This is a genomic window from Desulfovibrio litoralis DSM 11393, assembly GCF_900143255.1.
Taxonomy (GTDB): domain Bacteria; phylum Desulfobacterota; class Desulfovibrionia; order Desulfovibrionales; family Desulfovibrionaceae; genus Frigididesulfovibrio_A; species Frigididesulfovibrio_A litoralis.
The window spans coordinates 1-57,671 of record NZ_FRDI01000014.1; the positions used below are offsets into that span (position 1 = coordinate 1).

At 36.9% G+C, this 57,671-nt stretch carries 48 protein-coding genes, 2 tRNA genes and 1 pseudogene (1 of these 51 running past the window's edge); 17 read left to right on the forward strand and 34 right to left on the reverse strand.

The features are described from left to right. From BT999_RS10700 to kdsB, 5 genes and pseudogenes are all read right to left on the reverse strand, one after another. Positions 1–77 (reverse strand) — tRNA-Glu (locus BT999_RS10700). A gap of 85 nt (positions 78–162) precedes the next feature. Further along, positions 163–239 (reverse strand) — tRNA-Glu (locus BT999_RS10705). Between the two features lie 271 nt (positions 240–510). Further along, positions 511–1,581 (reverse strand): hypothetical protein, encoded by a 1,071-nt coding sequence (locus BT999_RS10710; RefSeq protein ID WP_072697789.1) that lies wholly within the window; start codon positions 1,579–1,581, stop codon positions 511–513. A gap of 23 nt (positions 1,582–1,604) precedes the next feature. Next, a pseudogene (locus BT999_RS10715) lies at positions 1,605–1,886 on the reverse strand (cytidylyltransferase domain-containing protein); the annotation flags it as partial. A 7-nt stretch (positions 1,887–1,893) separates the two neighbouring features. Further along, the gene (gene kdsB / locus BT999_RS10720; RefSeq protein ID WP_072697791.1) at positions 1,894–2,628 is read right to left on the reverse strand and encodes a 3-deoxy-manno-octulosonate cytidylyltransferase; all 735 of its coding nucleotides are present in this window, start codon (positions 2,626–2,628) and stop codon (positions 1,894–1,896) included. 367 nt (positions 2,629–2,995) lie between these two features. On the opposite strand from kdsB, the gene BT999_RS10725 reads away from it, so the two are divergent. Together BT999_RS10725 and BT999_RS10730 are read left to right on the forward strand one after the other, a co-directional pair. Next, the gene (locus BT999_RS10725; protein WP_072697792.1) at positions 2,996–3,739 is read left to right on the forward strand and encodes a hypothetical protein; all 744 of its coding nucleotides are present in this window, start codon (positions 2,996–2,998) and stop codon (positions 3,737–3,739) included. A 188-nt stretch (positions 3,740–3,927) separates the two neighbouring features. Further along, positions 3,928–4,401, forward strand: a complete 474-nt coding sequence (locus BT999_RS10730) for a chemotaxis protein CheW (protein WP_072697793.1) — start codon at positions 3,928–3,930, stop codon at positions 4,399–4,401. A 185-nt stretch (positions 4,402–4,586) separates the two neighbouring features. Here the strand turns inward: BT999_RS10730 and BT999_RS10735 are convergent, their stop codons facing one another. After that, positions 4,587–5,834, reverse strand: a complete 1,248-nt coding sequence (locus tag BT999_RS10735) for a methyl-accepting chemotaxis protein (protein WP_072697794.1) — start codon at positions 5,832–5,834, stop codon at positions 4,587–4,589. Positions 5,835–6,140: 306 nt separating this feature from the next. On the opposite strand from BT999_RS10735, the gene BT999_RS10740 reads away from it, so the two are divergent. Continuing rightward, positions 6,141–7,625, forward strand: coding sequence for a glycosyltransferase family 9 protein (locus BT999_RS10740; protein WP_072697795.1), 1,485 nt, complete (start codon positions 6,141–6,143; stop codon positions 7,623–7,625). A gap of 115 nt (positions 7,626–7,740) precedes the next feature. On the opposite strand, the gene BT999_RS10745 is transcribed toward BT999_RS10740, so the two are convergent. The 3 genes from BT999_RS10745 to dsrA form a co-directional block, all read right to left on the reverse strand. After that, positions 7,741–7,977: a dissimilatory sulfite reductase D family protein gene (locus BT999_RS10745; RefSeq protein WP_072697796.1), complete on the reverse strand. Its 237-nt coding sequence runs from the start codon at positions 7,975–7,977 to the stop codon at positions 7,741–7,743. Between the two features lie 97 nt (positions 7,978–8,074). Further along, positions 8,075–9,223, reverse strand: a complete 1,149-nt coding sequence (dsrB, locus tag BT999_RS10750; RefSeq protein WP_072697797.1) for a dissimilatory-type sulfite reductase subunit beta — start codon at positions 9,221–9,223, stop codon at positions 8,075–8,077. A gap of 16 nt (positions 9,224–9,239) precedes the next feature. Beyond that, positions 9,240–10,553 carry a dissimilatory-type sulfite reductase subunit alpha gene (gene dsrA, locus BT999_RS10755; protein ID WP_072697798.1) on the reverse strand — a complete coding sequence of 438 codons (1,314 nt, stop codon included), beginning with the start codon at positions 10,551–10,553 and terminating at the stop codon, positions 9,240–9,242. A gap of 408 nt (positions 10,554–10,961) precedes the next feature. Here dsrA and BT999_RS10760 point away from each other — a divergent pair, with 408 nt between their 5' ends. Continuing rightward, entirely contained in the window at positions 10,962–11,213 is a 252-nt protein-coding gene (locus BT999_RS10760) for a hypothetical protein (RefSeq protein ID WP_072697799.1), read from the forward strand. A gap of 12 nt (positions 11,214–11,225) precedes the next feature. Here BT999_RS10760 and purU read toward each other — a convergent pair whose 3' ends face one another. The 10 genes from purU to BT999_RS10815 form a co-directional block, all read right to left on the reverse strand. Continuing rightward, positions 11,226–12,086: a formyltetrahydrofolate deformylase gene (gene purU, locus BT999_RS10765; protein ID WP_072697800.1), complete on the reverse strand. Its 861-nt coding sequence runs from the start codon at positions 12,084–12,086 to the stop codon at positions 11,226–11,228. A gap of 378 nt (positions 12,087–12,464) precedes the next feature. Beyond that, positions 12,465–12,653, reverse strand: a complete 189-nt coding sequence (locus BT999_RS10775; RefSeq protein WP_072697802.1) for a ferredoxin — start codon at positions 12,651–12,653, stop codon at positions 12,465–12,467. Between the two features lie 209 nt (positions 12,654–12,862). Further along, positions 12,863–14,602: a glycosyltransferase family protein gene (locus BT999_RS10780; RefSeq protein WP_072697803.1), complete on the reverse strand. Its 1,740-nt coding sequence runs from the start codon at positions 14,600–14,602 to the stop codon at positions 12,863–12,865. A gap of 105 nt (positions 14,603–14,707) precedes the next feature. Next, positions 14,708–15,529, reverse strand: a complete 822-nt coding sequence (locus tag BT999_RS10785; RefSeq protein ID WP_084650690.1) for a nitroreductase family protein — start codon at positions 15,527–15,529, stop codon at positions 14,708–14,710. 60 nt (positions 15,530–15,589) lie between these two features. Further along, a complete protein-coding gene (locus tag BT999_RS10790) occupies positions 15,590–16,081 on the reverse strand; it encodes a YchJ family protein (RefSeq protein WP_072697804.1) in 492 nt (163 codons plus the stop codon). Positions 16,082–16,299: 218 nt separating this feature from the next. Beyond that, positions 16,300–18,540, reverse strand: a complete 2,241-nt coding sequence (gene pnp / locus BT999_RS10795; RefSeq protein ID WP_072697805.1) for a polyribonucleotide nucleotidyltransferase — start codon at positions 18,538–18,540, stop codon at positions 16,300–16,302. A gap of 329 nt (positions 18,541–18,869) precedes the next feature. After that, positions 18,870–19,133, reverse strand: coding sequence for a 30S ribosomal protein S15 (gene rpsO / locus BT999_RS10800; RefSeq protein ID WP_178139349.1), 264 nt, complete (start codon positions 19,131–19,133; stop codon positions 18,870–18,872). A 62-nt stretch (positions 19,134–19,195) separates the two neighbouring features. Continuing rightward, the gene (truB, locus tag BT999_RS10805) at positions 19,196–20,188 is read right to left on the reverse strand and encodes a tRNA pseudouridine(55) synthase TruB (protein WP_072697807.1); all 993 of its coding nucleotides are present in this window, start codon (positions 20,186–20,188) and stop codon (positions 19,196–19,198) included. Between the two features lie 185 nt (positions 20,189–20,373). Next, the gene (locus BT999_RS10810; RefSeq protein ID WP_072697808.1) at positions 20,374–21,480 is read right to left on the reverse strand and encodes a branched-chain amino acid aminotransferase; all 1,107 of its coding nucleotides are present in this window, start codon (positions 21,478–21,480) and stop codon (positions 20,374–20,376) included. 58 nt (positions 21,481–21,538) lie between these two features. Continuing rightward, the gene (locus BT999_RS10815) at positions 21,539–22,690 is read right to left on the reverse strand and encodes a hypothetical protein (protein ID WP_072697809.1); all 1,152 of its coding nucleotides are present in this window, start codon (positions 22,688–22,690) and stop codon (positions 21,539–21,541) included. A gap of 220 nt (positions 22,691–22,910) precedes the next feature. Here BT999_RS10815 and BT999_RS10820 point away from each other — a divergent pair, with 220 nt between their 5' ends. Beyond that, entirely contained in the window at positions 22,911–23,756 is an 846-nt protein-coding gene (locus tag BT999_RS10820) for a M48 family metallopeptidase (RefSeq protein WP_072697810.1), read from the forward strand. A gap of 256 nt (positions 23,757–24,012) precedes the next feature. Here the strand turns inward: BT999_RS10820 and BT999_RS10825 are convergent, their stop codons facing one another. Beyond that, positions 24,013–24,657 (reverse strand): FxsA family protein, encoded by a 645-nt coding sequence (locus BT999_RS10825; RefSeq protein WP_072697811.1) that lies wholly within the window; start codon positions 24,655–24,657, stop codon positions 24,013–24,015. 239 nt (positions 24,658–24,896) lie between these two features. Here BT999_RS10825 and BT999_RS10830 point away from each other — a divergent pair, with 239 nt between their 5' ends. The 3 genes from BT999_RS10830 to BT999_RS10840 all read left to right on the forward strand — a co-directional run bounded on the left by BT999_RS10830 (position 24,897) and on the right by BT999_RS10840 (position 29,603). Further along, on the forward strand, positions 24,897–25,856 hold the full coding sequence (locus BT999_RS10830; RefSeq protein ID WP_342741890.1) for an aminotransferase class IV: 960 nt from the start codon (positions 24,897–24,899) through the stop codon (positions 25,854–25,856). 297 nt (positions 25,857–26,153) lie between these two features. After that, the gene (locus tag BT999_RS10835; RefSeq protein WP_072697812.1) at positions 26,154–26,513 is read left to right on the forward strand and encodes a hypothetical protein; all 360 of its coding nucleotides are present in this window, start codon (positions 26,154–26,156) and stop codon (positions 26,511–26,513) included. Between the two features lie 372 nt (positions 26,514–26,885). Continuing rightward, a complete protein-coding gene (locus BT999_RS10840; protein WP_072697813.1) occupies positions 26,886–29,603 on the forward strand; it encodes a TIGR03960 family B12-binding radical SAM protein in 2,718 nt (905 codons plus the stop codon). 131 nt (positions 29,604–29,734) lie between these two features. Here BT999_RS10840 and BT999_RS10845 read toward each other — a convergent pair whose 3' ends face one another. Both BT999_RS10845 and BT999_RS10850 read right to left on the reverse strand, forming a co-directional pair. Next, positions 29,735–30,574, reverse strand: a complete 840-nt coding sequence (locus BT999_RS10845; protein ID WP_072697814.1) for a toxin-antitoxin system YwqK family antitoxin — start codon at positions 30,572–30,574, stop codon at positions 29,735–29,737. 17 nt (positions 30,575–30,591) lie between these two features. Then, positions 30,592–31,956: a toxin-antitoxin system YwqK family antitoxin gene (locus tag BT999_RS10850; RefSeq protein ID WP_072697815.1), complete on the reverse strand. Its 1,365-nt coding sequence runs from the start codon at positions 31,954–31,956 to the stop codon at positions 30,592–30,594. A 225-nt stretch (positions 31,957–32,181) separates the two neighbouring features. On the opposite strand from BT999_RS10850, the gene BT999_RS10855 reads away from it, so the two are divergent. After that, positions 32,182–33,153: an XAC2610-related protein gene (locus tag BT999_RS10855; RefSeq protein ID WP_072697816.1), complete on the forward strand. Its 972-nt coding sequence runs from the start codon at positions 32,182–32,184 to the stop codon at positions 33,151–33,153. A 124-nt stretch (positions 33,154–33,277) separates the two neighbouring features. On the opposite strand, the gene BT999_RS10860 is transcribed toward BT999_RS10855, so the two are convergent. Together BT999_RS10860 and BT999_RS10865 are read right to left on the reverse strand one after the other, a co-directional pair. Next, positions 33,278–35,548 (reverse strand): acetyl-CoA carboxylase carboxyl transferase subunit alpha/beta, encoded by a 2,271-nt coding sequence (locus tag BT999_RS10860; protein ID WP_072697817.1) that lies wholly within the window; start codon positions 35,546–35,548, stop codon positions 33,278–33,280. A 112-nt stretch (positions 35,549–35,660) separates the two neighbouring features. After that, positions 35,661–37,094: an ATP-binding protein gene (locus tag BT999_RS10865; protein WP_072697818.1), complete on the reverse strand. Its 1,434-nt coding sequence runs from the start codon at positions 37,092–37,094 to the stop codon at positions 35,661–35,663. Between the two features lie 446 nt (positions 37,095–37,540). On the opposite strand from BT999_RS10865, the gene BT999_RS10870 reads away from it, so the two are divergent. The 6 genes from BT999_RS10870 (at position 37,541) to BT999_RS10895 (ending at position 44,410) form a co-directional block, all read left to right on the forward strand. Then, positions 37,541–38,368 (forward strand): purine-nucleoside phosphorylase, encoded by an 828-nt coding sequence (locus BT999_RS10870; protein WP_072697819.1) that lies wholly within the window; start codon positions 37,541–37,543, stop codon positions 38,366–38,368. Positions 38,369–38,437: 69 nt separating this feature from the next. Then, the gene (gene gcvH / locus BT999_RS10875; RefSeq protein WP_072697820.1) at positions 38,438–38,812 is read left to right on the forward strand and encodes a glycine cleavage system protein GcvH; all 375 of its coding nucleotides are present in this window, start codon (positions 38,438–38,440) and stop codon (positions 38,810–38,812) included. A 64-nt stretch (positions 38,813–38,876) separates the two neighbouring features. Further along, complete coding sequence (gene gcvPA, locus BT999_RS10880) at positions 38,877–40,211, forward strand: aminomethyl-transferring glycine dehydrogenase subunit GcvPA (RefSeq protein WP_072697821.1); 1,335 nt, start codon at positions 38,877–38,879, stop codon at positions 40,209–40,211. Between the two features lie 126 nt (positions 40,212–40,337). Next, complete coding sequence (gene gcvPB / locus BT999_RS10885) at positions 40,338–41,777, forward strand: aminomethyl-transferring glycine dehydrogenase subunit GcvPB (RefSeq protein WP_072697822.1); 1,440 nt, start codon at positions 40,338–40,340, stop codon at positions 41,775–41,777. Beyond that, positions 41,767–43,128: a dihydrolipoyl dehydrogenase family protein gene (locus BT999_RS10890; RefSeq protein WP_072697823.1), complete on the forward strand. Its 1,362-nt coding sequence runs from the start codon at positions 41,767–41,769 to the stop codon at positions 43,126–43,128. The genes gcvPB and BT999_RS10890 overlap by 11 nt, the downstream gene beginning before the upstream one ends. Positions 43,129–43,405: 277 nt before the next feature. Next, positions 43,406–44,410 carry an OmpA family protein gene (locus BT999_RS10895; protein WP_072697824.1) on the forward strand — a complete coding sequence of 335 codons (1,005 nt, stop codon included), beginning with the start codon at positions 43,406–43,408 and terminating at the stop codon, positions 44,408–44,410. A gap of 347 nt (positions 44,411–44,757) precedes the next feature. Here BT999_RS10895 and BT999_RS10900 read toward each other — a convergent pair whose 3' ends face one another. From BT999_RS10900 to BT999_RS10940, 9 genes are all read right to left on the reverse strand, one after another. Next, positions 44,758–45,441 carry a helix-turn-helix domain-containing protein gene (locus BT999_RS10900; protein ID WP_072697825.1) on the reverse strand — a complete coding sequence of 228 codons (684 nt, stop codon included), beginning with the start codon at positions 45,439–45,441 and terminating at the stop codon, positions 44,758–44,760. 162 nt (positions 45,442–45,603) lie between these two features. Then, complete coding sequence (locus BT999_RS10905) at positions 45,604–46,491, reverse strand: SPFH domain-containing protein (protein WP_072697826.1); 888 nt, start codon at positions 46,489–46,491, stop codon at positions 45,604–45,606. 1 nt (position 46,492) lies between these two features. After that, positions 46,493–47,584, reverse strand: a complete 1,092-nt coding sequence (locus BT999_RS10910) for an SPFH domain-containing protein (protein WP_072697827.1) — start codon at positions 47,582–47,584, stop codon at positions 46,493–46,495. 113 nt (positions 47,585–47,697) lie between these two features. Next, entirely contained in the window at positions 47,698–48,819 is a 1,122-nt protein-coding gene (locus BT999_RS10915; protein WP_072697828.1) for an aminotransferase class I/II-fold pyridoxal phosphate-dependent enzyme, read from the reverse strand. A gap of 172 nt (positions 48,820–48,991) precedes the next feature. Then, complete coding sequence (locus tag BT999_RS10920; RefSeq protein ID WP_072697829.1) at positions 48,992–49,384, reverse strand: hypothetical protein; 393 nt, start codon at positions 49,382–49,384, stop codon at positions 48,992–48,994. A gap of 148 nt (positions 49,385–49,532) precedes the next feature. Further along, on the reverse strand, positions 49,533–50,288 hold the full coding sequence (locus tag BT999_RS10925; protein ID WP_178139348.1) for an amino acid ABC transporter permease: 756 nt from the start codon (positions 50,286–50,288) through the stop codon (positions 49,533–49,535). Positions 50,289–50,421: 133 nt separating this feature from the next. Then, on the reverse strand, positions 50,422–51,252 hold the full coding sequence (locus BT999_RS10930; RefSeq protein WP_072697831.1) for a transporter substrate-binding domain-containing protein: 831 nt from the start codon (positions 51,250–51,252) through the stop codon (positions 50,422–50,424). Positions 51,253–51,388: 136 nt separating this feature from the next. After that, complete coding sequence (locus tag BT999_RS10935) at positions 51,389–52,519, reverse strand: hypothetical protein (RefSeq protein ID WP_072697832.1); 1,131 nt, start codon at positions 52,517–52,519, stop codon at positions 51,389–51,391. Between the two features lie 108 nt (positions 52,520–52,627). Next, on the reverse strand, positions 52,628–53,911 hold the full coding sequence (locus BT999_RS10940; RefSeq protein ID WP_072697833.1) for an adenylosuccinate synthase: 1,284 nt from the start codon (positions 53,909–53,911) through the stop codon (positions 52,628–52,630). 478 nt (positions 53,912–54,389) lie between these two features. On the opposite strand from BT999_RS10940, the gene BT999_RS10945 reads away from it, so the two are divergent. Next, entirely contained in the window at positions 54,390–55,859 is a 1,470-nt protein-coding gene (locus tag BT999_RS10945) for an MltF family protein (protein ID WP_072697834.1), read from the forward strand. On the opposite strand, the gene BT999_RS10950 is transcribed toward BT999_RS10945, so the two are convergent. Next, positions 55,818–56,171 (reverse strand): hypothetical protein, encoded by a 354-nt coding sequence (locus BT999_RS10950; RefSeq protein WP_072697835.1) that lies wholly within the window; start codon positions 56,169–56,171, stop codon positions 55,818–55,820. The genes BT999_RS10945 and BT999_RS10950 overlap by 42 nt on opposite strands. A gap of 400 nt (positions 56,172–56,571) precedes the next feature. On the opposite strand from BT999_RS10950, the gene BT999_RS10955 reads away from it, so the two are divergent. Then, positions 56,572–57,671: the 5' portion of an IMP cyclohydrolase gene (locus BT999_RS10955; RefSeq protein ID WP_072697836.1), read on the forward strand. 202 nt of this gene lie beyond the right edge of the window; 1,100 of the gene's 1,302 nt are visible here — the first part of the coding sequence; it begins with the start codon at positions 56,572–56,574; its stop codon lies beyond the right edge, outside the window.

The following is a 57,671-nucleotide window of genomic DNA, read 5'->3' on the forward strand; positions in this document are numbered from 1 at the left end:
TGGCGTCCCCAAGGGGATTTGAACCCCTGTCGACGCCGTGAAAGGGCGTTGTCCTGGGCCAGCTAGACGATGGGGACGCTTGGTCTTTAAGCAAAAAGCCTAAAGATAAATTTAATAAAACCAAAAAAGGTTACATCATTCAGATACAACCTAAGAAATTTGTGGCGTCCCCAAGGGGATTTGAACCCCTGTCGACGCCGTGAAAGGGCGTTGTCCTGGGCCAGCTAGACGATGGGGACGCTTGATCTTTAAGCAAAAAGCCTAAAGGATAAACAACAAACATATAAAAATCTTGTTGCGAAGTGAATATTTATGCAAGTTCCGAGAAATTGTCAACTATTTTTTTATAAAAAGCAAATATTTTTTGAAAAAATAACAAATTAATTAAGAACTTAAAATTTATTAAATTATTTAAAGATATTATATCTGCAACCCCTGAAATGTTATTCTTTCAACAACATTATGCCACTATTAGGTATACACAATAGCATCAAACTATTCCCACGTGAATCAACACGCAGCCACCCAAAAATCGGCATCACGGAGAAATTCAAGGAAGCTTGCGGGTTTTTTACGTGAAAGCCATTTTTTTGTAATGCGAAAACGCCCTGCAACCGAATCCCATTCCATTGTACAAGTATCCCAAACAAGGTTTTGCTCTACCTGATATACCATATAAAAAAAACGAAAACGTTCACTCATATGTTCCAATGTTATGGGGGGATAAGAACTAGCGTATGCACCAAGTTTTTCCAAAATATGCCTATCCTTTTCGCCTATTGCTGAAAGATTCCCGGAAAGTAGCATGTCTTGCAATTCTTTTTTAGGTAATTCAGTAGGATACGCTTCGTCATTAAACTGTTCCGGATCAAAGAATATTAAGGCTGATTCATGAATATTATGATAGGTTTTGTAAAAGCTTCCATTTTCAAGGCTTAACTGTGGGTCGTTTATCTGTTCTACTTCCTTGGCCTTATCAGCCAACGCTAAAGGAGCATCATCAATAAGCAATGTTGTGGAAGGTACATATAACCCAAAAGGGATTTGTTTTAGTTGTAAAGTGGTTGTGGTACCTTGCCTTGGAATTTCTGCGGTAAGAAAAAAAGCCGCCTCATCATTTTTTGGCAAAGAAAAATGTTCCGGTAAAAACATTTGAAGACCAAAACCAACGGGCATATAGCTTGTGATTGGTTCGCTAGCGACTATGCCATTTACATGCCTATAAATACATGTTGTTTCTTTATTTCTAAGAAATAGATAACCTCCATTGCGTTTGGCATACGCGGCCGCCGTAATTTTACCAGGACAATCACATGGGGAAGCATCTAGATGAAGCTCCATATAGCCATTTTTTTTATCGTATAATAAAGTATCATACTCTTCAAACACCCCTTGAATTTCTTCACCCGCTAAAAACTCTGCCTTGTGTGAGCGTATATCCCCTGTGTCCAAAAGTTCATTATATGATATACCAAACATAAATTGAGATAACCCATCATCTCTACTCTGGGTAGCACCGACAATATTCGGCATAAGTAAAAAAACAAAAATCATACAATACAAAAAACATATTCTTTTCATGTATTCCTCCAATAAAAATTGTCTTAGATATTTTGCATAATCTTTATAACTTTTTCCAAATCTTCGGGGCTGTCGACTCCAAAGCTCTGGCAGTTTACTTTTTTCACTCTAATTGGAATGTTATTTTCTAAAAAACGCAGTTGTTCTAATTTTTCCAGATTTTCTAAACGCCCCGGAGCTAGTTGAGTAAACTGTTTTAAAGTTTTTAAGCGAAAGGCATAAAAGCCCAGGTGCATTAAAAAAATATTTTCGACGTTATCACATTCATCTCTTAAATAAGGAATTAACGAACGAGAAAAGTATAAGGTTGTCTTAGATATTTTGCATAATCTTTATAACTTTTTCCAAATCTTCGGGGCTGTCGACTCCAAAGCTCTGGCAGTTTACTTTTTTCACTCTAATTGGAATGTTATTTTCTAAAAAACGCAGTTGTTCTAATTTTTCCAGATTTTCTAAACGCCCCGGAGCTAGTTGAGTAAACTGTTTTAAAGTTTTTAAGCGAAAGGCATAAAAGCCCAGGTGCATTAAAAAAATATTTTCGACGTTATCACATTCATCTCTTAAATAAGGAATTAACGAACGAGAAAAGTATAAGGCATCACCATTATTGGCTAAAACGACTTTTACTCTATCCGGACTTGTCGATTCTTCTTTTGTTAAGGGGCGTGCTAACGTACTAACCTGAACAGCTTGGTCGTTAAAGGCTTCTACTAAAGCGTCTAACAGGCTTGGGTTAAGAGCCGGCTCATCGCCTTGAATATTTACGACAACCGCATTTTCAGGCAGTTTCAAGTTTACAGCCGCCTCATAAACACGGTCGGTTCCGCTCTGATGCCAATCTCCCGTTAAAACAACAGGCACATCAAGTTTAACAGCCGCATCAAAAATACGCTGGTCATCAGTCGCCAAACTAACGCTTATCAGAGATGAACATTGTTTAGCTCTTTGATAAACATGCCAAAACATGGGCTTTCCGCATATTTCTACTAAAGGCTTACCGGGAAAACGTGTTGAGCCGAAGCGTGCCGGAATAATTCCATAACACATAGGTATAATTGAATTTTGCAAAATAACCCCACCTAATTATATTAATAAAAAAGAATTTTATAAACTGTTAATTTAATCAAATCATCATAAATAAAGACCATTGCAAAACTCAGTTTTTCGTTCTTTTGCCATCGTTTTATGCTCTCTAGACACACAACATAAAACATCTTAAGTCATAAAAAGCTACGACTTTATTATATAATAAGCGACTAAATAAAAAAAGTAGTTTTTTATTCATTCAAAATAAAGAGTTACTGTAATTAGTCTTCGTTTTTAATCTCTAAACTTTTACTCCAAACTGTCGATAAGTTATGACAGCAAACGTGCCAAATTAAATAAAATATAAGCACCTGATGTGGAGTTTAATATGAATATCAACAGTATAGAATTAAGTTTTGACTCTCTTTTTTCAAACTTTTCTTCCGCACAACAAAGTCAATCCGCAGGTTTTTCAAAACAGCGTCGTTTTAGCAAGATTAATGATATTTCTACTACTGCCGCTGATTATTTATCAAATAAATCTATCGAATCAAAATATAATGTTAAGCTTAACGAGCTTTCTGCGGAAGACCTTGAGGCATACAAAAAACAAAGTGCCGAACTCAAAGACGCCCTAGCCAAGACAATTAACTTTGTCGGAAAAAACTTTGGTGAAGAAGTCGCCACTGTTGTTACGGCTATGCTTTATAAAAATACAAGCGAAAGTTTAAACGAAGAAAACCTTGGTCAGGGTTTGCTAGAAGCCACAACTTTTATTGATAAAAATTTAGGAACAGATTCCGGAGATAAATTTTTGGCATATCTAAATCAAAATATCAATAATGCCATGAATAATTTTTTTGAAAACGGTAAAAATGAAGTTTTTATTGCTATAAATACAAGCTCTAACAACTATACCGTTCCGGGTTTATCAAAGGTTGGAGAAGAAGCAAACAAAACAACTATCAGCAACTTTGACGCTCTTATTCAAAGTGTTAAACTAAGCGTTGATAATCTGCGTGCCAATAAGTTTAACAGCGAACAACTGCATTTAATAAAAAAATATGACAATACGGGAACAGCAAGTTTAATTACGCCGGAGTCTGGTTTTTTATTGGAAACAGCAGTTTAAATTAAAATCTTTAAAATTCTTCAGAATCATTTTGTATAGCTCTTTACTAAAAATTATAAAAAGTATATAAGAAATAAATAATAGAACTATACAACTTCATCTATAGTATAAATTTAATTTTTTATTTTAATACAAAGTATACTCTATACTAAGATATTAAGCGACTGGAAAAACAAAGGGAGAATAGAATGGATCATTCCCAAAAAAAAGACGACGAACTTTTACAACTTGTTACCTTTAGCATAGGGGAAGAAGAGTTTGGCGTTGATATTCTTAAAGTTCAAGAAATTATTCGCACTATGGAAATTACAAAAGTTCCAAGAGCGCAAGAATTTGTTGAGGGCGTTATAAATCTAAGAGGAAAGGTTATTCCGATTATCGATTTAAGAAGACGCTTTGGTCTCCACTCTAAAGAACACGATAAACACACTCGCATTATTGTTATTGAAATAAATAACATGATTGTAGGCTTTGTGGTTGACTCGGTTTCTGAAGTCTTGCGAATTCCCGCAAGCACGGTAGAACCACCACCACCTGTCGTAGCCGGCTTAGAATCAGAATATATTAACGGAGTCGGAAAGTTACATGACCGCTTATTAATATTGCTTGATCTTGATAAATTATTATCCAGTGCTGATCTTGAAGCTTTAGCACAAGTATAAGAATTGAAATATCTTAAACAAAAAAAGACTTTAGAATAACACTCTAAAGTCTTTTTTATTGGTTTTAAGATTAGCAAGCTACCTATATCAATTGCATGGTATCAATTACTTGGTATCAAGTACCTGGTATCAATTGTTTTGTATCAATTACTTGGTATCAAGTACCTGGTATCAATTGTTTTGTATCAATTATTTGGCAATTTTAAACTTTTAGCCAATGAATAAAGCTCATTAATTTGAATAAACAATTCTTTAACCGCCAACTCGGAATTCTGCATGGCGTCTGCGTTATTTTGGTCTAATAATTTAATTTCATTTAAAACGGCAGTAACTTTATGGCTTGTTTCCGATTGTTCACCTGTTGCAACAACCACAAGCTGTAGTTGATCGTTTACCTTACTCGAACCCGCAACTATTTCATTAAGAGCCATACTTGATTGGTTAATAAAATCAGTTGCATAATTTAGATCAGAGGCAACTCTTTCCGTTGTGCTTATGCTGGTGTGCGTATTATTTTGTACAGTTAAGATAACGCTTTCTACTTCTTTGGTTGCAAACATGGTTTTTTCAGCCAGTTTTCTAACCGCTCCGGCAACAACCGAGAAACCTTTTCCCGCTTCCCCTGCTCTAGCGGCTTCAATAGCGGCATTTAAAGCTAAAAGGTTAGTTTGATCGGCAACTTCGTCAATTAAGGTAATTACTTTACCTATTTTTTGAACTTGCTCCCCTAATCCCTCGATATGTTCTTTTAATTGAGTGATTGTGCTTTGCACGGTGCCAATTGCGGCTACGCTTTGATTAACGATCGCATTGCCGTGTTCTGCTTTATTTTTTGAATTATCAGCAGCATCAGAAACCAAACTGGTATTTTGATTGATTCCAACAACATTAGCGTTCATTTCGTCCATAGCACTCACGCAGGCAGCAATTTTTTTATGTTGCACCTCTGAACTCTCTAAAATTGTTTCCATCTGAGTATCAAGCTGTTTACCCGCATTAATCAAACGCTCTACGACTTGTTCAACTCTTGAGGCGGTTTGAGATATGATTTTATAACCTTCTTCTGCATTAGTTTTGGCAACATTAGCCTCTTGCATGGCTTTTTCGGCGAGTTCTTTGTTTTTAACCGCCTCACGCCTTTCTTCTTCTTCTATAACAATTTGCTTTTCAAGAGTTACAATCATATCTTGAAGTTGGTCATTAAATAAGTCGGCTTTTGCTTTAAATATGCCCATAATATGAGCGGCACCACCTAAAAAAATAGGTGCCGAAGTAATCATAAAAAGTAAAGGAACTCGGCTATAAATGCCTAACATATTCCCAATAGACACGGTTAAGTCATTATACCAAAACTCAAAAATTAACGCAAAAATAGGAAACATAAACCCAAAAGCGATACCAAAGACAGTATATTGGAAAACAGTTTTATTCATTAGTTGACTCTAAAGATATTGTTAGCTGGAATAACAGAGTAATATAAAATAAACGAGTAATAATTTTTGATAAAAGTATATTATAAAAAAGAAATGATATATCCTTTATCGGCATAAATTACTTTATTCATAATATTTTTATAAAAATTATACAAATAATAAAAAACAAGGTATTTCTAAAATTTGATATAACCCTTATATATAAAAAAACATATCTTTACAATCATTTTAAAATTGTTGTATAAACAAGCTGTTGGGCATATAATATATTACAAATATTTACTTCATTTTAAAAACAAAAAAAACATGTCAACAAACCCTATTCTTATTATCCAAATGCAACGCATGGGAGACCTTATTTTAAGCTTTCCATTGGTGAGTTTTTTGGAAAAAAACTTTCAGACCAACCCCATCTGGATAGTCGCAGAAGAGAATTATTTTTCCGAGCTATTACCGATTTCACCAAACGTTACTTATTTTCCTTACTCCGCCGCCCACCGATTAATAACCAGACCTTATCACGGCATTATTAATTTAAGCCACCGAACCGAATCTGCCGAACTAGTGAAACAGCTCAAGCATGATTGGTTTTATGGCTATTACCTTGATGAAGATAACAATTTGAGAATAAAAGGAAATTGGCAAATCTATCGTGCCAGTCTCACACACAATAATCGCCATAACCACTATCATTGGTCTGACTTAAACATTTTAGATATAGCTCAACATATTAAAATCAATAGCAATAATGATTATGCCGAATCATCTCATAAAGTAGCTCTTCCACATTTTAATTGGGCAAAACCTGAAGTAACAAAGAAAAAAAACGCTCGCATTGGTATCTTTGTCGGAGCAAGTCAAGCTGAAAAACACCCGAATGCTAATTTTTTTGCCGAACTTGTCCTTGCATTGTTTAAACTTGGACACAAACCCGTTTTACTCGGTGGAAAAACAGAAGAGAAAATGGGAGCAGAAATATGCGATCAATTACAAGGATTGCACGGCATAAATCTCTGCGGACACTTTTCCATTGCAGAACTTGTGGAAATGTTAAAAAAAATAGATTTATTTATCTGCCCCGACACCGGACCTTTACACCTAGCAAGCTTATTGGGCGTTAAAACAATAAATCTTTCACTCGGTAATGTTAGTGCTTTTGAAACAGGACCAAACAGCCCGGGACACTTGATTGTATCGGCAAATTTAAGCTGTGTAGGTTGTTGGAAATGTGAACGCAATTTAAAATGTCATAATTTTTTTAAACCGCTAAAAATAGCACAAATCGCCAACGAACTTATTTTAGGACGAGAACAAAACCTCAAACGCCTCAACTTAAAGGGCTTAAATTTATATATAAGCGATAGAAACTATTTAGGGGAATTATCAGGATTATATAAACTCAAGCCGATATTAGGAAAAGACGCAAGACAAAATTTCAATATAAAAACAGCATTTAGTGTTTTTTGGCAAAGTTTTTTTTATGAGCATCTTTCAAAAAATTTTGCACCTAATCAAGAAAATTCAACGTTTAAACTAAAACTAAAAAAAGAATTAGAAACCATTAATCCAAAGTTATTATTGAAATATAACCAAGCTTTAATCAAGCTGTGTCGCTATTTTGCAGGCAAGCTGAATATAAACAAAAAAAATACCTTTGATAATTTCTGGATAAATTATCCGCCCTGTATCCGCCCTTTAACTAGCTTTTGCCAACTTTGGCTTGATAATAACGATTATTCAAAAGCGGCGTATATTCAGGTTTTACAACTAACCGAATCAGCCCGCCTCTAAGCATTTGCTAGGTAACACCATTGAAAAACTGCGTTTTACTTTCTTTTGTTGTCGTTTGATGCTGTAATATGGAACAAAAAAAAGGGAGTTTTTATACTCCCTTAAATTTTAAGACTTAGTCTTCGCCTTCAGCGTGGCTTTGTTTGCCGGCACCTTTTAAGCCGTACATAGTAGTACTGCCTGAAGACCAAAATTCCAACACTTCTGTGTTAATTAAAGCAGTAAGATATTTTTTTACTTGACGTGGGCTTTCGCCTGGAAACACTTCAAGAAAATCATTAAAATAAAATTTACTTTTAGCAGCAGATTTACCTTTAAGGTAATCTACGATTTTTTGTTGATTCTCATCCATAATCAGACCCCTTTTCAACCTATTTATTTTAGACCGGCTATTTATTTTAGACCGGGTAAGCTCGAAAACTTACCCGGTTTATCAATCATAATTCAGCTTAGAATTTAAACTGAGTGCTTTGACGCCATGTATAGTAAGCAGGGTCACGGAAGTCATCAATAAGGTGGTGGGTAAACTTTAAGCCTGTTAAGCTAAAGAAGCGTTCCCAACCTATACGTTCAGCCCATTCACCTAAACGCTCATATTTATTAGCGTTAGCAGCATAAACTTCAACGATTTTCTTAATGACTTTAGTCATAGAAGGCCAGCGAGGTGGCTCGTTAGGAATATAAGCTACTACAACTTTTGAGAATTTAGGCATAGAGATACGGTTAGAAACCTTACCACCAACCATTATAGCCATACCGTCGCCTTCTTTATCAGAGATAGGAAGAGCAGGACACATGGTGTAACAGTTACCGCAATACATACAACGTTCGTTTTTAATCGCAATAGAGTTCATTTTTGTGCCGTCTGCTCTGTCGATCTTAGTAGGACGAACAGCAGCAGTAGGACAAGAAGCAACAGCTAAAGGAATTTCACAAAGTTGGTCAACCCAGTCTGTATCGATCATAGGAGGTTTTCTGTGAATACCAACTATACCAATATCAGAACAGTGTACGGCACCACACATGTTAATACAACATGCAAGTGAAATACGCAAAGGAGCAGGAAGACGCATTTGTTGGAAGTCTGCGAAAACTTCGTCCATAACCGCCTTAACAGGTCCGGAAGCATCAGTAGCAGGAGTATGGCAGTGTACCCAACCTTGAGTGTGAATGATGTTGGTAATACCAGCACCGGTTCCACCAATAGGGAATTTATAAGAACCACCGGCAAACTTACGAGCTGCTAAATCACTTTTCAGTGCTTTTAGCTTGTCTTCGCTGTCAACCATAAACTCAACGTTACTACGAGTAGTAAAACGCAAGTATCCGCTACAGTGTTTATCAGCTATATCACACATTTCACGAATTAAAGTAATAGACATCAAACGTGCGGTACCGCAACGAACTGTGTATACTTTATCTCCGCTTTCACCAACGTGTACTAATACACCTGGTTCAAGAATTTCGTGATATGCCCACTTACCTTTATTTTTAGCAATAAAGGGAGGATAAAACTCACTATATTTACGAGGGCCAATATCTGTAATACGATTTTTCATTGGGCTACTAGGATCGTAGCCAGAAGAAATAAATGCCATTTTTTATACCCCCATATTACCTTAAGTGTCTCTTGCGATATGCAGCAATGTCACGATTCCAACCACCCGGTACTTCTTCTTCTTTAAAGAACATGTATGGGTTATGGCGTGGCTCACAAACGTGTTGTGGCATAGCCTCAATTCCTGTTACTTCAAGCAATTTTTGGAAAGAGAGACGCTTCATGGTTTCACCGATACGCTCACGGTTTTTACCTTCTTCCATCCACCAGTCCCAAATTTTTCCGATAAGATCTTTGATTTCATCGTAAGGTTCTGAAACTTCGATAAATGGAACAAGCAATGAACCCATTTGTGCACCATCAAGAACAGGAGCTTTAGCACCAAGCAAGATAGAAGCACCGCGTTCGTTACCTATGCGACAAGCACGAGGCATAGTGTTGATACAGTGCATACAACGAGTACATTCTTTGTTGTTGATGCGAAGTTCTGAGCCTGTCCAAGTCATACACTTAGTAGGACAACGCTTAACAACTTCTTCAACTATGTCAAATTTGCCCCAATCACGACCAGCATGAGCACCGGCGTTAGGCTTAAATTCGCCACCAACATAAGCTTTAACAGCAGCTTGGTCGATACGAATATCGTCTTTCCAAGTACCGATAACAGCAAAGTCAGAACGAGCTATAGCAGCAACGCAACCGTTAGGACAAGCATCAAATTTAAATTTAAATTTATAAGGGAATGCCGGACGGTGTAATTCGTCTTGGAATTCCATTGTAAGATTATAACATAAATCTTGAGCATCATAACAAGCATATTCACAACGAGAAGAACCAAGACAGCTTTCAGGGGTACGAAGGTTAGAACCTGATCCGCCCAAGTCTGTGTTCATTTTATGAGTAATCTCATGAAAAATTTCTTCCAATTGTGCGGTTTGTGTACCTAAAAGAACGATGTCTCCGGTAGAACCGTGCATGTTGGTAAGACCGGAACCGCGTAAGTCCCACATATCACAAATCTGACGCAAAAAGTCTGTAGAATAGTATTTTGCAGCAGGTTGGTTGATACGAACAGTATGGAAATGTGCTACGCCCGGGAACATCTCGGGTTGGTCGCAATAACGACCGATAACACCACCACCGTAACCAAAAACACCAACGATTCCGCCGTGTTTCCAGTGGGTTTCACCGTCTGTGTAAGACAATTCTAAAACACCAAGAAGGTCACTTGGACAGTCTACTGGTATTTGATAATCAAGTCCCTTAGGGTTCTTGGTTCTACTCTCGGCTTCTTGCTTTATGTCAGACACAAAGCTTGGCCAAGGACCAGACTCAAGTTGATCCAGCTTGGGGGTTGCATGTTTTGCCATTGCTTTCCTCCGCTTAGTTATTTATGTTTTAACTATACAATATAGGGCGTTATGCCCTATACTTACAGTCAGCATGTTTATAAAAAGTTAAACAAAAGTTAACTTTCACACAACTGACACACTTCAGTTCTTAAAAATAAATCAAACCACGTTTAAATACTTGTTGTTTTTTTAACAAGATTACACTCTTTTTTTATTAGTATTCTGCACAGCTGTCAAGCCAATTAATTTTTATTTTATAAAGAACAAAAGCAATAAAAAGACTATAACTTGACGACCTAAGCGAATATGTATACTATAAAAAATATATTATACTAAATAAAAATATTCTGCAAGCTCTTAAATTATTATAAAAAATGAACTAATATCCATAGTTAAAATTATTGCAAAATCAATTAGGATAACAACATGAAAGATATAAATGGGTTTTACTATTACCCAAACCCCAATGATCACAAAGCCAAAGTATATGTTCGCAACGGAGCAAACGGGATTGAGTTTCGTTTATGGCATAACGAAAAACCGGAAATTTGGGAAAAACACGAATGGCTTAATATCGATATAATTAATGCCGCTGCCGCAATGTATAAAGAAAGAGGGCAAGGCTCAGACCCAACCCTTCTTTATGATATAAGAGTCGCCGAAGCCTTGCTTAAATAACTTTTATTGTAATTATTTTAAAACAACAGTCTTATTACCGTTTATCAAAACACGCTGTTCAAGGTGATAAGTCAAGGCTCTTGCCAAAACCACACACTCCATATCTTTCCCCAAAGCTTCAAGAGCCTGAGGGGCGTAAGAGTGGTCTACTCTTTCTACGCCCTGTTCAATAATAGGACCTTCGTCCAAATTGGAAGTTACATAGTGTGCGGTAGCTCCAATTAACTTTACACCACGTTCATAAGCCTGTTTATAGGGTGAGGCCCCTTTAAAGCTTGGTAAAAAGGAATGGTGAATATTAATACAACGTCCTTTAAGCTTTTCGCAAAGATCTTCTGAAAGAATTTGCATATACCTTGCTAAAACAACAACATCAATTTCTTGTTCCGCTATAAGGCTTAAGAGTCTTGCTTCTTGTTCATCTTTATTATTTTTATCAACGGGCAGATAAAAAAACGGAATATTATGCCATTCGACCAAAGATTTAAAATCTTGATGGTTAGAGACAACGGCAACGAGTTCACCGTTTAAAACACCGGCTCGAAAACGGTATAAAAGGTCATTTAAACAATGTCCGAAACGAGAAACCATCACAAGCACGCGCTTTTTCTTTCCCACACAACAAATATCCCAATTCATCGTAAAACGTTGAGCCAAAGTTAAAAAATCTGTCTGCAAATTTTTTATATCACAAACATCAGGGTTAAGTTCAAAATGAACTCGCATAAAAAAAAGACCCGTGCTTCTATCTCCAAACTGAGAACTATCAACAATATTCGCACCATGATCAACTAAAAATGTCGCAACAGAAGCAACAATACCAATAACATCAGGGCAAGAAATAGTTAAAACATGATGAGTATTTTTTAACATATTAATCCTTATAATTCTTTCTAAATTTCAACTCAAGACCATTGCAAAACTCTGTTTTGCGTACTTTTATTATCGTTTGATACTCTGCATGCACATAGCATAAAACATTTTAAGACACAAAAACCACTCATTTTACAGGAAAATTAAATTTTCCCTTTGTTTCTGGGGATACCCCCGAAGCCCCCAAAGAGACTTTATTCGTGATTTTTGGAGTGTCTTTACGGAGTATCTTTGGAGTGTCTGGCCGGAGTATTTTGCCGGCGAAAGCCACTTTAAAACTATTCTGCAATAGTCTCAACTCTGAATTTAAACAAAATAAATGCCAGATGTACAAAAGTACAACCGGCATTTATTGTTTCACTTTAATTAAATTAAAGTCTAGTTTTCAGTAATAGTAATCGCACCGGCTTCGCAAACCTCTACGCAAGATTCGCAACCAAGGCACTCTTCTGCATTAACAGCATGTGCTTTACCATTTTGAATTTCATAAACTTCAACAGGGCAAACATCTACGCATTCTGCGTCGCCTGTACATTTATCCAAATCAACAGTTACATCCCAACCCATGGTGGTATCCTCCATTTTTTTTTACTATTTATTCTAATTCATTCTGCCTAAACTTTTTTCATAAAAAAAGCAAGCTCTCTCTTGCTGATAGCCTTGCAACAGATTGCTGTCAAGTCTTGAGTTATTTTTTTTATAATGTTTTAGATATTTCTTTGAAGTAACACGTAAAAAACACCAGTATAAACAATATTAAATCAAAGAGTTACCTATTAAGTTGTATAAAATTTCATACAGTTTAAAATATTTTCTTTTCTTTCTTGTGAAGTTAAACGAGATAAAAGTTCGTGAAAATTTGCTTGAATATTTTTTTCTGTTGCCAACTGAAAAGCTGTTTTAATATCGCTTAGCCCTTCGCCAAACTGACACTGTTCAAGCTTTTTAACGCCTAATTCCGTCAAAAAACGCCATTGTAAAGAGCTATTTGCCGATTTTACAATAAAATCTGACAATTCATCTTGATAAATAGAAGATAGCCCATTTGTTTTTTCTACTAAAGCTTCTAAATATTTTTTTAAGTTTTGATCTTGCTTATAAGTTTTTGCGGTTAATAACCATGATAACGAGCATTGTGGCATATATGCCCTATATTCAAAATTGTTTTTTTCTTCTGAATTTTTTCTATAAGGGTAAAACTTAAAACCGATCCATGATAATATTTCTTTATTCTCAAACAAACGAGCCCAACTTAAACAGAGTTCAAACTCTGAAATTGGCTGACAATTTACTTGATTAAATAAGATTAACGCCTGAGCTTCGTTGCTTTTAACAAGCTCATTGTAATACATTAACAAAAAATATTTAGCTAAGTTAAAATCATCTTGAAACATCGCACTGGCAGAACAGGAACTTAGCAACAATAAATAGTCTGAACTGAAAACATTAACACACAATTCTTTGTTAGTTGAAAAAGAGTGTATTAAACGACGAGCATCGTCATATTGTTGATTTTCTGTCAATAATATAATTTTAAAGGCAACCATCAGGCAATCATCAGCAAGTCCATCAGCGGCCCCAAGCAAGTCCAAATAAGAAAAATCTAACATGTTATTGCGTACAAGTTGAACTAAACTCAACCACAAATTTTTTCTGTCTTCAACTTTGTTTCGAGTGTTCTGTGTAATATTTTTCATAAAATACAACAGAGTATTGAGACGCTGTTCTATGAGATGTTCTTTTTGTACCCTCGCATACCCCGCTTCTGAGATTTTTTTGGCAAGCGACTCATTTTTTAAATAATACTTAGTTAAATCAAAAAGTTCAATAATATCATGCCAAATTACACACTCTTTTTGAGGTTCAAAGACTGCATCTTGATCTTCGCCTATATTTTGAGCCAAGACAACGGCTCCTGCTCCGGCTGATTCAAAAATACGCAAATTTAGTTCATATCCCAAACTTTCATTGGGTACGAGCTTAGTATTAGAATACAATTTAAGCATATCACGATAACTTATCTCTTCAATAAAGTTCTGATATCCTAATAAGGCATAAGCATCTTTCAATCTTTGACGCAAAGGGCGAAATTTTGTAAAACGACCAACAAAACTAAGCTCTTCCGTTCTATTTTCATATGCTTTATATGATAAAAAAGGAGCAGGCAAAGGTAGGCGAAAAAAAAGAGGCAAATTTATTTTTTCAAGCTTTTTAAGCCATGAATAATGTGGCGTTAAAACAGCATCAAAAAGCTTGAAATAATATATTTGCCAGTGCAAATTAATATGAGTATCAATAGACCAAAATAATTTTAGACAATCAACTTCTTCCAATCCTGAAAGGATAAGACGAATCTTAATATTTTCTTGCTGAATTATAAGGTCGGGAAAAAAGTTTTTACTTTTCAAAAAATGAGGTAGCGACAATATTCCGTGTACGTTATTAAGCTCTAAGACTTCGTGCCCACGCTGTTTTAAAAGCTTTGCAAACAAACAATCGACACAAAGTATTTTCATTCGTCTATCCTTTGGTTTTCAAACTAAGCTATAGTTAATAAAACTAAGCTGATAGATTTTTAAACCCTAAAGCCTCATATATACAACAAAGCTTAACACTCAATATTACACATAATTAATTTTTATAGGTTTACGCTGAACAGCTCTCGGATACTTAACAGTAGGATAACCAAAAGCCATAGCATAACCAAGTACATGATCGTTTGGTATACCCAAATATTCCTTAGCATGAGGCACAAAATACTGCATTGTCAAATATACAATACCGTCCCAAACTGTTCCTAATCCGGCACTTTGAGACAATAGCTCAAAGTAACTTAAAGCTAAAACACCGTCTTCTCTCGCACAAGGGGCAGTTGGAGGAGCGGACGTAATCATAACATGCGGAGCAGATCTAAACAAAATATCTTCTTTATTGTTACGCCAAGAGTCAACAACAGCGTGCATAAACCTCGCTCCCGGAAGTTTTTGATATTCAGGCAACTGATAAACCTTTGCCAACTCAGCAATCAGCCACTCTCTAAAATCCGCCAATTTTTCTTTTTCTTTAATGACGGTAAAAAGCACCTGCTGTGCGTTACAACCGGTTGGAGCATAAACAACAGTATTAATCAAATCATAAATCAAACTTGGTTCAACATTACGCCCTTCATAGTGTCTATATGAACGACGCCCCTGAACCAAAGCAGTCATGGACTTAAGGTCAGGTAAGCTTCCGATAAGTTCGGTACTATTTTTAGGATCAAGACCAAAAATAGAAATCGCCCCCACCGGACAAATAGCCAAACAATGTTGACAGGCAATACAGGCTTGAGGTTGTGCCAAAACAGGAATTTTTTTCATCTCAATACAGTTCTGAGGACAATCTTCAACGCACAAACCACAAGAGATACAAGTTTCTTGATCAACCTTAAAATTAATCATCATAGTTTCACCTATTTCTTAGCTATGTAAAAAAACATTGTTATTAAAAATACTCAACAAAAACTATTTTGTGGCACAACATTTTTTATATTTTTTACCACTACCACAAGAACAAGGGTCGTTACGCCCTATCTTTTCGCCTTCTCTTTTATAAGGAACGTGCCCATGCACTTTCCCGCTGTAATAATACCACTTTCCGTCGCTATCACGTTTAAATTCGGCTTCTTCTTTAATTTCTTGATCAAAATCTTTAATTTTATAGCGAGCGACAAAAGATACTTCGCCTGTTGTATCGTCTTTTCCGCCGTCTTTAACTGAAACAATTTCAAGACCAACCCAGTTAATATGATCGGCATATTGATCAACTTCGGCGGCACTTTCTCCATCTCTACTATCCGGGTGAACAGAATTATCAAGATAAGCATATTTTTTTAACACATGAGCGGTATAACGAGAACGCATCAAGGCTTCGGCGGTTTCTGCGTTAATTGTACCTTCAATAATAGGTCCGCAACATTGTTCCAATTCTTTTTCACTACCACAAGGACATAACATATAACAACCTCATTTAATTTATTTTTTATTTAAAATATTCCTAATTACGCTTTTAGAAGTTTATTTAACAAACTAAGAGCATTACAAAACGACATTTTACGTTATTTTTTTAGGATTTTATTTAATATTAATATGCCAAACTAAATTTTTCTTCAACATAAAATTATCGCACAACAGCCTTTTGACCATTGTGCGATAAAATTATTATTCTTTAACTTCTAACGTTTTTGATAACCGCCACGAGAATCACCACGACCACCGCCGTCTCTACGTCCTCGGTCTCCACCATCACGATAGCCACCGCTACGTTCTCTTTGTGGGCGAGCGGTATCTTCTGGCTTCCAAACTTGACCTTCGGCTTCGAGTAAAACAGCCTTACGAGAAGCACGCACTCGATCGCCTGAGATTTCAACAACTTTAACAGTCATTTCATCGCCGACTTTGGCAAAATCAGCTACGTTTTCAACTCTGGAGGTATCAAGTTGTGATACATGCACCAAAGCTTCAAGGTTAGGCATAAGTTCAACAACAACGCCTATTTCTAAAACTTTTTTAACTTTCGCACCATAATCTTTTCCGAGTTCTGCTTTTTGGTCAAAGGCTAAAACCATAGCTTTGGCAATGTTCAAAGCGTCTTGTGTCGGAGCAAAAATCGCAACCTTTCCGCTATCGTCAATATCAACGGAAGCACCGGTTTTAGCGGTAATTTCTTTAATATTTTTTCCGCCCGGCCCGATAATTAAACGAATAACATCAGGGCTAACGGAAACTTCGCAATGTTGCGGAGCATATTGAGACAATTCGCCTCTTGAAGCAGGTAAAGCTTTAAGCATTTCGCCTAAAATATGAAGACGTGCGTCTTTAGCTTGGTTAAGGGCTTTACCCATAACTTCAGTAGGAATACCGCTTATTTTAATATCCATTTGAACAGCGGTGATACCGTCTCTTGTTCCGGCTATTTTAAAATCCATATCGCCAAGGGCATCTTCATCACCCAAAATATCAGTTAAAATAATGTATTCCGAACCTTCTTTGATTAAACCCATGGCAATACCAGCCACAGGTGCGGAAATAGGAACGCCTGCGTCCATTAAAGACAAGGTTCCGCCACAAACGGCCGCCATACTGGAAGAACCGTTTGATTCCAAAGTTTCTGAAACAATACGCAAGGTAAAAGGAAAACTTTCTTCAGACGGAAGAATCTGGCGTAACGCTTTTTCTGCCAAGGCTCCGTGTCCGATTTCACGGCGAGAAACACGCACAGGTTTAACTTCGCCAACGCTGAATGGAGGGAAGTTATAGTGGAGCATAAAACGCTTAACATAATCACCGTTTAAAGAATCCATTCTTTGTTCATCAGTAGCACTACCTAATGTTGTTACTACCAAAGATTTAGTTTCACCACGAGAGAAAATAACAGAACCATGAGCCCTTGGCAAAGCCGAAGGTTCAATTAAAATAGGACGCACGGTTTTAGTATCACGCCCATCAATACGTTTACCTTCTTTTAAAATACGCTCACGCACTATTTTCTTTTCAAGGTTACCGAGTTCTTCCAAGGCTTCTGCCATTAATTCAGGCTTATCCAAAATTTCAGGGTCTTCGTTTAAAGCGGCAACCAATTTTTCTTTAACCGCTTTGCGGACTTCTTTACGTTCAAGCTTAGCAGGAACTTGTAAAGCGGCACTTAAATCAGTTTTAATAATATTAGAAACTTTTTCTGCCAACGCAACATTTTCTATTATTTCAGGAGTAGCGGCTTTAACCTTTCCGGCTTTTGCTACTAATTCTTCTTGAGCAAGTAAAAGAGGTTGTATTTCTTTATGACCCCAATTTAAAGCCTCTAAGAAAGTATCTTCGCTAATAAATTTTGCTTCGCCTTCGACCATAACAACAGCATCTTTTGAAGCGGCAAAAACAATATTCATATCGCTTTTTTCAAGCTCTTGAACGGTAGGGTTTAAAACATAAGTCCCGTTAACACGCCCTATTCTGGCACCAGCCACAGGTCCTGCAAACGGAATCGAAGAAAGACCAAGAGCCACCGAAGCTCCGGCGATAGATAAAACATCGCTTTCGTTTTCTTGGTCGGCTGAGATAACCGTTGCCAATACTTGAACTTCTTGCTTTAAGCCTTTAGGAAATAAAGGGCGTATCGGGCGGTCAATCAAACGAGAAACCAAAGTTTCTCTTTCTGAAGGGCGACCGATTTCACGACGGAAAAAAGAACCGGGAATACGCCCGGCAGCATACATTCTTTCAGCATATTCAACAGTCAGCGGGAAAAAACCCATATCACGTTCCATAGCTTGGCTACAAGCAGTAACCATAACAACCGTTCCACCACACTGAATCCAGATAGACCCGTTTGCCTGGTTGGCGATACGTCCTGTTTCCAAAATAATTTCTTTTCCGCCAACCATCACGTTGACTCTTTGACAATCAAATACATTCGACATAGATAAAATCCTTTTTAAACATAAACGCTGAGCTTAAAGCTGAAAGCTGATAAGGGGACGCCGAGCAAAGCACCGAATTCAAAACAAAGTATCCAAATTTTTCACGGCAAGTAAAGCCTGTCTAAAATACTTTTTTCTTCGATATTTCGCTCGGTCCCCCCTTTTCTACTTACTTCTACTGCTTAGTTATCAACTTAGTTGTGTTTATGTTGTTAGTTGTTAAAATTAAGACCATTACACAAACGTTATGATTAATATTCATGTAATGGTCTTAAAAAATTAATTCACATAAAACGCCAAACCTAAACGAGTTAAGCGTTCTTTAAAAACTACTTACGCAAGCCAAGTTTTTCAACAATGTTGCGGTAGCGTTGAACTTCTGTTTTCTTCAGATAATTTAACAACATACGTCTGCGTCCAACAAGCTTAAGCAAGCCGGTACGAGAGTGGAAGTCTTTTTTGTGAAATTTAAAGTGGCCAGTTAAATACTCAATACGAGCAGACAAAAGAGCAATTTGAACTTCCGGTGAACCGGTATCGCCTTCGTGTTGAGCATAAGCATCAATAACGGACTTTTTTTGTTGAGGATCCATTACCACAGCAGTTCTCCAATATTTAGTTAAAATGTTAATAAAAAGCCAACGTTAAAGCTTAACTAAGAGTTAGGACAAAGCCCTCTTAAAACGCTAAAAACTTCTTTTCCGTGTTCTGTTGTTGAAACAGCCAATGCAAGTGTTTGCTCGTTTTCGTTCATTAACAACGCTTTTATTCCTTCCTGAAAAGGTTTTTCTGCGAAATCAACAAGTTCAAAGCCGTTTGTTGCATTTTCTATCTGTTTCTCTACAGCTTGGTAAGAAATAGAATGCCCGTGTCTAATTTTTTCCTCGTCTGTTTTGCTAACTATAAGCTTTAACCATTTTGGCAAAGCTTTATGAACAGGCAAAACACACTCGGGTAAAAGACTTGGGTTATCTGTGAAGTTTGAAACCTCATAAGCTTCTTTTAAGCTAAACGGATGGCTATACTCTCGAGTTAAAGCTTCTAGCGTCGCATGAGTCCCAAGTCGCGTCCCCAAGCTGTGGGCGAGGGAGCGTATATAGGTTCCAGAGCTACAAGTTACTCGAAAGCCCACTTGCGGAAACTTCACCCAAAGAAGTTCCGCTTGTGAAATTTCTATATTTTTTATTTTTACCGGTGTTTCTTTTCCTTCACGAGCAAGCTTGTAAAGGGGCTTACCTTCGTGTTTGGCGGCTGAAAAGGCGGGTACTTCTTGAGTGCTTTTACCAATCCAACTTTGAACAACATCAGCAATATCTGTTTCTTTTACATGATTATAGCTACTTTGTGCAAGCGTTTTTCCGAGAATATCCCAAGTATCCGTACTTACTCCCAATCGAATAATTCCGGAATATACTTTTTCTCCATCAGCCATAAGATGAGCCGAGAGTTTGGTCGCCTGTCCTAATAAAACCAATAAAACGCCCTGAGCCAAAGGGTCAAGGGTTCCTGCGTGTCCTATTTTTTTTTGTCCAAGTCTTTTAATTCTTGAAATACAGGCAGCAGAACTTGGTCCGCTAGGTTTATTTAACACCAAAACACCGTCTTGTTGAGGCGGTATTTCTAAAACACCAAGGTCATTTTTATTCATCTATGCACATTACGCTTTAATAATCAGTATAAAACCGGATTAATAATTTTTGATTTGTTTAACTAACGCTCGGGGTTTATTTTTATCATACAAGAATAAATTTTATAAACGCCGTTTGTATTAATTAAAATGAAAAATTATTAAGTCAACTTTTATTTTTAATTTTATTTTTTATTGGTTCTTAATTAAAAATCAAATTTAGGAACATCTAAAAGCCAACCCTTAGGCGATTCTTTTGTTCCGTTTTGCATGGCTGTATAATATTCATATAAGGCACGGGAATATTTACCAACTTTACCGTCTGCAACTGTGTGAACGGTATCATCGTCCATTAAATAACTTCCTACGGGCGAAACAACCGCCGCTGTTCCAAAACCGCCGGCTTCGATAATTTCACCTGATTTTAATCCGTTAATAAAGTCATTAAGCGGAATTTGTTCCAAGCGAGCCTTGAGTTTTCCCGTTGAAAGTTCCGTTCCCATTTCTGCCAGTTCCAAAATAGTTTCTGAGGTAATCGAACGCAAAATAGAATCATTAAAAGCAGGAATAATAAAAGTTCCATCTTTTAATACATTATAATGGTTCATTGTTCCGGCTTCTTCCAAATAAGTATTGCTTGCATCAAGATAAAGAACTTGATCAGCCCCACGAGACTTTGCATATTCCCCAGGTCTTAAAGAAGCACCATAGTTACCAACACATTTGGCTGTTCCTGTTCCGCCAGCAACCGCACGATGAAATTTATCAGTAATGACAAGACGAATAGCCTTATCAAAACCACCGGAATAATAAGGCCCACAAGGAGACAACATTATACAATAAGTATAAGTACAACTAACCTTTACGCCCAAAGAATCATAGGTTGCAAACATAAAAGGACGAATATACATAGCGGCATCAGGCTCATTAGGACACCAATCACGCTCAACATCAATCAAACGCTGAATACATTCAAGCTGAAGTTCAACGGGAATATGGGGCATACACATAATTGTTGCCGAATGGTTAATACGCATGGCGTTTTTATCCGCACGCCAAAGCTTGATACTTCCGTCAGCTTGACGAAACGCTTTAATACCTTCAAAAATTGCCTGACCATAATGTAAACATAACGCCCCGGCAGGTAAATTAATTTCGCCATAAGGCACTATTCTAGCATTTTTCCATTCACCTTTGGCATAATCCATTAAAAACATATGATTAGTTCTAACAGAGCCAAAAGGTACACCTTTAATTGTTTTAATCGCCTCTTTTTGTTTACTCTTTTCTAAAAGTTGGTAGTCAAATTTCATGTCTTTCCCTTCTCATTGTGGCTATAAAATTAAATTGACAATATAATAAAATATATGCTTAAGGCTGTCCAACCGGAGGACAAGGAATCGCTCCGACGGTATCTTGACAATTTCCAAGACCTTCACTGTTAAACAACCTTGACAATTCGTTTTGTTCCGAAACTGAATTTCTGCTTATTCCGCCATTTGTTCTGGCTGTCCCATTTGTACTGGAGTTATTCGTCGACTGCAATGGCGTATATAACAACTCTGTTTCCTCAAACTGATTTGTTCCCAAACTTGTTTGAGGTGTTGTATTGTTCCCCGTTGAACTTTCAGTTACAGGGGGCGGCGTTACGCTTAAAGAGTCGCTATTGACCAACAAAGCGGGAATATTGTTTACAACCATTAACGGCAAACTATGATCGCCAACTCTCATGCTGTAAGCACGGTTTCGGTAAAGTTGAAAAGAATAATAAAGATTATCAAAAAAATTGAGTTCAGGTTTAATTTGAGAAGCGTGAGCATTTCTTAAACCGGTTAAAAGATCAGCGCCGTTATTTAGTTCTTCTCTAAGTCGCAAAATTATTTCTTTATCTTGTTTGTCTTTGGCAACAGGCAAAAAGGCAACTTTGGTGTTTGTTGCCAAACCTGTGAGTGCATCAATACAAGCAGGACAAGTCGGAGAAAAATATAATTTAATCTCAGCTTCTTTACTTCCGGTTATTACCCAAGAACCAAGAGATTCTTCAATAGCCGAAAAGATATTTGCGACAAACAAAAAGCTCCAAAAAATAAACAAAACACCAAATTTAAAGCCACCATGGATATATTCAGGCGAATTATAACGCGTATGAATATAAATAAGAGCAAAAAACAAAGCCACGGCTAAACAAGAAACACAAGGCGAAGTAACGATTAACAAAAACAACAGAAAACAATCGAGCAAAAGGGCAAGCCCGCTAAAAAACAAGACCAGTCGCCTACTACCTTTTAAACTCAATAAACAAAGAATCAAAAAGACAACCGCACCGATAAACCACAATGAAATATCAAAAACGGTAAAATCTTCAAACAATACACAACCGTTTGTCGGACAAAACAGACTTGCGGTTTTGGCGGCTTCAGGAGTATGAAGATAGATATTAAACAAACAAAAGGCACAAGCGAGCAAAGAAATAAAAGCGGAAAACCAAAGAGTTTTAGATTGTTTCGTTTTTAAAAGTGCCATTTAGACTCCAAAAAATAACTTTATTAAATTCAAGGGTTAAAAAAGCCTTGATAAACAATATAAGCTGTGTATTTTAAACTGAACCAAACAAAATTTATATTTTCAACAAAAATATTTATCACAAACGTAAAAAGATAATATTTAATTACGCTTTTTTCTACAACTCGTAAAGAGCATCTTTATAAAAAAATGCCAATAACTTATCAGGACTTCTAAGTTAATGACGGAACAAAACAATTTTTTAGCTCAACAAGACTTTATTTTAAGATTTAGCAAAAAGGCAAAACGGGCTATTATTTATGTAAAAGCCCAAAATCTAATTGAAATTGCCCTTCCTATTTACTTTAAACAAAAACAATATGATACAAATCAGTTAGCCCAAAATTTACTCAAAAAACATCAAGATTGGATTATAAAAAAAATAAAACATTTAAACAAGCTCAACCTTGAAAACATTCCTGATTTTGAAAAAGAAAAAAAATCAAAATTACTACCCACAGAAATTATTCTCAAAGCAACAAACGAAAAAATAAAAGTTACTTATCGCCAAAGCAATAGAGTGGCAGCTTATTGTTTATTTGAAGTTTCAGAAAATTCCGAATTTTCCCATGAGCTGAATATCAATATAAAAAACATACAAAATAATAACGAGGCGTTTTGCGAACCGGAACAACTTAGCCAAGAAGAAACTCAAATAGCCCTCAAACAATTGCAAACTTGGGTAAAAGATTATGCCGAACGCAAACTTGAAATACAAACCAACACTCTGGCACAAATATTTAACTTAAAAGTTGCTAAAGTCAAAACAAAACTGCAAAAAACCAGGTTGGGAAGTTGTACCTCGAAAGGTGTTATCAACTTGAATGCGGCATTATTATTTTTTCCACCGGAACTAACCAAACACCTAATCTTACACGAACTTGCCCACTTAAAAGAAATGAACCACAGCCAAGCTTTTTGGCGTTTTTTATATACTATGGATCAAAATTGTTTTGAAAATGACAAAAAATTAAAAAAACAATTACGCCTTGTTCCGTTTTGGGTATTTGCCAAAAAACAAATTTAAGACCATTGCAAAACTCCGTTTCGCGTGCTTTTATTATCGCTTGATGCTCTGTGTATACATAGTATCAAACGTTTTAAGACACAAAAACCACTCATTTTACAGGAAAATTAAATTTTCCTTTGTTTCTGGGGGAATACCCCCGAAGCCCCCAAGTCCACTGGCAGGCAAAGCCAACCTAGTGTCCTTATTCGTGATTTTTGGAGTTTCTTTCTGACGAAAGCCACTTTGAGACTATTGTGCAATAGTCTAAATTTAATTATTTTTTATTCTTGTCTTGATCGTCATCAAGCTCACATTCCATATATACAAGATTGTTTTCATTAGCACTTTTTGTTTTTTCTTCATTCACATAACAGTCAATAATAATTTCGTTATCATCTTGTGTTTTTTTCACATTTTCTCTGGCAGTAGTATCAACAACATCAGGGTCTTCGTTACTTCGCCCTATATTTTGATTGTAATAAGCCGAGTCAAAGTTTTCTGATGTCGATTGCCAGCCTTTATTAGAGCTGTAAAAAAATGACGAACCCGACCAACCATTAGGGTTTTTAGTCCTATAATTTTGGAATCTATCGGCAAAAAGGTGCTGAACAAAAGGCATCAGCAATAAAAAACCTATAATATCAGAAAAAAATCCCGGGATAATAAATAAAATTCCCGAAACCAAATAAGCAAAGGCTCTTAAAAACCCACTGCCCATAGCTGTTGCCAAACCGCTGGCTTGTGCATTTAACGCCTCTTGTAAAGCCTTGGTGCTTTGGCGTTTAATTAAAAACACACCTAAAAATGCCGAAACTAACATTAATGCCATGGTGTTTCCAAACCCAAGCCTGATTCCCACAAGTCTAGTAATTGTAAATTCTAAATACATATATATAATAAATAAAATCAAAAAAGGCATATAAACCTCAACTATTGTCTAAAAATATAAAGATTAGTAATCACTATTTAAAACAATAGCACTATTTTAATAAAAAAACAATTTGTTTAACAAGGTTCAAAATGCTTGTTTAACAAACCCGATTAGCGAATAAAAACAACCCAATAACAAGCTTAATTTATTGATAAAAAATACAAATTGACTAGACTTTGTTTCTAACCTAATAAAAAAATATAATTTTAACAAAAACGAGGCTCACAATGCCAACCATCGCCCCAATACTTGAACAAAGTGATTATCTAAAACTGTTGTTAGAAACACCACGCCCAAACGAAGATAAAATCCTCGCTTTTTATGAACACAGGCTTGGGGCAATTTGCAAAGCACCTCGTTTAATGCTCCTGCCTCTGGACGATCATTTAGCACATCGTGGTGATGGCATTTTTGAAACTCTTGTTTATCGTCATGGGCGTATTTATGAACTTGATGCCCACTTATCTCGCATGCAGGCTTCCGCAACCGGTATCTATCTTGAACCGCCTTGTGCATGGGCGAAGATTAGAGAGCTTATTATAGAAGTCGCCAAAGCGAGCGGAACAAAAGACGGCCTGTTACGCATTTTAATGGGGCGTGGAGCCGGTGGCTTCGGAATTGACCCCTTTGAACCACCAATTTCAAGTCTGTATATCGTAGCCTATCATTTTTCCGAACATTCAGAAGACTGGTATAACAAAGGTTTAAGCGGATTTAAAACGTCTATTCCCGCCAAACAAGGTTATTTGGCTAAAATAAAAAATGCCAACTACCTGCCGAATGTATTAATGACAAGAGAAGCAAAAATAAAAGGTTATGATATTCCATTTTGTTATGATGAAACAGGCTACCTCGCCGAAAGTGCTATCGCAAACTTATGTTTAGTGGATAAAACAGGCACGTTAATTATTCCAAAATTTTCCCATGCTCTCGCCGGAACAACAATACTAAAATTATTGCAACTCATCGAAAAAGATAACAATAAAATACCACATAAGTTTAAACAAGTTAGCGAAGCCGAAGTAAGAGAAGCTCAAGAACTTTTGGTTTTAGGAACAGGTATAGGTTGTGCTTCGGTTACCAGTTATGAAGGGCAACAAATAGCCGACGGAAAACCGGGAAAAACCGCGGCATATTTACGCAAGCTTTTACAAGCAGATTTAAAAAATGGTGTTTTGATTAAATAAATCAAGCAGGTTTAAATTAAAATCAAGTGATTATTATATCTATTTAAGACTGTTGCAAAACCATATTTTGCGTTCTTTTTGTATTATTTTATACCTTTAAGGTTGGAGAAACAAAATATATTAAGTCTTTTTGATATAAAAATACACTTTTACAGCTTGTTAAAGAGTTATATTTTTTATAAGATTAATTTGTTTGTCATTTTTAAAATCGGTCTTATATTAAAAAAATACATCATAACACAAACGCTTAACTTGTGTTTGATAAAACTTTTATTGATAAAAAAACAGGAGAACACTATGTCTTATGATATTCGTTTAGTTAAATTGGTTTCTAGTGAGTTAGTTTTAGGAAAGTTTGACGCAGAGAGCAACAGCATAAAAGACCCTGCTAACCTTCAAACTGTTCCATCTCAACAAGATGGCGGTGTGCAGTTAATGCTCCTGCCTTACGGCTATCCTTTTGAACAAGATTTTACAGGCTCAATCTCAATGACTCATGTTTTATTTGAATACAAAAACTGCCCAGAAGAAATAAAAACTCGCTATCTTGAAGCTTGTTCCAAACTTACTCTATCATCAGGCGGACTTGGAGGCTTAGACCTTAGAGGCGAAGCCGCCGCCGCTAACGCAAGTGGCTTAATTTTAGGCAAAAAATAAAACAATAAATTAAACATCTTAAATATTAAGGGGCTTTTCGTTAAGTTTAGTGGGTTATTAACTCTAATCTAAGCTTAAAAATGATTAGCCCCTAAAATAATACAAGACCATTGCAAAACTCCGTTTTGCGTACTTTTATCATCGTTTTATGCTCTGTATGCACATAGCATAAAACGTCTTAAGCCACAAAAACCACTCATTTTACAGGAAAATTAAATTTTCCTTATTCGTGTTTTTTGGGAGAGCCTTCCTAAAGGAAGCCTCTTTGAGCCTATTGTGCAATAGTCTCAATATATTTAAAAATTAATTAAATTTCTATAAGAGTTTAAACTCTAGCTTTTATATACCTTCAATAGGAAAAAAAAATAAATCATGCGTAAAATATTGCCATTGTTACCAAAGCCAAGCCGTTATATTGGAATAGAAGAAGGTAGCATTATTAAAAATGCAGAAGATATACATTTAAGAATTGGTTTGGCCTTTCCTGACCTTTATGAAGTTGGCATGTCGTATCTTGGGCAAAAAATACTCTACAATATCTTAAACGCCAAAGAAACATGGTGGGCAGAACGCATTTTTGCTCCTTGTGCTGAAACAGGAAAAATTTTATTCAATACGCCTGATTTATCTAATCCTAATGAAACAAAAAAAACTCTACTTTGCACCCTCGAAGGTAATTGCCCTCTAAATAAATTAGATGTTTTAGGTTTTAGCATAACACATGAACTTTGTTATACTAATATCCTCTATATGCTTGACTTGGGCGGAATTCCGCTTCGCAGTGAACAAAGAGCAAAAGACGCTTTAAACGGTAAGCATTATCCCTTAATCATCGCCGGTGGCTCTTGTACTTTGTCGGCTGAACCCATTGCACCTTTTGTGGATTTAATGATGCTTGGCGATGGCGAAGAAATTATTATCGAAGTTATGGAACTTTTAGATAAGTCCAAAAAACAAGGTTGGTCTCGTCAGCAATATTTAGAAGAAGCGTCTAAAATTTCAGGTGTTTATATCCCTGAGTTTTTTGAAGTAGAAAAGAACACACTTAACCCCGATAATAGCCACAACCATGTTTTAGAAAGCGTTCGTTTAAAACCCGCTATAAAACAAAAAAACAGCCAAATCACAAGGCGTATTGTCGCTGATTTAAACAAAATAGAATACCCCGCCGAACAAACTATTCCTTTTGGAGCTGTGCATAAACGCCTCACCCTAGAAATAGCCAGAGGTTGCACAAGAGGCTGTCGTTTTTGTCAAGCCGGCATGGTTTATCGCCCTGTTAGAGAGCGTAGCGTTGAAAATTTATCAAATATTTTAGAAGATTGTTTACAAAAAACAGGCTACGATGATGTTTCTTTTTTATCTTTAAGCACTGGTGATTTTTCCGCCTTAAAAACCTTATTTCTCAAAACTTCCGAACGCTGTGCTAAAGAACAAATATCAATTTCCCTGCCCTCATTACGAGTTGGTTCAATTGACGATTCTATTATGGAACGCCTCGCCTCGATTAGACGAACAGGTGTAACGCTCGCCCCCGAAGCGGGGAGTCAGCGTTTAAGAGACGTAATCAACAAAGGCGTAACCGAAGAAGAGCTGATTTTACACGTTCAAAAACTCTTTGAACACGGTTGGCAACAAGTTAAGTTATACTTTATGATTGGTCTACCTACTGAAACCAAAGAAGATATTTTGGCGATTGTTGATTTATGCCGAAAAGTCCGAGATGCCGCAGGGCCGGGAGTTAAACGCCTTCAAGTTACCGCTGCGATTTCTCCTTTTGTACCAAAGCCACACACTCCTTTTCAATGGGAAGAACAACTGAGCTATGAAGAAACAAGAGAGCGTATTGGCTGGCTTTTAGAAGCATTTAAAGGCGAAAAGCGTTTAAAAATGCGTTGGCATGAACCTAAAACCAGCTTTTTGGAAGGTGTTTTTTCTCGTGGTTCTCGCAAATTGGCTGATGTTATTGAAACAGCCTACAATAAAGGGGCTATTTTTGCGAGTTGGATGGAACATTTTAAACTAGAGCCTTGGCTCGAAGCTTTAGAAGAACATGGACTAAAAGCAGAAGACTTTTTAGCCGAACGCCCTGTTGAGTTAGCCCTCCCGTGGGAACACTTAAATGCTGGAATTAGCAAAGAATTTTTATTAAGAGAACGCCAAAAAGCCTTAGGAGAAAAAATATCTCCTGATTGTCGTTATGGTGCGTGTCAAGTTTGTGGAGTCTGTGATAGACCAAATTCCGTTTCACTTTTGCATGAACCTGAAACAAGCGAATCTAACCAACTAAGTTATCAGAATATTTTAAATTATCAACAGAGAGACCAAGAAACTCATAAGCCAAAGTTTGATGAAAAAGGTCGAGTCGTCGAACGCCAAATTAAACAAAACACCCCAGAGCCAGAAATAACAAAAGAAGTAGCGGGTAAAAAAGCCAAGCCGCCTAAGATAGATGCAACTTTAGCACATAAAGCCGCTCACTATGTTATTACCTATTCCAAGCTGGATAAATCCGCTTATTTAAGCCAATTAGAGTTACAATCTCTGTTTGATTTAGCTTTACGCCGTGCGGGGGTTGGCTTAAGTTTTTCTCAAGGTTTTCACCCTCTACCTCTTTTATCTTTTGGGCGTGCCTTACCTGTTGCCGTTGAAAGTCATTGTGAGGTTTTAGGTATTCACTTAAGGGAATATTTGAGTGCCGAAGAAGTTTATAAGCGTTTAAATCCACACTTATTAAGAGGTATGCAGATTATAAACGTAGAAGAATTGCCTATTAATACTAAGCTTAAACAAAGTAGTGGCGAAGAGTACCTGCTTGAATTTACTGAAGGACAAAAAATCGAAGATATAATCCAGCATTGGCAAGAATTTATCTCTAACCCTAGCTATAGCTGGACTCGCACAACTAAAAATGGCGAACGCACAACAGATATTCGCCCCTTATTTAAAGAAATTAAAATAAACAAAACGTCTATCAAGATCATCTTTGATTGGAACGAAACTTATATTTCGCCATTAAAGCTTTGTCTTGAAGTCTCTAAATTAGATAATCCTGCGTTAATCAGGTTAATTAAAATGAAGAATGTGTAAAAAAGGGGCTTTTACACTAATTAGATTATACTAATTTGTATAAAAAATGCTTGGGCATGTGAAAAATGAATAAAAATGAAACACATGCCCAAGAAAATAAAACGCTTAGACAAAAAAAATATCCTTCAAAGTTACTTGAACTTAAACACTCTATTCAGAGCTTCTACTTTTTCCAAGTCTTCTTTTGTAAAAGGCTCTGTTGCCCCATCAGTCTTATAATAAACACCGCTAATAGCCTTCCCTCCGGAACAAGTTACGCTTGCAATTTGTTTTTTTGCTTTATAGAATTTTGCAATACCTTCTAGTTTACCTGCTGAAAATGGCGTTTCTGTTGCCAGCGTTCCATCTGCATCATACACTTTCGCAACTCCATCTAGTGCATCTGCTACAAATGTCGCTTCCATTTTTAGCTTTCCGCCTTCATAATATTCTTTTGCAATGCCTTGTTTTTTACCTGATACAAATGGTATCTCTTCTTTCAACTCACCGTTTTCATAGTATGTTTTTTGTAACCCATCTAATTTATCTGCTATCCATGAGCGTTCATATTGCAATTTTCCGCTTTCATAATATCCCTTAGTCAATCCTTCTAAGCTACCTGATACATATGATGCTTCCCCTCGCAATTTTCCATTTGGATAATAGATTTTTATAATTCCTTCTGCCTTATCTTTTCGCATTGGCATTTCAGTCACTATCTGTCCACTTTCAGAATATACTTTCGCAAGCCCCTCTTTTTTTCCTGCTACAAAAGGTGTTTCTGCTCTAAGCTTTCCATTTTCCCAATACAAACATTCAAAATTTTCAGACTTATAATAATCATTTTTTTCGTCTTTCATCAATGTAAACGCTTTATTTTGCTTAATCTCTGCCTCGGTTAAAGGGCAGGCGTCTTGAGCAAAAGCCTTAGGTGTATTTACGCTGAAACAAAGAGCTAAAAAAACAGTCAGGGCAAAAGAATATAATTTCATAAAAAGCTCCTTCAAATTTACTTACGACCAAGCTCTCTACAATCTAAAGCCCAATCATTTAGTATTAAGACATTTTTATCATCACCAGTTTCCATCACTTGTAAGACCTTTTTCCCATCAAGAGTAAAACCTGTTTTCCATCTTATTAGTTCTGCGTTTGTCCAAGGCGTTGGTTGTTCGTTTTCATCATAACAAAAACCACTGATAGGCGAATTATTGATATATGTTATTGTTCCAAACAATTTTCCATTTTCTCTGTATAATTTAGCACTTCCTTCTGCTTTTTCTGCTACCATCGGAGTTTCAGATTCAAGCTTTCCGTTTTCATAATATTTTTTTCGAACCCCGTCTTTTTTATCATCTAGATATGAAATTTCAGCTGCCAGTATTCCACTCTTATAGTATTTTTTATTAATTCCATTTTTTTTATCTGCTATATACGGAGTTTCTACGTGCAGCTTTCCACTCTCATAATATTCTTTCGCAAGTCCTTCTTTTTTTCCTGCTACATATGGCGTTTCTGTGTACAGTGTTCCATTTTCATAGTAGAATTTCTCAACTCCTTCTTGTTTTCCTGCTACATATGGCATTTCAAAGCGAAGATTTACACTTTCATCATGGTATGCTTTTACGACCCCTTCGCATTTACCTGCTATATATGGAGTTTCTCTTTTCAGTTTTCCATTTTCATAGTATAACTTCTCAAGTCCTTCCTCTTTACCTGCTACATATGGCGTTTCTTTTTCCAGTGCTCCATTTTCATAGTATAACTTCTCAAGCCCTTCCTTTTTATCTGCTACATACTGCGTTTCTGTATACAGTGTTCCATTTTCACAGTAGAATTTCTGAGTCCCTTCTCTTTTATCTGCCATATATGGCGTTTCTTTTTTCAGTTTTCCATTTTCATAGTATAACTTCTCAAGTCCTTCCTTTTTACCTGCTACATACTGCGTTTCTGTGTACAGTGTTCCATTTTCATAGTAGAATTTCTGAGTCCCTTCTCTTTTATCTGCTACATATGGAGTTTCTACGTGCAGCTTTCCACTCTCATAATATTCTTTCACCACCCCTTCTCTCTTACCTGCGACATATGGAATTTCTAACGCCAGCTTTCCATTTACATAATATCCTTTCCTAGTTCCTTCTCGCTTACCTGCTACAAAAGGTGTTTCTGCTCTAAGCTTTCCATTTTCCCAATACAAACATTCAAAATTTTCAGACTTATAATAATCATTTTTTTCGTCTTTCATCAATGTAAACGCTTTATTTTGCTTAATCTCTGCTTCGGTTAAAGGGCAGGCGTCTTGAGCAAAAAGATTAGGTGTATTCACGCTGAAACAAAAAGCTAAAAAAATAGTTAGGACAAAAGAATATAATTTCATAAAAAGCTCCTTCAAATTTACTTACTAGCAAGCTTAAATAAACTATGGAAACTATCTCAGTCTGTCAATTGTTCCCTTATAAGCATGTTGTTGGCTTATCATATAACACACTCCATTGACAGGCAAACATAGCACTGATATGCGTCCATTATTCAAAGAAATTAAAACAAATGAAAATGCTATCAAAATCATCTTTTTATATCTAAATCACACAGGACGTTTTTTATGATAAAACATATATTTTTTGTGCTCTTCCTTCTGGCTTTTTTTTTAGGAACACAGGCACGATACGCCTTGGCTCTTTCTAACACCGAATACGAAGAGCTGAGAAAAGATACAGCTTTTGTTAACGCCGAAACTCGCTTAAATACAGCATGGGAAAAAGTGCAACAACTGCCCTCGGCTGTCTATTCCCAAGTGTTGAAAGATCAACGCCTTTGGTTACGCAATATGCGTGATTTTGAAGCACATAAACTAGAAAAATTCGTTTCAACGACTAAGGCATATACTTTAGTTACTCTGGATCGGGCGAGGTATCTGGAAAAAGAAATTTTACACGATACTTCTCATAAAAATACAGAAAAAAACATTTATGGCGGGCGAAAAAATATCACAAAAGATCTTTATATTCGCTATACTTGTATATACTCAGACGACGCCACCCCTGAAAAGGGTTATGGGGATTATGCCCCGGATACAGTGCTTATTTGGCTGTTTGAAAAAAAGGGAGGAAAAGAAGAAACATCTGTTCAAGAAATAAACCTTGCCAATGTTTCATCTAACTATGAAGGTTGGAATTGGCCCGGCGAAGTCGAGTTTAAAGACTACAACTTTGATGGCTACCCTGATCTTTCTTTACCCTCCACAGCCGGAAACGTTATGCGATTTTCTACAGTGTTTTTATATAACCCCGAGAAACGTATTTTAGAACGCAGTTCTAGTTTTGAAGAGCTACCTTGCATTGATGTTGACCCTAAAAGAAAACGTATAGGCGGTTATTGTTTCCACAGCAGTGCTTGTGAAAATTGGATTGAAGAATATAAAGTGATTGGTTTTGATACTTTAGAGAAAACTTTTGCCGAGGGAACAGAATGTGGACCTTTAGATGCTGATCCTTTCTATTATCTTACATACCAAGCTAAATATAAAAATGGCAAAGAGATTAGCAGAACGGAAGAAAAACACTTTGACGAGTAGTATTAAGGGCGTAAAAGCGTTTATAACCCCAATGAATCAAATAATGCTATCATTTGAATAATAAAAAACCTCTTTTACAATTAGGTTATTTGTAAAAGAGGTTTTCTTAATTTTTAAGCTTTGATTAACGATAATACAGGTTTTTACCACCCATGGTTAAGAGAGCTTGTTGCAAGTTAAATCTCGCCTCACGTCTATCCCAAATACCTTGGATATGTCCTCTGTCCATCGCTTTAAAAACGTTGTGATAATGCGGTGGAATTTGTAAACCCGTGGTTTCCGTAATAACACCATGCCCGGCAAAACCAATATTCGCCGAACGAATACCAAACTGATAAGGCGAACAACCTAAGAAACTCGCAACAGGCCCGGCATAAGAATGAGTATCGTAAACAACAAGATATAAACCACCTGCGTCAATATAACGTCTAACCGCCATAGTACAACGAGGCATTTGAATTACACCGTTAACACCTTCTTGAATACGAATTCCCGCAGTACCATGCACATAAGCTAAAAATGGCATACGTTTTTTTCTGGCACGTTCTGCGGCACGAATAAACTTCTCGCCTTCCGCAGCACCAACACTTCCGCCCCTAAATGTTCCGACAAAAAGAGCAACAACAAGCTTAATATCGTTGATACGAGCTTCAAAGGTAATACAACTGCTTTTTAAACCCGTGCGTTTTTTTGCTTCTGCGAGCTTTTCATCAAGCCCCGGAAACTTTAATGGGTTTCCTGCTTCTAACTCTGAATTAAATTCAAAGATTGAACCAGCATCAAAAACGTTATTCATATACCACTGATATTCCATAGGAAAATGGTGTCCGCAATAAGAACAAACGCCTGCGAACTCTCCGTATAAATCAGGAGCCCAAGAGTCAAGACAACCGTAAACATGAGAGTTTGGGCAAGAAACCGCCTTGTCTTCTGTTGATTTCGGACTGACATAGCTCCATTGCCCGCCCCTTTGTTGTTCTTCCATTGTCCAGTCTGACAACTCTGTCAACATACGAGCTTCGTCTTCTTTTTGTTTTGTGTTTTTAAGGTTAACGCTCTGAAGAAGTTTACGCCAAGGTGAACTTACTTTTTCAGTAATAACACGGGCTTCTGCTTCGATTTCTTCAAGGGCATAAGATATACGTTTTTGTTGTTTACGCATGATATCATACTTAAACATCGAGCCTATATCCCAGCTCAATTCATGGAAAAACGATTTCAGCTTTCTGTCTACGGGGCGACTATCTATAGTCGCATTGCGAGACATCTTTAAAAACTTGCGGTGTCTTTTCATGACCAAACGTTCTTTAGCCGCAGTTGAAAGATTCCAACGCACCAAACAAACGTCTAAGTCTTCGGCTTCTCTGATATGTTTGCGACGACGACGCAAAATCATTCCACGAAACAGACCAAGACCACGATTGGAAAGATAAACTTCGTCTGTTGCTCTTAAAACTTCACGGCGTAAACTGCGGAAAAATTCATAATGATAGGTTCTTGCACCCAAATCAGGCTCTTCAAGAATACTATCGATATAACCTAAACGTAAGTTGTCATTAGCAGTAATATTTAGATTCATTGCACATTTTTCAATTAGCTCACTACTAGCTCGTTCTCCGGCTTTTAAGCGTCCTTCAATCGCCGCCCCGCCCTCAGGAGAGATAACCGAATAATAACCATGTGAAAACATTAAACGACGATCGCTTAAAGCAATAGCCTCGGCACCACCAGATCCGCCTTCTGAAAAGACAGCAATAACCGGAGTTTTTAAATTGCTCATTTCATAAAGGTTGCGGGCAATCTGTTGAGCCGCTCCCGGTGTATCTTCGATAGGGAACGCACCCGGAGTAAAGACATAAGTATGAATCGGAATATTCTCAGTTTCCGCAACTTTCATATATTGCAAAGCCTTAGCATTACCCCAAGGTTTAGCCGAACCACCGTTACGAAACTCTTCGCCGTGTCCTTTTTCATGTCCAATAACCATAACAGCTTGGTTTATCGTTTTTTTCCCTTGCTTTCTGGTAACGTAAGCACGGGCAATCAAAACCGCCGGGTCAATACTGTGGTCTTCCAAACTTCCGATTTCAGTATAGTTATCGTAAACGTTTTCAAGAATATCTCTTAAAGTAATACGCTGAGGGTGGCGTACTATTCTAACTTTATCCATAGGAGTAAGTTCTGTTTCAAACTTACGCTCCATAAATACAAAAAATTCTTCTAAAGTATCTAAAGATTCTTTTTTTTGTTCGGGGCTTAAACCGTTATAGCGTTCTTTTGTTTCGTTTAAGCGAGATTCAAGAAGCCTTACCCCTTCTTCTTGTTTATTAGCAAAAATATCTTTTATATAAGTAAGTCTTTCTTGTAAGTGCTGGAGTTTTTTTTCTGTATCCATAGATTACCTGCGGTATATATTTTATATAGGCTTAATCACAACATAAAATACAATAAATTAATGATAAAACCGATTAGTATTGAATTAAGCTTAATACTGCAAAGGTGCAATATTAATGTGCCGCTCCGTCAAATACCAAAATATCTGCTGTTTTTTGGCGTAAAAATTCGATATTTGACTTTAGCTCTTCGCCTTGGGCGTTAACGCCTTTAAGTTCAAGAGACTCTAAAAACTCAACCCCTCTGGCTTTAACCTCTTCGAGGTCTTTACCCCAAACAATTCCAAGGGCAAGGTTAGGGTCAAATTCAGTAGGAATGTTATAAGGTTCAGAACGTGGAACATGAGTATACATAGTCAACCAAGGTTTTTCAACCCAGTTAAAGCTATCGATACGCCCGACCCAAGGGGTAAACCTGTTAAACGGATCTTCGGCAATCAAGCGATATTCTATTCCAACGCCGTCAAAAGTAATATCTTCTTGAGTATAACCCAAAGGATCACCAAGACCTATACGAATTTGTTCGGCAATAATATCAACGTCGCCCTGACCTTTAATTTTAGAGATACGAGCAGAAACACCGTTTTCAACCTGAATACGAGTATTAACTTCCATTAAAAATGGCTGTCCGTCTCTGGTTACGATCCACTCCCAAGTTCCGACGTTATCATATTTAACTTTGCGTGCCATGGTGAGAGAGTGAGAAATAATATCATTTAATAGTGCGGTCGCATCAAATTGATAATTTAAAACAGAAGGGTCAAAACCGGGAGCAACTTCTATACGCTTTTGCAAACCGATACTTTGAATAGAACAGTTTCTTGTCCCAAAGTGAACGGGATTTTTACCACTGCGGTCGGAAACAACCTGCACCTCAAGGTGGTTAAAATCTTTAACTCTTTGTTCTATCAAAACGCCTTCGTCTTTAAACTGGCGTGCGGCATAGTTACGAATACGTCTATAAACAGATTTAAAAACGTCAATGTCATAAACTTCTTCAATGCCCATTCCGCCACCGCCGGCAGAAGCTTTAACCAAAACCAAGGGGCGTTTTATCCCGTTATTGAGTTGAAACTCAAAAAGGCTACGAGCGATTTGTTCAGCTTCGGCTTCATCATAAATCGGTTTATCAGAGCCGGGAACAGTCGGAACATTTAAACTTCTGGCCAAACGCTTTGTATTAATTTTATCGCCGAGCTCACGAATAACTTTCCATGACGGCCCGATAAAAATTAATTTCCGCTGTCTTTGAGTCGCTCTACGTGCAAAGCGATAATCTTCGGCAAAAAATCCATAGCCGGGGTGAATGGCGGTTGCTCCGCTTTCATCAGCAACAGAAAAAATCTCATTGGCATCGTGATAAGACGAAACACGATAAAGACTTTTTTCTCCGCCAAATTCTTTTGCCAACTTCACATGCCCGGAAGCATAATCTTCGGCAGTATAAATACAAACAAAAGGCAAACCCAATTTACGACATGCAGCCAAAATACGGGTTGCTATTTCTCCACGATTTGCGATTAATATTTTATGTTGGGTATCACTCACCCGGCACCTCGTTAAATAAATTAAGACTTAATTTTTGTTTTTACGACTAAAACTTATTGATGTATAAATAAAAACGTCAACGCTCTGCTTAAAAGGTATCAATACATGAGCAACAAAACTCACGCCTCAAACACGCTTAACCATTTTTTATTGATAAAAAAAACCTGACAAACACCACTCCAACCAAAGAGTTTAAGTTAAAAAACCCATAAAATACTTATTGCTTGTCTTTCAGCCCTGATGATATTAACATATCATTATTATAAATTATCTTTAAATTCAAGCTTAAGATTGAGAGTTACCCAGAATAAAAAACAAACTTTATATTTTTATCAAATAAATCACAACACTTAAAAACTTATATATCAAAAAATCATATTAGTCCGACAACACCTTAAACCAGCCTTTATAATAGTTCAATCTTTAATTTACACCTTGAGTAATTTATGCAAAATTTTGAAAAAGTCCATAAGATAAGCCAAGAAATTCAAAAATTTCTGCCAAACGGCTTTAAACCGACTATCGGAATTATTTTAGGAACGGGTCTTGGCGATTTAGCCGAGGTTTTAAACAATCGTACAGTTATAGAATATAAAATGCTGAGTGAAATGCCAAGGTCAACAACAAGCTCGCATAAAGGCTGTTTTATTTTCGGCGAAATCGGCGACGTAAAAATAGTCTTACAACAAGGGCGTGTTCACTTATACGAAGGCTATACACCGGCCGAAGTATCAACCGGGGTCAGAGTAATGAACGCCCTCGGTGCAAACAATCTGATTGTAACCAACGCCGCCGGTTGCCTAAACCCACATTGGAATACCGGCAGTATCATGCTCATTAAAGACCATATAAATTTTACGGGAACAAGCCCGCTTATCGGACATAACGACGATCAAAAAGGCTTACGTTTTCCGGATATGTCTCAAAGCTATGATAAACAATATCAAGAGCTTGCTTTAAACACGGCACAAAGTCTTAAACTCAGAATTGAACAAGGCGTTTATCTTGGATTAAAGGGGCCGGAACTTGAAACTCCGGCTGAAACTCGCATGTATAGAAACTTTGGAGCCGATGCGGTCGGAATGTCAACAGTAATCGAAGTAATCGCCGCTCGCCACTTAAATATGAGAGTTTTGGGTTTTTCATGTCTCAGCAACAAAAACCTGCCTGATTGCATGAATGACGTTAGCTTAGAAGAAATTATCGAAAACACAAAAGAGATTGGAGCAAGGCTCAGTAAACTGCTTGAAAAACTTGTTGGAATAATTTCTTAAAAGTTTTATACTGCCTTGGTCGCTCAAATAAAATAATTATAACTATACAAGATAAAGGGAGAAATCATTATGAATACACCAAAAGATCTACTTTATGCCGCCTCTCATGAATGGCTCAAAATCGAAGGGGACGAAGCCCTTATCGGAATTACCGACTTTGCTCAAGAACAACTCGGAGACTTGACCTTTGCCGACTTACCGTCTATTGGTGCAAAGTTTAACGCCGGGCAAGAGTTTGGAAGCCTTGAATCGGTTAAAGCCGCCAGTGAAATTTATATGCCTGTTGCCGGAACAATTATCGCCGTTAACGAAACCCTTGAAGACAGCCCGGAATTAATCAACTCTGATCCCTACACCGACGGTTGGCTAGTTCGCATCAAGCTTGATGCCAAACCCGAAGGTCTCTTAAGCGCCGAAGCTTACGAAGAAAGTGTAAACGCTTAAACGCTGTTTTTAACCTCAAAAAATTCCTCTAAATAACTACCTGCCCAAAGCTTCAGGAGTCAATATGCCTTTTATTCCACACACACCCGCCGAATTAAAGGAAATGTTAAACTTTATCGGCGTTAATAACCTAGAAGATCTTTTTGCCGAAATTCCACAAACCTTGCGTCCTAAGAGCTTTAACCTGCCAAACGGTTTAAGCGAAATGGAAACTATGGATAAGTTTACGGAACTTGCGTCAAAAAACGATATTCAACTTAGCTCGTTTTTGGGAGGCGGTTTTTATAACCGCTATATTCCCCATATTATTGACACTTTAAGCGGACGAGGCGAATTTCTAACCTCTTATACTCCGTATCAACCCGAAGCCTCTCAAGGTACTCTGCAAGCTATCTTTGAATATCAAAGTGTTATCGCAAGATTGTTTGAACTCGATTACGCCAACGCTTCAGTTTATGACGGCGGAACGGCTCTTTTTGAAGCCGCAATGATGGCAGTAAGAGCAAGCAAAAAAACACGCCTTGTGATTGATTCCTCGGTTAACCCGCTTTATCGCCAAATGCTTCAAACCCTAACCGCAAACCTTGAGCTTGAACTTGTTACGGTTGAACATAGCAACGGAGAGCCAAATTTAGAGGCATTAGCTAAAGCCGTTAACGACAAAACAGCCGCATTAATCGTACAAAACCCAAACTTTTTTGGAGTAATAAGCGACTTTAGCGAATTGTTTGCCGTCAACAAAAAACAAGGTGGATATAATATCATTGCAAGCGACCCGATCATGCAATCAATTTTAAAAACTCCGGGTGAAATGAAGGCGGATATTGCCGTCGCCGAAGGACAAAGCCTTGGCTTACCCCTTTCTTTCGGCGGACCTTACCTTGGAATAATGGCGTGTACAAAAGACTTAATACGCCAAATGCCGGGGCGTATAGTCGGACGCACAAGTGATACTGATGGACGCACGGGTTATGTTTTAACCCTACAAGCCAGAGAGCAACATATCCGCAGAGCCAAGGCAACCTCAAATATTTGTTCCAATCAGGCTTTATGCGCTTTAAGGGCTGTTATTTATATTTGTTTAAACGGTTCAGAAGGGCTTGAACGTACTGCCTTAAACTCCATGCAAAATATGCGTTTGGTTGAAGAAAAGCTCTTAAAAATTAAGGGAATAAAGCGTTTAAATCAAGCCCCTTACGCCAATGAAGTAGCCTTTGTTTTACCAAAAGATGCCGAAGCGGTTTATAATACGCTCGCAAAGGAAAAGTGCCTGCCGGGTTTAGCCGTAAAACGTTGGTATAAAAACATGGATAATGTTTTATTGGTTTGTGCTACCGAAAAAACCACCGCCAAAGACATTGAGCTTTTAAGCCGTCTTTTGACTGAGTGTTTAAAATAATTTTTTAATAAAAAACAATAAAATATCTTGCACCCCAAAATATAAAACTTGCTCGTTTTTTGTAATAACCGAATAAACATTTTGGCTTCAAAAATAAAAAAACAAGCAAGCATGAGGTTTGAACTTATGAAAACTGTCTTTGAAAAATCAGTAAAAGGACGCTTGGGAAATATCACAAAAAAGCCTGAAAAAACCGCAAAAGACTTATTACCAGAATCTTTGTTGCGTCAAAATAAAGCACGTTTACCTGAGTTGTCTGAACTTGACGTAATGCGTCATTTTACCGAACTATCTCGCTTAAACTTTTCTGTAGACAATAATTTTTATCCGCTCGGTTCTTGCACAATGAAGTATAACCCTCGCTTTGCCGATCTTGCTTCTTCTTTACCGGGCTTTGCCAATATCCACCCTTTTGCGGCTGAATTTGAAAGCTCCGCTCCTTTTACCCAAGGGGCTTTGGAAGCGGTCTGGACTTTAGAAACCCTGCTCAATGAATTAACAGGTATGAAAGCCTTTTCTTTACAACCCATGGCGGGAGCTCAAGGCGAACTTACGGGAATTATGCTGATTGCCGCTTATCATAGACACAAAGGCAATAAAAAAACCAAGGTTATTTGCCCCGATTCCGCCCACGGAACAAACCCCGCAACCGCCGCACTCGCAGGTTATGAGGTTGTAAATATCCCTTCAAAAGACGGTATTATTGACCCAAGTATCTTAGCCACAGTCTTAGATGATGATGTTGCCGCTTTAATGATGACTTGTCCGAATACGCTCGGTTTATTTGAAAAAAATCTGCCTGAAATTGTTGAATTATTAAGATCTAAAGATGCACTTTTATATTATGATGGTGCAAATTTTAATGCAATTATGGGAAAAATGCGAGTCGGAGATGCGGGCTTTGACGTTGTTCACCTAAACCTTCACAAAACCATGGGAACCCCACATGGCGGTGGCGGTCCCGGTGCCGGTCCCGTTGGTGTAATCGAAAAACTTATTCCTTTTTTACCGACACCAAGAGTACAAAAAACTAAAGACAATCATTTTTATTTAGAACAAACATCAGAATTAAGCATAGGCAAAGTAGCTCCTTTCCATGGAAATTTTGCCGTTTGTTTAAGAGCGTTGGCATATATTTTACGCCTCGGAAAAGAAGGTTTAACCAGAGCGTCTGAATACGCTGTTTTAAACGCTAACTATTTAAGGGTTGCTTTGGAAAAAGTTTTGGAAATTCCTTATAATAGAATCTGTATGCACGAGTTTGTTGCTTCGGCAGTAAATTATAAAGACGTAAAAGCCCTTGATATTGCCAAAGCCATGCTTGATCAAAATATCCACGCTCCAACAATTTATTTTCCGCTTATTGTTAAAGAATGTATGATGTTTGAACCCACAGAAACAGAAAGCAAAGACACGTTGGACAGACTTATACAAGTTTTATCTGATATTGCCGTGATTGCTGAGAAAAACCCTCAACAATTACACGACGCTCCGCAAAACTTACCTCGTAAGCGAATGGACGAAACAAAAGCCGCTCGGGATATGGTGTTGACCTATGAACTGTGATCTTGCAATTATCGGTGCCGGAGCGGCAGGCATTAAAGCCGCTCAAGTCGCCGCCGAAAAAGGTTTAAAAGTTGTCTTGATAGAAAGAGGATTTATCGGAGGAACCTGTTTAAACTCCGGTTGTGTTCCCACTAAACACCTGCTTTCTCAAACGGATTTTTTAAAACAATTAAATTATCAACAACAAGACAAACTTGAACATTCTTTAATGAATTATGATTTAATAAAAATTCAGCAAAGAAAAGATGAACTGATTGCAATATTGCGACAAGAAACAGCGGAAAGACTTGAAGCTTTGGGTGTAATCATCTTAAAAGGCAAAGCAAATTTTATCAAAACAAATAAATTAAACATAGTCTTATCAGGTGAAAATCAAGAGCTAAGTTTTAAAAACGCAATAATTGCAACCGGAAGTGCTCCGGTTGCCCTTCCCAATATTCGCCCCGATGGCGGTTCTGTTCTCGCATCATCAAGTATTATCAACCTTAAAAAAGCACCAAAAGACCTGATTATTTTAGGAGGCGGGGCAATAGGAATTGAACTTGGTTCTTTTTTTCATCGCCTTGGAACAAAAATTATCATGGTAGAAGGACGAGATAGAATAGCCGCCACCGAAGAACCTACAATAAGTGAAAGATTAAGCAAACAACTAATTGAAAAGGGTTGGGAACTACATATCGGAAAGCCAGTCGTATCGCTTGTAACGGTTGATGATGAAAGCGTTTTAACCTTTGCAGACGGAAATCAACTAAAAGCGGAGTTTTCTTTGGTTGCAATAGGAAGAAAACCTCTTAGTCAAGGGCTTGGACTTGAAGAAATTGGTATAAACCTCAATCAACGAGGTTTTATCGAAACCGACGAAAATTGCACTTCAAATATTCCTAATATTTACGCTATCGGCGATGTTAATGGCAAAATAATGATGGCACATATCGCAGAACAACAAGCGATGATCGCTGTTAACCACATATTAAAAGAGCACACAGATTACAAGATTAAACACGTTTCAAGCTGTATTTACGGAGATATAGAGTTAATAAAAGTAGGCAACTCGGTCGCCGAACTAAAAACACAAGGAAAAACCGTTCAAATATCAACAGCCGAATTTAAAGACAATATCTTTGCAAAATGTTTGGGAGAAAATGACGCTTTTGTTCAAATCGCCTGGGTCAACGATAAAATTGCATCTATTTCGGCTATTGGTCAAAACGTATCTCATTTAATCACGCAAGCAATTATCTTGGTAAATAAAGAATTTACGAAAGACGATATGCAAAAAATCTTCCTACCTGTACCGATATTTGACGAAACACTCAAAACCGCAATTTTAAATAAAAGGCAACAAGCCTAAAGTTTTACACAACAACAAATATTTTACTAAAAAAATAAAATAAAACGTAATAAATAATTTATTTGATTTTTATCTAAATAATTGCAAAAAAAATACTTTTATCATTAAATAAGTTGTGGTAATAACAAAAACATTCGTAAAGCATTTTTTTACTACTCAAACTAAAATAAAAAAATCAAGATGAGATATTTCTTGCTTTTTTGTTTTACTTAGGGTAATTTTCAAAGTGCATAGGTAAACTGATAGATTAGAAAGTTTAATAAATTGGAGGAAGCTTATGAAATTGGCTAAAATTCTTAGTTTAGTGATCGCAATGCTCATGCTTTGCGTAAGTTCCGTATTCGCCCAAAGTGGGCAAGCGGTAAGAAAGGTTGATTCTTTTACTTTCTTTGTTGACCAATCTGGTTCTATGATGATGACTAACAAAGAAGTAAAACTCAACAAAACCGAACTCGCAAAAGAAGTTCTAAAAAGAGTAAACAACCGCATTCCTGATCTTGGTTATGCTGGTGGCTTACATACTTTTGCTCCTTTCAGCGAAGTTCTTACTATTGCACCTTATGACAAAGCTAAAATGGACGGTGCAATCGCTTCTCTTAAGAGCAACCTAGATATTTATGCTCGTTTTACCCCAATGGGTTACGGCATTGATTCTTTTGCTCCTGTTGCAAGCACAATGGCTCGCCCTGCTGCTATCATCTTAGTAACCGACGGTGAAAGCAACCAAGGTAACGACCCTGTTGCAGAAGCTCAAAGCGTTTACGCAGCTAACCCTAATGTATGTTTCCACATCATTTCTTTAGCTGATACCGTAAAAGGCAAACAAGTTTTAGATCAAATCGCTGCTCTTAACGCTTGTACCGTTAAAGTGGACGCAAAAGAACTTTTAACTAGCGATGCCGCTGTTGATAAGTTTGTTGCCGACGTTTTCTATAACTATGGTGGAAAAATTGTTTTACGTAGCGTATTGTTCAACTTTGACTCTGATGTAATAACTTCTGAGTCTGCTGCTATCTTAGACGAAGTTGCCGGTATGTTAAAAGCTCAAAACAATCACTTCTCTATTGCCGGTCATACCTGTAACATCGGTTCAGCTCAATACAACATGGGTCTTTCCATCCGTCGTGCTGACTCTGTTAAGAGATATCTCGTAAAACAAGGTGTTTCTTCAGACAAGATGACCACTCGTGGTTACGGATTAACAGAGCCTAAGTACAGCAATGCTACAGAAGAAGGCAGACGTTTAAACCGTCGTGTTGATATCGATCCTATGAATAAATAGTTTATAATAAAACTATAATGATTATAAAGCCTCCGAATTCTTTCGGGGGCTTTTTTTGTTAGCTTATTATCATAAGAGTATCGTAAAATAAGCTTTGCACTCTTGCGTTTGTCTTTTATGAGTTTCTACATGAAAACCATAAAGCCTTTTAAACTATAAAAAGGTTCATTCTCAAAACCATTGCAAGACTCTGTTTTGCATGCTTTTATTTATGCACATAGCATCAAACGTTTTAAGACACAAAAAACATCAACTTTTACAGACAAAAATTCAAAAAAAAAATATCCCGACGTAATCACTACATCGGGATATTTAACTAGTTAAATATTAAAGAAACAAACACTATTTTAATAACGCTGTAAAACAAAAGCCAAACGTCCAACAATGCGCTCCATACTTTGTTCTATTAACATATATTGTTCCGGGTGTTCGCTATTTCCTGTTCTTAAAACAAAGCGATTTGCACCTTCGTCTAAGAATATTCTGCGTAAGGTTACGCCTTCATATGGAAGAGAAACTCCATAAAGCTCACCGGAAACAACACGCTTACAATTAGTATCAAAACCAACATAAGCACCTTTATGAATAACCGGTTCAAAAGCCGTACTTTCATTGCGTATAATCAAAACGCCGTCTTCCGCAAACGATTGTGGCAAACTGATACGTCCAACCTGAACTAAGTCAGTAGCGTCAACGCCCTGTGCAATATGAACAGGTCTTACAACACACTTTGCATCAGGATCACTATATTTAGACATGCTCTCTTTAAGCTGCAACCCTGCGGGAGCATCAGTAGGCACATAGCCCTGAGCAGTTCTTAAATACATTGGACCACTACCGGTTTTTAGCCAATCAGGGTTTAAACCGAAGCGTTCAAAAAGCTTCATATACCAATCTGACGGAACAGAGTTACGTCTTTTCGCATCAGAAATGCTCGACTGTCTTATATCTAAAACATTCGCAATTTCAACTTGAGTGCGAGTATTGGTAGCCAATTTAATACGTTCAAAAATCTCATCAAAAGTAAACACAGATTTCTCCTGCCATATATATATATTGAAAAAACACAAACTATCAAAAATAGGTTTTTTAATTAACTTAAAATTAACAAATTCGATAGTAACCCTAGGCTTAACAAGTATTACTCATTAAGCTGTTCGGACACCCGAACAGAAACTATTTAGTAACGATTACTAATTATGCAAGATGCTGTTTAATAACTTTTCTTCTAAAAATGATAACAGACCACTGTTATTTAGATTTAATTCTACGGAACGATTGGACAAAATATTTTTATATAAATCTAAAATTTTTATAAATTCATATATTTTTTTTTGGTCGTCCGTGCTTTTTGCTAAAGCTTCACTTATTTCCAATACAGTTAAAGTTTCTTTAAGACGTACTTGGTCTTTAACTTGCTTCCAAATAAGCTGATGCTCTAGTGAAGCTTTTTGCTGAATTTCAGCCACCTCCGTATTTAGCTTCTTTTGGTTAGAAGCCATCAATGTTTGATATTCATTGTGCATATCATTAACTATATTTTTTTGGTCTATAATAGAGTAGGAGATATTTTGAAGACGTATATCGACCAAAGTGATACCAAGAGAATTAAGATGAGAATGAGATTGACCTAAAATATAAGAAATAGAATCTGAAAAACCGCTGGCGATTAGCTGTTCTTTAGTTAATAGCTTTAATTTTTGAGATAAAAAATTATTTACTTCAATATTAATATATTTTTTTCCATCGTCTATCTTGTTAAAATTATTAACAAACAAAACAGGATTACTCACAGCCCAGTCAAGTTGAGTGCTGATCGCAATCTCATATCCGTCTGAACTTTTAATAATTTGAGAATATACGCCGGAAGACAATATGCGATTATCCAACAGAAGTATTTTATGAAAAACAGGTAAAGAAAAATGCAAGCCCGGATATAAAACACTTTTTTTATTATTACTTGAAAAAGGTTCACTTTTTACAGCCAACTGTCCTTCCGGGATAATAAAAAAGACCTGAGAAAAGGAAAAAAATAAGATAAACACAACGGCTAAAACAACACCAATGCCTTTTATCGTCAATTTATTTCTCCTTTCTAGTAGCGTTTTCACCAAGGTTTTTCAAAGTTGCATTTACAAATTTGTTAGCATTAACAGTCTTTGTAATATCATTTCGAGAAACACCGTTCTCTATGCTCATGCTCTCTTGTTTTATATCTGGTGAAAACATTTTACTTTCATCAAATGGAGTCAAAACCCCTTGCATTTCTTCTATAAACAAATTTTTCAATAATAATTGCTTATTTTTTATATAAAAAGGTAACAGCGTATTAACCCTGTTCATATTTGCTTCAAATCTTATTCGTGCATCACGTTGTTTTAAGTCTGCACTATTTAATATTGTTGCCGCTTTTTGCTTTCCCGAATTAACAAGTTCGAAAGCTTCACTGCGTGTTTTATCCAGTACGGTTTTACTGTTTTCCAAAGCTGTATGAAGTTCTCTTCGAACTCCTTCAAGCTCTTTTGGTAGACCAAACCAAGATATATGAACCGAGGAAACCACTAACCCAACATCACTTTTTTTCAAAAGGCGTTCAAGTTCTTGTTTCACACTTGCTTCAACTTTATCTTTTGACAAAGAAATCAAATATTCAAGGGTATTACTACGTATAAAATTTAACAAGACCGCATCGGTCATGCTTTTTAAGCGTTGCATATGATCAGTTGTTCTAAAAAGATACTTTTCAGGCTCGCTGATTTTATACTCGGCTAAGGCTCTAACACCAAAAATTCGTCCATCTTTAGTCGGGTATAATGCATCTGTTTCTTTTGTTGATATTTTTTCTTTAATATTCAACAATACAACATTTTCAATAGGATATGGTAAATGATAATGAAACCCACCACCGCTTACCTGTCTATTAAACTGCCCAAACCGCAAGACTAAACCGACATAATCGGGCTTTACCTTATAAAACCCGCTTAACCCCCAAGAAAATAAAATACCAAAAATAATAAAAAACAAAAATCTATATCGGTGTTTTTGCAAGCCAACACCAACATTATTTAACCAATTAAACTCCGATGAATCTTCGTCAAATGAGTTATTGATTTCTTTTGAACTTTTATTTTGGCGTTCTTTTTTTTCTTGTAGTTTATCCCAGTCCCATGTCATTTATATAAATTACACTAATTTTATATTATGGTCAAGACTCTAAAAGGCTATTTTAACGTATTTAAAGGACAATTTAACACTGTTTAAGATATAAACATACCCCTATTCATAAACTAACAAATATCAGATAGATAGTCCAAAAACGCCTGTTTTAAGCGTTGTATAGATTGCTCGTCTCTAACCTGCATACGCAAATATCCCGGGGGCATACCTAATATATTATCGCAACACCTTAAAATAATTCCCTTTTCTAAGAATTTTTCCTTCACAAAAAAACTATAACTACCTGTATTAATAGAGAAAGACTTCCTACTTTTAAGCTTTGCCGTAATAAACGATGGACCTGATAACAAGTTGTCAAAGGCTTCGGTTTCCAATAAAGTTTTATGAAATTTTTTTTTCAATATTTTTAATTCATCTAAATAGCTTCGATACAACGCAACATTTTCAATTAAAACCTGTCCTATCGTTGCGGCATGAGACCCAATCGCCCAAAAATTTTGCACTTTTCTTAAACGCCCCACCAATTCAGAATGTGCAATCAAATAACCAAGGCGTATTCCGGGACAAGCAAAAAACTTGGTCAAGCTACATAAACATAAAAGTTTTTTATTTAAAACAGAGTCTTGTATTATTTTTGAATAAAGTTCAAACGAACTCTCGCCGTATAAAAAATCTTTATAACTTGCGTCCCATAATACATATTTGGCGTTTGCTTGTTCGATTAATTCAGAAACCGTTAAATATGTTGCTCCGGCGGGATTATTCGGAGAACAAAAAATCATTAAATCAAACGAACGCTCTTTTATATGTTTTAAGTCATCAGCAAGAAAATCAAAAGCTTGTTCCTCTGGCGGAGTATAAACCTCAAAATCCACTCCAAAGATTTCACACGCTCTGGGATATTCGCTAAAAACTGGGCCGATTAACAAAACTTTTTTCGGCTTAAGAGCTAAGAAAATTAAATGGATAAGTTCTGATGAACCGTTAGTTGCTAAAATATTTTCAAACGCAACCGACTCATAATAAGCTAAGGCAGAGGACAAGAAAAAATTTTCCGGATCAGGGTAATGACCAAGTTCAACCTCTGTTTTACTTGCTAGCGTTTGCGTTAAATCACGCACGGAAAAAAAAGTATTCGAGCTAAAATCTAAAAGCTCATTAAGAGAAAAACCACGTTTGGCAACAAGAGACAACGCCTCGCCACCATGTAAGGGAAGAACAACTTTATTCATCTAAATAAAGACCATTGCAAAACTCCGTTTTGCGTACTTTTTATCTTTTATGCTCTGTATACACATAGCATAAACGTCTTAAGCCACTTTGAGACTATTGTGTAATAGCCTCAACTATTTAATTTTACAAGCTTTTAATCAAGCAACAAGAGGCTTAGCAAAAATTTTATCTTTAGTGTAATGCACGAGCAGAACCATCAGGGTTATAAACCACACGAACACGATCGTTTTCTTCAAAGTATTCATCGTTATACTGCATAACCGTTACAAGTTCCCCACTATCCATTTGAACGGTAAGCTCGATACCATCACTTGGTATTGTTCCTGCACGCCCAAAAATCAGATTGGTTGTCGCTCCGATAATACCGCTTCGAGGAACTAAAGGGTCTAAAACTTCAGCCTGACCGACTCTAATAACAGTTCCAAATTCTGAAGAGGTTGCAACAGACGGTTCTGTTCCGCTATTAAAATTTCCCTGAGCGGGAACAAGATTGCGACCGGAACAAGCCTGTAAAAATAAAAACAAAGATAATATCACAACATATTTGCCGCTTTTCAAAAACATACAACACTCCGAATAAAAACTATCTACTTTAAAAGTCTATAAAAAACTGAAGCAGACGCAACGGGTAAAAATTGTCAAAATACAGACACAACTATTTTAAGCAATTTTTATACCAGATAAAACAAGCATTTTTTTCTCTTATAAAATTTTATATTTGCCACTTAAAACTACGCTCTAACCGTTTAGAAATAAAAGAAAGAGTTAGATTAACAATTAAATATAAAAAAGCAACACCAAGCCAAAGTTCAGAAACCTTATGGCTTGATGCCATACGTTCTGTTGCCTGAAAGCTTAATTCTTGAATGGAAATAATTGATAAAATTGATGAATCTTTTACCAAAGAAATAAGTTGTCCGCTCAATGAAGGTAGAGAATAACGAAAAGCCTGAGGTAAAATTATTTTTCTTAAACAAGTAAAACGCCCTAAACCAAGAGAATAAGCCCCTTGCCATTGTCCGGGAGAAACGGCGGACATAGCCCCTCGTAAAATTTCAGAAATATACGCCGCTTCATACAAACTTAAAGCTAAAACCGCCGATATAAAATTAAGGTTTTGTGTATGTTCTAAATTTAACCAAGACAAAACTTTAAATTCCGACAAACTCGGCAAAAAATGTATGCTGAAAAAAAAATGTAACACAAGAAGAAAAACCAAAGGCGGCAAGTTACGCACCAAGCTTACATAGCTATTAAGATACATAACCAAAAACTTTAACCCGGAAAAACGTCCAAAAGTAATCAAAGCCCCGACTAAAAAAGCCAAAAAACTCGCAAAAAAACTAACTTTTAAAGTATTAAACAAACCAACGCCCAAAACGCCAAGTTTAAAAGTTCCGTCCGCCTGTTTGATTAATAGATATTCGGGCAGTTCGAGAGTAAACCAATTCCACAACCAAGATGTCAAAAATACGTTCTTTGCCGTATGCTCGTCTGTGTGAAAATTAAACGACAAAAACCAAAACCCAACGCCAAGACACAACAGTAATATTATATCTGAAATTTGAAGATACGCGAAAAGAGACCCAAATCGCCCTTGTTTATTTAATTTTATCTTTCCACTCATCAGTTTTAAACCAATAATGTCTGCGTTCGGCTAACCAGCCCAAAGACTCTTGGCGACGCACCCAGTTATCTAAAACGTTTAACGAATCAAAATCATTTTTGCGAATAGCGAAAGCAACCGGCTCTTTGGCAAAAATTTCTGCGTTTTCAGGAATAAAAAGTTTATCGGGATATTCCAAAACCATAGCAGACGGCAAAGGTTCACCCGAAACAAAGGCGTGTACCCTTCCGTTTAAAAGTTCTTGAACCGCCTGAGCTTCTTCGTCAAATAAAAGAAGCTTTGCCTTGGGCAATGCCAACTTTATACTAAATGCCGCACTTGTTCCGGTTCTGGCGGCAATCAAACACTCCGCCTTATTAAAATCGTTTAATGTTTTTAAATTTTCTGCTTTTGCTTTGTGGGCAACTAAAGAAAGCCCTGCGAAATCATAGGGAACAGTAAAATTTACTTTTAAATTACGCTCGGTTGTAACGCTCATTCCACCAATAATAATATCAAATTGTCCCGTTAATAAAGCCGGTAAAATTCCCGCCCATTTAACAGGTACAAGTTCAAGTTTTACCCCAAGGTCTGCTGCCAACTTACGAGCAACATCAACCTCAAAGCCAATAAATTCGCCATTTTTATCTTGCATCGCCCAAGGTACAAAAGTGGAAAAACCAACTTTTAACGACTCTCTTTCAAGAGCATTTTCTATCATGGAGTCTGATTTTGTTTCTGCGTTAGCCCTTGAAAAAACAACCAAGTTAAACAATAAAACAACCAAAACAGGCATCAGCACAACAGGAAATATTTTTTTTAACATAAATTGCCTCAATGATTTTTATTTATTAAAGATTACACATCATTGCTAAAAAATAACACAAAACAGTTAAATATAAAAGAATAAACTTTCAATAAACTTCTTTCGTTCAAAATTGTTCACTTATTATCATTTTAAATTAATATAAATTTCGCTTTGTTAAAAATAGTTTTGTGGCAAAACAATCCATAACCAAGCTCGGATTAAGCCCATAGGTCAAGTCGCTTTCGGCTTCGTCAAGGCAAACAGACACATCTAAAAGAAATTGTTTATCTAAAACCGACAATAAAGCTGCCAGTAAAGAAAGTTTTTTAGGTTTGTGTTTTGCCTCTTGTTCTATATTCTGGTTTAAAGATAAATCTCCCAAACCAAGTGCCAGACAAAGCTCACGTCGACAATGACTTACAAACGCCAAACCCAAATACTTGTCAAAATAGCCCTTTTGAGAACTAAGTTGTAGCCAACTCGGTGTATTGAGGTTCACATAATTTGTATCTTCGCCAATCATATTAATAAAAGCCTGTTCCAGTTCTTTTATCTTTTTTAGTTCAATCTCTGAGCTTAGCGATTCATCAATATTTTCAGACAATAAAACACTCTCGCTTTCACCGTGTGGATGTTGCCAAGGCAAGGTAATTACCCAACTTCTTGAAACTAAAGTAGGTAAAAGTCTTTCTCGCTGAGAAGTACATAAAATAAAAAGCGTATGAGTTTTAGGCTCTTCCAAAGTCTTTAACAAAGCTTGCCCGGCCATATCTACCAAATTATGAGCTTCCGAAAAAATTACTATACGTTTTGAGGCGTTATTCGGGCGAGTTCCAAGGCTGTTTCGCAGGTCTCGAACCGCCTCTATTTTGATGGATTCAAAGCGTCCGTCTAATAAAATCAGGTCTCTGTGTTCTCCACACATAAACAACTTGCAAGCATTACACTTACAACACGGTTTTTCTATCTTTTCCGTTGAGGGCTCAGGGTTTACTAAAAGTAAAGGCGAAACAGAATCGACCTGCTTATCCGCTTCACAATTTAACAAAGCCCCTAAAAACAAAGCCGCTCCAAGTCGCTCAAGGCTAGTTCCCCCTTCAATCAATAAAGCTTGAGGAGTGTTGACTGTCAAACGTAAAAACAATTCACGCACTCTAAAAAAACGCTCGGATAAAATGTTTAAACTCAAGTTGCGAAAATATTCACGCTGAACCAAGGCAGCATCAATATTTTCTTCAACATCAGGTTTATTTGTTTTATGCGTATTTTTTTTATTTGTTGCCATTATTACATCTATTTGCTTTAAAAATTTTATATAAAACAAAGGCTCAGTTAAACCCGATAATCAATTTAAAGGGAAAAACCAAGCCTCAAATTAAGTTTTAAGAAAAAACTAATTACCTAAAATAATCGTTTCATCTCTCTCCGGACCGACAGAGACCATTGAGGCTTTTACTCCTATCAATTCCTCTAAACGCTTAATATAATTTTGGGCATTTATCGGTAACTCACTCCACTTTTTCGCCTTTGTAATATCTTCGTTCCAACCCGGCATGCTTTCGTAAACAGGTGAAACTTGAGCGAGTGCGTTTTCTATTTGAGGAGGATAATTTATTGTTTTTCCTTGATATTCATAAGAAGTACAAATTTTTAAGGTTTCTAAACCGCTCAAAACATCAAGCTTAGTAAAGGCAAGTTCGGTTAAACCACATAAACGTGCAGATTCCCTGACAATCACAGCGTCAAACCAACCGCAACGTCTTTTGCGTCCCGTGGTTGCTCCGTATTCATGCCCGACTTGTTGCAAGTGTTCTCCGACCTTATCGTCTAATTCGGTGGGGAAAGGACCGGCTCCGACTCTGGTCGTATAAGCCTTAACTATTCCCACAACTCTCTCAAGTTTTTGAGGCGAAGTTCCGGCACCAACAGCCGCGGCTCCGGCAACAGAGTTAGAAGAAGTAACAAAAGGATAAGTTCCGTGGTCAATATCAAGATGCACACCTTGAGCACCTTCAAACATCACCTTGCCACCTTTTTTAAAGCAGTTATCTAGCTCTGTGCTAACATCTGCCAAAAACGGAACCAAACGTTTCGCAAAAGGTAAAACTTCGTCTAAAACAGCTTGCGGATCAAGCGGAGGCTGATTATACAAATTTTTTAATAAAATATTTTTTTCTTCCAAAGCTTTAACTATTTTGTCTTTCAAGAGTTTTTCGTCTGCCAAGTCTGTTGCTCTGATACCTATGCGAGAGGCTTTATCTTCGTAACAAGGACCAATTCCGCGTCCTGTTGTTCCTATTTTGTTCCCGGCTTTATGAGCTTCGCGTGCCTGATCGACAACTTTATGATAAGGCATGATAATATGGGTTTTATAGCTGATTTTAAGATTACTTGGGGTAACGCAAATACCTTGAGCCGCCAGTTCATCTATTTCAATACACAAAGCCGCAGGGTCAAGCACAACTCCGTTACCGATAAGACACTGTTTCCCTGCATGTAAAATACCGGAAGGAATAAGGTGTAAGACATATTTCTTATCACCAACAATAACAGTATGGCCCGCATTATTGCCACCATGAAAGCGAACTATGCTGTTAACGTCATGAGTTAAAAGGTCAACGATTTTTCCCTTACCCTCATCACCCCACTGAGTTCCTATAATCACCAAATTTGACATCTATTCACTCCTTAGCAAACCTTGTGTGCGATTAACCGCATCGCAGTATACAAAACGCTTAAACTTTGTGCAAGACAACAATAATCAAAATTAAAAAACACTGTATAAAACTTTTGCACATTAAATTTAATCGAATAAAAACATAATCTTATATCTAAATAATAAGTTTAAAAAACCTTAATAAATAGCCTAAAAACAAATTAACAAAACCAGTATATTTTTTTTTTTACAATTATTCCAGTGAAATCTTTTGCTTTTTCTTGGGGTAAAATTTCTGCATAAAACTAACGCATTAATATCACTGTAGTTAAACTAAAAACTTTTCCTCTTTACTAACTCAAACTCAAGGGTTATATAATAATAACTCAAACCCTAAAATTTTTGCTTCAAAAAAAACTAAATCCAACAAAACCTATCTTTTTTAACCTGTCTAACTTAATATAAAACATAAAAATCCGGTTATACCGGTAATTAATATATGAACAAAAAAACAAGTGTTAACCGCCTTATTGCATTTATCAGACAAATTTTTACTCCCTTGGAGTTTTGTGGCGTTTTATTATTTTTTATTGCGATTCCTCTTAGTATAACTACTTATATTTATTGGGAAGATCTTGCTCCACAAGAATTTAACGAATATATCAACATAAAAAACTTTACCTTTAACAAATATAGCCAAACTCACGACAAAGAACTTACTTTGCGTGTTGCCGCCCCAACCGCCGAGCGTATAGTAAGCAAACTATCGCCTTATGGCCCTGGGTTTGAACAAGAACTTTTAGACTTGTTTGCTGAAAAATATAACCTGAATATAATCTATGAAAGCGTTGACTCTCGCTTAGAAGCCATAGAACTTTTACGCAAAGACAAGGTCGACCTGGTGATAGGTTTTGCCGGAGATTTAACTTATGAAGACGGCGACGAACTCACTTCCGGTCAAGTTTATTTCAGCCCTAACTCAGGAAAAATTATTAGCGTAGAGATAGAAGAATCAGACAAAACTTGGTATAAAAATGTCTCAAAATCTTTATCTTTACTAGTAACTCAAGTGGAAAAAAGCCTTGATGAACCGCTAAATGTCAATACTTCGATTGATATTCAACAAGGTCCTTTTGTTGATGAAGACAGTGGAATGCTTGATGAATACAGCACAAAACTCTGGCAACCTTTTCTTCCCAATCTTAAAGTTTCGTTTAAAGGCGGGGAGCAAGCTAACTACCGTTGGATTTGGCGTTATGACAACCCTGACTTTTTCCCAAAGCTCTATGCTTTTTGGGAAGAACTCGGGCAAGATAACTATATCTCAAAGCTTGAAGAAAAATATTTCGGATTTCTACCCACAGGAACACCGCCATGGGCAAGCCTACACGATTTAGCCAAAACCGTTCACTCAAACCTTCCGGAATATAAAGAAAGTTTGAGCAAAGCCGCAAGTCGTTATGATGTAAACCCTTTTTTACTTGTTGCCCTGATTTATCAAGAGTCTCGCTTTGATCCAAACGCCCAAAGTGCTTACGGTCCGCTTGGTCTTATGCAATTTACCCAAGCAACGGCACAAAGACTTAACGTTGACCCACTTAACCCTACTGCCAGCATCGACGCGGGAGCTAAATATTTAAAAATATTGTGGGCAGAGCTTGAAAAAATGGACTTGGAATATTGGGATCGTTGGTTCTTTACGCTCGCCGCCTATAACCAAGGCCCTGCACACCTTCAAGATGCGATTGCCTTATCTAAAAAAATGGGTGGAACGGGAAAAACTTGGCTTGAACTCAAAAAAGTTTATCCGCTTTTAACTAAAGAAGAATATTACTCTCAAACAAAATATGGTTTTTGTCGAGGAAACGAAGCCGTGGCGTATGTTGAAAAAATACGCTATTATATTTATGTGTTAAACGGAATGGTCTCAATCTCTCGGTCTGAATTGCAAAACTTTGCACTGAACTAAAGGCTCTTTGTCGTTGCTTTCCGAGCTTTCGCTGTCTTTTTGCTTTGTGTTTTTTCTATCAAAACCGGCTAAAAAATTGACATCTTCCGCCATATCTTTATCTTTCCGATGTAACGTCGCAAGATTATAGTTAAAAAGCTGATTCTTCATGTGTAAAGCTTGGATCATGCCTAAAGCCAAAGCTTGTTCCTCCCAACGTTTGGTCGGTTCAAAGTCTTCAACTTTTTCTGCAAGCTCCTGCCACAAGTTCATTAACGAAGCTTCGTCAAGTGAATTTAGCTGAGCCGCCATTTTTAATAACATACGTTCCATATTTTATCCTTTTAAACCCTGTTTAAGACCATTTCACAACTTCGTTTTGCATGCTTTTTTATCGTTTTATGCTCTGCATGTACATAGCATAAAACGTTTTAAGCCCCAAAACCAATAATTTTACAGGAAAAATAAATTTCCCCTTTATTTCGATCCCAAAGTCCACAGACAGGCAAAGCCAGTCTAGTGGCTTATTATTTCGTGTTTTTTGGAGTGCCTTTATAAAGGAAACCATGTTTGCTTAATATAATAGTTATACGACAAAATTCTTTTAGCTTCAAATGAAAATTGCTCATTCATTAAGTTTATGTTACACTCTGAACAATTAAAACATTTTTCAGATAATGCTTTAATTTTTAAGTCATATTCAGATTACAAATGAACCGGAGTAAAACCAAAAATGAAAAGCACAACGCCTTTAACCAATCCTGCAAATCTTAAAGATATGTATAAAAAGTTACAGGAAGACCCGTTCCCATCTGATTTAACAATAAGTCTCGGAGAACAAACCTTAAAATATCGTAAACGTACTTGGAATATTGACAACGAAGAAAAAGGGTTGCGCTATGGGGAAAACCCGGATCAACCGGCTGCGTTATACGAACTTGTCGAAGGTTCTTTTAATGCCGGTGGAATAGAATTTCGCAAGGCCGGAATGGGCTTGTGTTCTGCATTAACCGAAGCCCAAATGCTTCAAGCCGGAAAACACCCGGGAAAAACCAACTTAACCGACGTTGATAACGGAGCAAATATTTTACAATATCTCCATGAACGTCCCGCCGCTTTAATTTTAAAACACAACAACCCCTGCGGAGCCGCTTGGAGCAATGACTCATTGGAAGATGCCCTTGAAAAGGCTTACCTCGGCGATAGAATAGCCGCTTTTGGCGGAGCAGTTATCGTTAACCGTCCGCTTAATAAAGAAAGTGCCGAATTAATAAATTCCGCTTATTACGAAGTTGTTGCCGCTCCTGAGTTTGAAGAAGGTAGTTTAGAAATTTTAAAAGCCCGCAAAAACCTGCGTATTATTAAAATCCCTCGTTTAGGCGAACTTCAAACTTATAACACAACTCCGTTTTTAGATATAAAATCTTTGTGCGACGGTGGTTTGATTATTCAAAAATCTTTCTTAAACCGTATTCGTAGCGTAGTCGACTTCCTGCCTGCCACTGCGGAAAAAGACGGAGTCAGCGTTTCGGCACGCAAACCCACAACCAAAGAAGCCGAAGATTTATTTTTTGCTTGGGCGGTTGAAGCGGGAGTAAGTTCTAACTCGGTTATTTTCGCTAAAGATGGTGCAACCGTCTCAATAGGAACAGGAGAACAAGACAGAATAGGCTGTATAGAAATAGCCGCCCACAAAGCCTATACTAAATATGCAGACTTACTATCATTTAACGAACATCGCCTTTCTATTTACGAACTTAAACGAAAAGCTTTAAGCGAGCCTAACTATGCGGCAATTTTAGCCGATATTCAAACAAGAACAAACGAAGCCAG

Excerpts from the sequence above, each read along its gene's own strand:
- BT999_RS10780 (WP_072697803.1), bottom strand. The coding sequence starts at position 14,602 with ATGAAAATACTTTGTGTCGATTGTTTGTTTGCAAAGCTTTTAAAACAG.
- BT999_RS10710 (WP_072697789.1), bottom strand. The coding sequence starts at position 1,581 with ATGAAAAGAATATGTTTTTTGTATTGTATGATTTTTGTTTTTTTACTT.
- dsrA (WP_072697798.1), bottom strand. The coding sequence starts at position 10,553 with ATGGCAAAACATGCAACCCCCAAGCTGGATCAACTTGAGTCTGGTCCT.
- BT999_RS10830 (WP_342741890.1), top strand. The coding sequence starts at position 24,897 with ATGCCAACCATCGCCCCAATACTTGAACAAAGTGATTATCTAAAACTG.
- pnp (WP_072697805.1), bottom strand. The coding sequence starts at position 18,540 with ATGTCGAATGTATTTGATTGTCAAAGAGTCAACGTGATGGTTGGCGGA.
- dsrB (WP_072697797.1), bottom strand. The coding sequence starts at position 9,223 with ATGGCATTTATTTCTTCTGGCTACGATCCTAGTAGCCCAATGAAAAAT.
- BT999_RS10920 (WP_072697829.1), bottom strand. The coding sequence starts at position 49,384 with ATGTTTTTGAAAAGCGGCAAATATGTTGTGATATTATCTTTGTTTTTA.
- truB (WP_072697807.1), bottom strand. The coding sequence starts at position 20,188 with ATGAATAAAAATGACCTTGGTGTTTTAGAAATACCGCCTCAACAAGAC.
- BT999_RS10915 (WP_072697828.1), bottom strand. The coding sequence starts at position 48,819 with ATGAATAAAGTTGTTCTTCCCTTACATGGTGGCGAGGCGTTGTCTCTT.
- BT999_RS10745 (WP_072697796.1), bottom strand. The coding sequence starts at position 7,977 with ATGGATGAGAATCAACAAAAAATCGTAGATTACCTTAAAGGTAAATCT.
- BT999_RS10815 (WP_072697809.1), bottom strand. The coding sequence starts at position 22,690 with ATGGCACTTTTAAAAACGAAACAATCTAAAACTCTTTGGTTTTCCGCT.
- BT999_RS10835 (WP_072697812.1), top strand. The coding sequence starts at position 26,154 with ATGTCTTATGATATTCGTTTAGTTAAATTGGTTTCTAGTGAGTTAGTT.
- BT999_RS10930 (WP_072697831.1), bottom strand. The coding sequence starts at position 51,252 with ATGTTAAAAAAAATATTTCCTGTTGTGCTGATGCCTGTTTTGGTTGTT.
- BT999_RS10740 (WP_072697795.1), top strand. The coding sequence starts at position 6,141 with ATGTCAACAAACCCTATTCTTATTATCCAAATGCAACGCATGGGAGAC.
- BT999_RS10810 (WP_072697808.1), bottom strand. The coding sequence starts at position 21,480 with ATGAAATTTGACTACCAACTTTTAGAAAAGAGTAAACAAAAAGAGGCG.
- BT999_RS10845 (WP_072697814.1), bottom strand. The coding sequence starts at position 30,574 with ATGAAATTATATTCTTTTGCCCTGACTGTTTTTTTAGCTCTTTGTTTC.
- rpsO (WP_178139349.1), bottom strand. The coding sequence starts at position 19,133 with ATGGATCCTCAACAAAAAAAGTCCGTTATTGATGCTTATGCTCAACAC.
- BT999_RS10895 (WP_072697824.1), top strand. The coding sequence starts at position 43,406 with ATGAAATTGGCTAAAATTCTTAGTTTAGTGATCGCAATGCTCATGCTT.
- BT999_RS10890 (WP_072697823.1), top strand. The coding sequence starts at position 41,767 with ATGAACTGTGATCTTGCAATTATCGGTGCCGGAGCGGCAGGCATTAAA.
- BT999_RS10945 (WP_072697834.1), top strand. The coding sequence starts at position 54,390 with ATGAACAAAAAAACAAGTGTTAACCGCCTTATTGCATTTATCAGACAA.
- BT999_RS10725 (WP_072697792.1), top strand. The coding sequence starts at position 2,996 with ATGAATATCAACAGTATAGAATTAAGTTTTGACTCTCTTTTTTCAAAC.
- BT999_RS10790 (WP_072697804.1), bottom strand. The coding sequence starts at position 16,081 with ATGTTATGTCCTTGTGGTAGTGAAAAAGAATTGGAACAATGTTGCGGA.
- BT999_RS10870 (WP_072697819.1), top strand. The coding sequence starts at position 37,541 with ATGCAAAATTTTGAAAAAGTCCATAAGATAAGCCAAGAAATTCAAAAA.
- gcvPB (WP_072697822.1), top strand. The coding sequence starts at position 40,338 with ATGAAAACTGTCTTTGAAAAATCAGTAAAAGGACGCTTGGGAAATATC.
- BT999_RS10775 (WP_072697802.1), bottom strand. The coding sequence starts at position 12,653 with ATGGGTTGGGATGTAACTGTTGATTTGGATAAATGTACAGGCGACGCA.
- BT999_RS10825 (WP_072697811.1), bottom strand. The coding sequence starts at position 24,657 with ATGCCTTTTTTGATTTTATTTATTATATATATGTATTTAGAATTTACA.
- BT999_RS10850 (WP_072697815.1), bottom strand. The coding sequence starts at position 31,956 with ATGAAATTATATTCTTTTGTCCTAACTATTTTTTTAGCTTTTTGTTTC.
- purU (WP_072697800.1), bottom strand. The coding sequence starts at position 12,086 with ATGTTAAAAAATACTCATCATGTTTTAACTATTTCTTGCCCTGATGTT.
- BT999_RS10950 (WP_072697835.1), bottom strand. The coding sequence starts at position 56,171 with ATGGAACGTATGTTATTAAAAATGGCGGCTCAGCTAAATTCACTTGAC.
- BT999_RS10840 (WP_072697813.1), top strand. The coding sequence starts at position 26,886 with ATGCGTAAAATATTGCCATTGTTACCAAAGCCAAGCCGTTATATTGGA.
- BT999_RS10855 (WP_072697816.1), top strand. The coding sequence starts at position 32,182 with ATGATAAAACATATATTTTTTGTGCTCTTCCTTCTGGCTTTTTTTTTA.
- BT999_RS10785 (WP_084650690.1), bottom strand. The coding sequence starts at position 15,529 with ATGATGATTAATTTTAAGGTTGATCAAGAAACTTGTATCTCTTGTGGT.
- BT999_RS10760 (WP_072697799.1), top strand. The coding sequence starts at position 10,962 with ATGAAAGATATAAATGGGTTTTACTATTACCCAAACCCCAATGATCAC.
- BT999_RS10910 (WP_072697827.1), bottom strand. The coding sequence starts at position 47,584 with ATGACATGGGACTGGGATAAACTACAAGAAAAAAAAGAACGCCAAAAT.
- BT999_RS10935 (WP_072697832.1), bottom strand. The coding sequence starts at position 52,519 with ATGGCAACAAATAAAAAAAATACGCATAAAACAAATAAACCTGATGTT.
- BT999_RS10735 (WP_072697794.1), bottom strand. The coding sequence starts at position 5,834 with ATGAATAAAACTGTTTTCCAATATACTGTCTTTGGTATCGCTTTTGGG.
- BT999_RS10820 (WP_072697810.1), top strand. The coding sequence starts at position 22,911 with ATGACGGAACAAAACAATTTTTTAGCTCAACAAGACTTTATTTTAAGA.
- gcvH (WP_072697820.1), top strand. The coding sequence starts at position 38,438 with ATGAATACACCAAAAGATCTACTTTATGCCGCCTCTCATGAATGGCTC.
- BT999_RS10940 (WP_072697833.1), bottom strand. The coding sequence starts at position 53,911 with ATGTCAAATTTGGTGATTATAGGAACTCAGTGGGGTGATGAGGGTAAG.
- BT999_RS10730 (WP_072697793.1), top strand. The coding sequence starts at position 3,928 with ATGGATCATTCCCAAAAAAAAGACGACGAACTTTTACAACTTGTTACC.
- BT999_RS10860 (WP_072697817.1), bottom strand. The coding sequence starts at position 35,548 with ATGGATACAGAAAAAAAACTCCAGCACTTACAAGAAAGACTTACTTAT.
- gcvPA (WP_072697821.1), top strand. The coding sequence starts at position 38,877 with ATGCCTTTTATTCCACACACACCCGCCGAATTAAAGGAAATGTTAAAC.
- kdsB (WP_072697791.1), bottom strand. The coding sequence starts at position 2,628 with ATGTGTTATGGAATTATTCCGGCACGCTTCGGCTCAACACGTTTTCCC.